The organism is Leifsonia shinshuensis (genome assembly GCF_022606355.1).
Lineage (GTDB): Bacteria > Actinomycetota > Actinomycetes > Actinomycetales > Microbacteriaceae > Leifsonia > Leifsonia shinshuensis_B.
This window is the reverse complement of sequence record NZ_JAHHZQ010000002.1, coordinates 782,882-840,552: the sequence shown is the minus strand read 5'-3', so window position 1 is coordinate 840,552 and position 57,671 is coordinate 782,882. Positions and strand designations below refer to the sequence as shown.

Sequence of the window (57,671 nt, the reverse complement as noted above, 5' to 3'; positions counted from 1 at the left end):
GGCAGCTTCGGCACCTGCGCAGAGGCTGCCGAGGATCGGGATGAACCCGCAGCCCATCATCAAGGTCTGACCGAGATCAGAGTTGGTGACCCACTTCGCAACGTCCATTGCCGAGTCACGCTGCTTCGGCTTGCTCGGCCCCTTGCCCGATGAGGATCCCCCGCCGCTTGTACTGCTGGGCCTTTGGCCACCGCCGTCACCCTTGCTGCTACTGGTTGGCGCAGAAGGCTTGGGCGTGTTGTACGAACCGAGGGCGCGCGGGGCCCCGTAAGACCCACCGTTGTCGGCGAGCATCAACCCCGGGGCCAACCCTGACGGGTCGCTCGTTGTGACGGGGTTGTTGTGCGAGTACGCATACCCGTTGTTCTGCAACGGGTTCTCCGGCGCCAGCACCGGATCCACCGACAAGAACCGCCCCAGCACCGGGTCATACGCACGCGCACCCAACTGGGTCAGCCCCGTCACCGGCGACTCCGGTGCGTTCGAGTAACCGTGACCGCTAGACCACTCCGCCTTCGCACCCCGGGCATTGCCGTACGGGTCCGCGAAACGGCGAGTCACCTCACCCGTCGACTGGCTCACCGCCACGTCCTGAGTCGAGTTCAGATCACCCGCCAACCACGTCACCGTCGATCCCGACTTACCCGCCTTCGTCGAACGCTCCGCCACCGGCTGACCCCTGAACGAATACGTCCGCACCGCCGACGCCGCCGACGCACCCGGCGCCAGCGTCACCTCCGTGCCGCCCAGGAACAGCTTCGAACCCGACTTCGGGTCGGTCTGCAGCAACACGTTGCCGTCCGCGTCATACACACGCGACTGCGTCACACCGTTCGTCGTGACCGTCGCCAGCTTGCCCGACTCGTCCCACGTCAACGACTGCCCCGGACGCGACACCGTGTTGCCCGTCGCGTCATAACCGAACGCACCCGCACCGACCTTCGTCGCCGCGTGCGGGCGAGCCGCACCCGGCGCAGGGTAGGCGTACGCCGTCTTCGAGTCGCCCGACTTCGAGTGACTCGTCACCGACAACCGGTTCCCCGTCGCCCCATCGACCGCATACGACGTCCAATACGGGGCCGGACCGCCCAAACCCGCGACCTTCGGCGCCGCACCGCAATCACCGTTCGCCGGTGTCCATGCCTCCGTCAGCTGCTGGAGACCGTCATAGCCGAAGCACTGCGTATCCGTCGCACCCCGTTCGCTCGACGTCGCGACCTTCGTGATTCCGCCCGCATTGTTCCGGGTGATCACCCGATTCGCCTCGGTCGCCCAATCGTCGGTGTCCGAGGTGTCGATCACCTGGTTCACCCAGCCGGTGGCCGGGTTGTACCCGTAGGTGGTGTCCAATGTGTTGCCGGACGCGCCCCGAACCAGGAAGGTGAGATCACTGGTCGGGGAGTACGAAGCGAACGCGTATGTGGTCGTGCCTTTGAGGCCCAGCACATTTCCGCGAGCGTCATACATGTCGTTCACTCGTTCAGTCGGCAACCCACCGATCGCCGGCAGAACGGTCTGCGCTCGGAGACCGGAATCGCTGAACGACTGCGACACCTTGTAGTTCGTCCCGCCGAACGCAGGAGCCCCTTGCGGGATCGACACCGTGGAGGACGTCACGTTGTACAGGTCGTCGTAGCCGCCCACCTCGGACGTGTAGGCCAGACCGGGCTTACCGGGCGTCGATCCCGTATAGCTGATGGACGCGGACGGCTTGCCCTTCGCCACCGTGTCGAACGTCCACGACGCGAGCATCGGACCGCTGGTCGACCCCGAGAACTTCGCCGTCTTCCGGTTGAGCGTGTCGTACGAGTACGCCAGCACCTGCCCGCGCGCGTCGGTCGTGGAGGTCACGTTCCCCAGCAGGTCATAGGTGGAGGCCGTTCGCCCGGAGTCCGGATCGTCGGCGATCACCTGGTTGCCGAGCAGGTCGTACTGCCACGACCACCGGTTGCCGACCGGATCGACCATGGCGGTCATCGCGCCGGCGGCGTTGTACTCGTACCGCGTCGTCAATCCGGCACCCGACGGGGTGGCTGACTGGTACTGGGTGAGCGCGGACTTGTTCCCGCGACTGTCGGTGATCGTGGTGGTCGGAGTGCCGCCCGACGGCGGAGTGAGGTCGACCCGGTCGGCTCCCTTGTACGCATACCCGGTGCGGAACACCTCGTTCCCGTACGTGTACAGGATGCTCGCCACGGTACGGCCGGCGGCGTCGTACTTGGTGTCCGTTCGCGACGGCAACTGATTCATGCTCGTCGCGACGAACAGCTTGGTCGACGGCGTCGTGCTGGCCCAGTACGGTTTCGTGGTCGTCGTCGTGCGGCCCTGCGAGTCGTAGGCGGTGTCGCTGATCACGGCGCCGCTTCCCACGGCGCGCGCCTGCGTCTGCACCACGCGCCCCAACCCGTCGACCAGGTCGATCGACGTCTCCATGTACGCATTGACCAGGGTCTCCGTCGTCACACTCGATGCCTGTGACTGCGAGACCGAGTAGGCGTACGACATCGACGGCGAGGATGCGTTGCTCGCCTGCGGACGGTTCGGCAGCCAGACCGCAGTTCGCCGGCCGAGTGCGTCGTACGCCGCGGTCGTCGCCTTGCCGTTCACGTCCGTGACGGACAGTACCGTCCCCCGCGACGGATCCAGCTGCGTCTTCGTCTTCCAGCCGAGAGGGTTGGTCGTCTCGACGGCCGTCGTCGGGCCGGTGGCTCCCGCGGGCGTGTAAGCGGTCTTGGAGATCCGCCCTAGCGCATCCGTCACCTCGAGAGGCCGCCCGAGAGCGTCGTACTTCGTTGTGGAGGAGGTCGACCAGGTCTTCGCGGCTCCCGACATCGCCGTGACGACCTCGGTCTTGGTCGCGTCGCCACGGGTGGGCGCCGCCCCGAAGGCGGCGCCGTCGTACGAAGTGCGGACGTTGCTGAGCAGCCGATCGGAGCCCGCCGACTCGGCCTCAGCGCACGTCCCGGCCGTCTGGCGCACCTCGGCGACCGCCGCGATCAGGTTGAGGGTCGTGTTCGGTGCCGCGTAGGCCGTCGAGATGCACGTCGCCGCAGCGTCGCTCGGCACGACCTGCTCGGAACGGACCAGACCCGACGACGGGTCGAAGGTCCGCGTCGTCGTTGTGGTGCGGTTTCCACCGGTCGAGACAGGCTCGTTCACGACGACCGTGCCGTCGCCGGTGAACCACGCGGCGTGATACCCGTTGTTCGCGGTTGCCGCCGACGCCCACGGCGTCGTGGTCGTCGTCGACAGCGCGGCGCCGCCGACCCCCAGAGTCGACACCTGTTGCCGCACCCGGCCGGCGTACGGGCGCTCGTCGGGGACGCCGCCGACCAGGATGTTCTTGGTACCACCGGCCGGGGCGGCCCGGTCACCGTTGAGGCCGCGGAAGAAGGTGTAAGCGGTGACCTGCTGGTCCGCCGGCTTGGCCGAGCTGCCGACCCGGACCTCGGACTTGTCATACCCGGCGAAGATCGACCACGTGCGTTTGTCAGCCGGTGTGAGCGGTGAGTCGTTGTACCGCCACGCGGGAGAACCGTAGACATAGTTCTTCTCGATCGCCGCAGCACCTGCACCGCCGGTGTTCGGGTTGTCGATCACGCTGGTGACCACGTACTTGTGGAAAAGGTCCTGCTGCGGCGCCTGTGGCGGAGTCGTCTGAGGCGACCACCACTGTGGGAAGCACCGCTTCAGGTTGTTCTGGGGAGCGGCGAAGATCGCCTTCTGGTCGGCGGGCACGCATTGCTGGCCCGAGTAGTTCACCGAGACGGTGCCACCGAGCTCGGTCTTGATCGACGCGATCCGCCACTTGTCAAGCGGTGCGAGGCCGTCGACCGCCCACACTCGGTTCTGCAGCGGCGTGCCGGCGAAGGTGACGCTCGGCTCGGTCAGAGTCGCCGACTCCGACTGGCCGGTGTGCGTGACGCTGTCGAGCCAGAGGGCTGCCGCGGTGCCGTCACCGGGAGCCGGGAACGACTGCTTCAACGTCCAGGAGTCGACATCCTTGTACGCGCCGCCGGCCAGCACCTGGGTCTTCACCGAAGAGAGCTTCGACGTCGTCCAGAACGTCGGCGAGATCTGACCGACGCACGCTCCGGAGGTGCACAGCTGGTCGAAAGGCACGTCAGGATACGCCGCCGGCTTGGCCGGCTTGACGGCATTGCCGGTTGCCGGCTGAGCCGTGCATGATCCGCCGCCCGCGTCCGAGCAGCGGCCGTTCTTGTCGTACGAGAAGAGCACCTTGCCACCGGCCGCGTTCGCACCGAACACATTCGACTGGGTCAGTCCGTACTCGATGCGCTGCAGTTCACCGCCGCGCACGTACGCGGTTCCTGTAGTGCCGTTCTTCGCGTACCGGTTGGTCTGCGCGTTGTAGTAGAACGCCTGGGAGTTGCCGTGCGAGTCCAGCACGTAGTCGAGGTTCCAGCGCCACGCCCGGTCGCACGACGACGCGGCGAAGGTGGCGGCGTGGCAGGGCTCCCCGGCATCGTTGCCGAAGACCGGGACGGTCCACGCGGAGTTGGTGGTCGGCTTGCCTGCGGCGTACCCGGGAAGCTGGTTGAGCCCGAACAGATACTGTGTTCCGTCGGTGGTGATCATCTGCCAACAGGCCCGGTCGGACGTGCCGTTCGGGGCGCACGGGGCGCCGGAGAACTCCGTGAACCGGGTGCCGTCGTCGTTGGAGAGCCGGTACTGGTTCGTGCCCGCGATCTGGATCAGTTCGCCCGAGTGCCCAGCGAACGATACGGTCGCGTTCGCATTCTTCCAGCACAGGTCGCCGGAGGTCTTCACCGGACCGGACGGCCCGTCGTCCACGGCGCACCCCACGTAGCTGCGCTCGATGAACCCCGACCCGGCCAGCGACCAGCCCTCACCGATCGCTGACGGCTGGTTGTTGGTGGAACCGGTCAGGCCGTCCACCGACTGCGAGTCGTACGAGAGCGACAGCTCCGGCGCGGGGCCGGCCGCCGTCGGCGGCACCCGCAACGGGTACTGCCAGCTGAACGTACCGGTCTGGGCGGACACGTCCCACGCGGCGGACGGCTTGAGCGACGTGGCGGTGAAATCGCCCGTGCCGCTATCGCCGGCCGGCGCCGCCATGGCCATCATCATCATCGGCGCACCGCCCACTCGGGGCGTGATCAGGAGGTCGTCTCCGTTCGCGGCGGTCTGCGACTCGACCGGAGTCGCCACCTGCGCCAACTCCTTCGCCGACGCCGGCATCTTCCTCGCATCCACCTGCACCCAGCGCACGCGCGAGGAGTAGTCGGCGCCGAAAGCCGCGTCGAGCAGCTTCTTCGGGATCCGGACGCCAACGGCGGTCTTCGCCGACTTCTTGTCCGCGCGCTTCAGCTCGAGGACCGGCCCGGACACCCCGAGCTTCTTCGATCTGTCGCGGTCGACGAAGGTCGCAGCGACCCGCGAGACGCGATCCTTCGCTTTGGCCTTCGACTTCCCTTTCTTCGACGAGGAGAGCTGGGACTTCGCTTCCGTGACGGGAGCGGGATCGCCCGCCGACGCGATCGCGACGCCGCTCCCGCCGAGCTCCCGCCACGCGCCGTCGACGACGGTCGCCTTCGACCCGTCCGCACTGGGCACCGCCACCGACGCGGCAGCGGCCTGACCGTCGGTCGCGACCTCGAACGAACCCGACGGCAGGTCGGCGGAGACGATGGGCGCGGACTCCGGCGGAACCCCCGCCTTCGATGCCACGTCGCCCGCGGCGGAGCCGTCGACGGCCTTCACCCACTCGGGCGCCGACGGGCGGTCGGCGGCGAGCGCGGGCGGGCCCTGGATCAGCGCCGCCGAGACGGCCGCCGCCCCGGCGATGCCGACGATCGATCGGAGGCGGCGGAGTGGAGACTTCATGGTTGACACCTCGGTGTTGTGGCTTCAGTTACGGGAGGGGGATGGGGACGGAGGTCAGGCTCTGCTCCGGGAGGACCGACGGATATACGGACACATCTGCGACCGAGCCGCCGAAGTTGTGCGCCACCGCGCGCGACTGGCGAGACGATCCGACCACCAGCGCGACAGAAGACGTGCTCGCGCCTGATGGATCGATGTAGATGTGCTCACTGCCGAGCGTCAGGCCGTTCCACACCGCGATCGAAACCCGGTGATTCACGACATCCCACGTGCCCGTCGCCGTGGCGTAACGACCGGCGACCACTGCGGGACCTGTCGCGCAGTGGGGCACGACGGCCGCCCCCTCGAACCGCACGCAGAACCGCCAACGCCCGTCCGCCATCCCCAACGAGAACGGAGATTCCGTCTGGGCGTCCCCGGCCAGAACGGTCTGGGTCCCGGAGGCCGTCGCCGGCTGGACCCGGGCGGACACCGAGTACGAGGCCCCGAGGTCGACCACCGGGGCGTCCGTGACCGTTGGCCGGTAGGCGCCCACGAATCCGTGACTGCCCTCGAACGTCTGGCCCTCGCACGCCCTCTGGGTGGAGACGAAGTAGTCGTTTCCTACACGGCAGCGGAAGATCTCAGTGCCGGCCATCCCGCCGGGGACGTCGGCCGCCGTCTTCCAGGCGTAGCCGAGCAATCGTGCCGCCACGTTCGTTCCCTCGCAGGTGGCCGATTTCGAGAGCATGTTCGCCGCACCCCAAGCGCACGAATACAGCGGGTGCGTGTTCGGCGGCTGGTCGCGCCCGGGGACCGCACGGGCGATCTGGCCGAAGGTCTGCTCGATTCGGTTGTTCGTCGGAACCCGTGCCGGGTCGACCTCGACACGGTGGATCCAGTTGGGAGCCACGAACCGCGTCAAGGTCTCCAGTGCCGGGAACGCCAGCTGGGGGTCCTCGTCGGAGTCTTCACGCCAGCCCGAGAAGGTGCCGACGGTCAGCGGCACTCCACCGATCGCATCGTCCACCCTCGTGCCGGAGGGAGCCCACGGCATCCACGCGTGGCCCGCCGACAGGTCGGGTGCTCCGGCGCGGACGGTGAGTCCGGCCGCTCCGGAGCCGGTGGCGAGCGCAAAGGACACGTTGCCTGCCCGGTCGTAGGCCGCGACCCAGAGCGTCGCGAGTGTGTCCGGTGGGGCGGCCTGGAACTCGACGACACCCCCCGGGTCCGCGCAGATGATGCGGGCGGCGCCCGTGTGGTCACGGCATGCGGGCAGCGCCGACGTGTAATCGGTCACCGGTGGGACGGGACTGGTCGAGGGTGCCGTGCCTGTCGTCCACCAGGCCTGGTATCCGGCGATGTGCTCGTCTGCGGGCGGCGTCACCCGGATCGTCACGGCCTCGCCGACACGGGAGCGCACGCGGAAGCCGCCCTGACCGTCGGATGTCGCCGCCGAGACGAGCGCGATGGTCGGCAGAGCCGGTTTGCTGGAGTCGACCACGAAGTAGCACGGCGCCGTGCGCGACGCCGACACGTGCTTCCAGTCCGACGCCTCCGCGTACCAGGCGTAGAGGCGCCCGTCGGCGAGCGAGTCCGCCGCGATCGTGGTGCGGAGGTTCGCACCCTGCGCCTGCAGAGGCGTGACCGCGAGCAACCGCTCCGGTCCGGCGGGCCCCGTAGCCGTGGCCTGCTCCCGGAGGAAGAAGTTCGCCGACACGTTCTCGGGGTCTCTGTCGGTCGCGTTCACCTGGAGCGTCAGCGGCTGCGAACCGTTCACGTACGACGGGTTTGCGCGATCGGTGCTGCACCCTCGGTCTGGCGCTATCATCCGCGCGCCGGTCGGGACGTCCGGGCGGGTGTTGTAGGTGACCGTCAGCCGCGATTGACCGGTGTAGTGCTTGCGGGTGTACTGGTTGCCCGCGTCGCCCGCCGCGGAGCCGAGGGCGAGCAGGACGGTGCGGTTGCCCACGGCGGCGGCCTCCTGCACGACCGCTGTCGCGTCGAATCCGACCGCCCCGGGCGCCTCGCAGGAGCTGCCCTTGCGGCTGACCCGCTGATCCAGCAGGCGGCCGCGCAGGTTGGGGTCGCTGTTCCAGCTGTAGTCGTTGCCGCCCTCACCGGCCTGCCACAACTGGACGGGGTTGGCATCACAGCTGTTGGCCCAGGTCTGGGTGATCGAGAACTGGGCGCTCTGCACGAGCACCCCGGCCAGTCGCTCCGTGACGAAACGGTGGTACGAGCGGGACAGGTAGGTGATGCCGTTCTCGACGCCGCGACCCACCTTGGTCTCCGGCTGATTGACGTAGCGCGTATTCGGGTAGGCGCGATCGGTGTACCAGTACACCAGGAGGCCGGCCCCGAAGTCGGGGTCGACGTACAGCGGATATGTCACACCGGAGTCGACGACCGCTCCGATGTCGAGCACCGCCTCGTGACCCGACACCGAGCGGTCGAGCGGCTGGGCCTCTGCGCCGCCCGGCGACTCCGCGTCTGCACCGGGGTGCGACGAATCCCACCACACCGGGATGGAGGCCACCAGCGGCGCGCCCTCCTGCGGGCGGGCCTCGAGGGTGTCAGACTCCGGGTCCTCCACCAGCTGAGCGCCGTGCACCGCTAAGCGGAGCGACGCCAGGCGATCGTCTTTCGCCGCGTGCTCATCCTTGATGACCAGCACCTCGCGCATCCCGGACTTCGTCGCCGCCACCCGCAGGTCGACGCCGGGCAGCACCTCGCGGAACGTCGCGGAGTCGTGGCGAACGACCGGCGCCGGCAGCTCGCCGTGCGGCCAGGTCTCGGTGACCCATTCGCCGGACTCCGTGCGGATCGACACGATCTCGTTCGACCCGCCCGCGCCGATGCGCACCGGGACCGCGGCGACCGCAGCTTCGTAGCGACCGTCGCGTTTCACCAACGAGGTGTCGACCGGTCGCCAGCGGCCGTTCACCTCGGCCTGCTCGGGCGCCTGGCTGCCGACGGCCTCCAGATAGCCGTCGGGCCGCGCCTTCACCAACCAGGTGGCGGACGTCTGCGAGTCGACGATCACGTCGTGGCCGTAGGCGGCGGCGATCTCGCGCGCTTCGCGCTCGCCTGCGGCGTTCTCGGAGTCTCTCGGGGCTGTTGCCCCCACCGGGACAGCGGTGGAGGTCTCCGCGGCGACAGTCGCCTGCGCGGCATCGGCCACTGTCGGGGCGACGAGCGACAGCAGCCCGGCGACGGCGAGGATGACACCCGGCGGGCGACGGGGTGAGAGGGCGTGCACGAGGACTCCAGGCGATCGGGCGGGGGTTCACCTAGACTAGGCACAGGAATTTCAAATAGCAATTTCAGGTTTTACATTTATTTTGCGCCCGCGGCGGTGCCTCCCCCCGGAGAGGCGCGCTGTCGCCGGGCGAATCTAGGATGGACGGGTGACGCTTCAACTCCACGACCTGAACCTGCGCGGCTTCGCCTCCGACAACTACGCGGGTGTGCACCCCGAGATCCTCGACGCGATCGCCGCGGCCAACACCGGCCACCAGATCGCGTACGGGGAGGACGTCTACACCGAGCGCCTCCACGAGGTGTTCGCCGAGCACTTCGGCGAGGGCGTCCAGGTGTTCCCCGTGTTCAACGGGACGGGCGCCAACGTGGTCGGGTTGCAGTCGATGGTGCCGCGCTGGGGCGCGGTCGTCTGCGCGAAGACGGCCCACATCAACACCGACGAGGCGGGGGCGCCCGAGAAGGTGGGCGGGCTCAAGCTGCTGCCCGTCGAGACCACCGACGGCAAGTTGACGCCCGAGCTGATCGACCGGGAGGCGTGGGGCTGGGGCGACGAGCACCGGGCGCAGCCGCTCGTCGTGTCCATCACGCAGACGACGGAGGTCGGCACCGCGTACACCGTCGAGGAGATCCGCGCGATCGCCGACCACGTGCACGCGCGCGGCATGAAGCTGCACATGGACGGCGCCCGCATCTCGAATGCCGCAGCGACCCTCGGGGTGCCGCTGCGGGAGTTCACCACGGACGCCGGCGTCGACGTGCTGAGTTTCGGCGGAACCAAGAACGGCATGCTCTACGGCGAGGCCGTCGTGGTGCTCAACCCGGCCTCCTCCGAGGGGCTGCTCTACCTGCGCAAGCTGAACATGCAGCTCGCCTCGAAGATGCGCTTCATCTCCGCGCAGCTCATCGCCCTGCTCACCGACGATCTCTACGTGCGGTCGGCCTCACACGCGAACGCCATGGCCTCCCGCCTGCGCGGCGCATTGGAGGCCGGGATCGCCGACGGCAGCATCCGGGGCGTCGGCTTCAGCCAGGCCACCGAGGCGAACGGCGTTTTCGCGACCCTCCCCGCCGGCGTCGCCGACCGGCTTCGCGAGCACTTCCGGTTCTACGATTGGGATGCGTCGCGCAACGAGGTGCGCTGGATGTGCTCGTTCGACACCTCGGAGCAGGACATCGACGACTTCGTGGCGGCACTGGTCGGCGAGCTGTCGGCCTGACGGCACACCGGCGCTCAGCGAGTCCCTCGCATTGGGGACACACCGGGGTACAAAAATGTCCTCCATATGGCCGACAAGTTTGCTAGTCTCTAAGAGTCGTCGGAGGAACCCGAATAATCCACCGGTGATAACCCCGAAACGTATGCCGGGCAGTGTGGAGTATCCCTAGTATCCACACCGCCCGGCATCGTGGGTTTAACGAGGTCGTGCCAGCCGTACCTTCTCCCAGTACGAGTAGCCGGAGACCTGGACGAAGCCGAGCTCGGCGTACAGGGCATGCGCGGCCGCGTTGTCGGCGAGCACCTGCAGCCAGAGGTTCTCGACGCCGCGGTCGGACGCCGCGACGGCGAGCGCGCCCGCAAGACTGCGGGCCAGTCCGCGCCTGCGGGCCCGCGGGAGGGTGGCGACCGCGTAGAGGCCGCCCCACTCTCCGACCAGGGCGAGCCGGGCGACCGCGTCGGGTGCGGCGGGATCGCCGGACCACGCGTACAGCGCCGGGCCGCCCGAGAGGATGCGCGCGACGGTCTCTCGCTCGCGGTCGCCGCCGCGACCGTCGACCTCCCACCAGGTGTCGAGCCAGCCGGGAGGGGCGACGTCCGCGACGACGCCGGACGACCGCGACGATGCAGTGCGCGCGACCGCCTCGCTGCCGGCGACGAGGATGTCCGTCGGCGAATGCTCGCGGTAGTGGCGTCGCGCGAGCGCGACCGCGAGGCCGGGCGGCGAGGCGGGACTGACCTGGAACACGGCCGGAAGGCCGCGTTCGGAGTACCATGCCTCGGCCCGGCCGATCGCGTCGTCCAGGTCGGGCGCCTCAGCGGAGGCGAGCACCGAGTTCGCCCGGTTGGTGACGCCCCCGGAGGCGCGGAGCGTCCAGCCTCCCAGCTGTTCTGTCTCGAGCGCCGGCCAGCCGCGGTCGGCGAGCCGATCGAGGAGCGCGGGTTCGGTGGGGAGCATCTGTCGACGCTAACGCACCGGGCGTACCGTTCGTGGCATGACCGACACGAAGGACGCCGCAGCCCGCACCGCCGAACCGTTCCCGGATGCAGAGGTGGCCGGCCTGAGCGCCAAGACCGTGGCGCACGTCGTCCATTACCGCAGGAAGACCTACGTCACCATGCCGTCGGAGGGCTACGCCTTCCTCAAACGCCTCCGCACGTTGCTGCGCGACGGCACGACCGACCTCGTGCCGCTGGTGCACAGGGACGGCTTCGTCTGGCTGGCGATCGGGCCGAGCATCCCGGTCGCTGTCGACGAAGTGGAGGCCGAGCGCGGGGAGAGCGAGAAGCACGCGCTGAAGCGGCTCGGCCTCCACTAGCCGTTCAAGCCGGCGCCGTGACGGGCGGCGGCGTCCGCCCAGGGCGGATCAGGCCCCGGCGATCTGCAGCAGCTGCCGCGCCGCCGGTTCGATCGGCAGTGGCAGCGCCGGGATGCTGCCGGTGTCGGCGGGCCCGGCGTTCTCGGCGAACTCGCGCAGCCACGGCAGCAGCTCGGGGCCGAGGTCGTCGCGCGCGACGGCGAGCTGCACGATCGCCTTCAGGTAGTCCAGCCGATCCCCTGTGTCGTAGCGGCGACCGCGGAAGACGACGCCGTGCACGCCACCCGTCCACGCCGGCGCCGTCGCCAGGCCCTCCAGCGCGTCGGTCAGCTGGATCTCGCCGCCCTTGCCGGGCGCGGTCTTCTCGAGGATGTCGAAGATCTCGGGACGCAGCACGTACCGTCCGATCACCGCGTAGTTCGACGGCGCGTTCTCGCGGCTCGGCTTCTCGACGAGACCGGTGATGCGCACAACGTCCTCCTGGTCGGTCTCGACGACCGCGGCAGCGCCGTACAGGTGGATGCTCTCCGGCGGCACCTCCATCAGCGCGACGACCGTGGTGTTGAGCGCGTGCTGCACCTGGAGCATGCGGGTGAGCAGCGGGTCGCGCTCGTCGATGATGTCGTCGCCGAGGAGCACGGCGAACGGCTCGTGGCCGATGTGGGCCTTGGCGCGGAGCACCGCGTGACCGAGGCCCTTGGGGTCGCCCTGGCGCGTGTAGTGGAGGTCGGCGAGCGACGTCGAGTAGCTCACCTTTCGCAGCTTGTCGGTGTCGCCCTTGCGCACGAGGGTGTCCTCGAGCTCGGCGTTGCGGTCGAAGTGGTTCTCGAGCGCGTTCTTGTTGCGGCCGGTGATCATCAGCACGTCGTTGAGGCCGCTGGCGACGGCCTCCTCGACGACGTACTGGATGGCCGGCTTGTCGACGACCGGGAGCATCTCCTTGGGCATGGCCTTGGTCGCCGGCAGGAACCGGGTGCCGAGTCCTGCCGCGGGGATCACAGCCTTCGTAACGTAACTGCTCATCTCTTACTCGCTTTCTCTGTTCGCCTCACCCCGAGGGTGGATGTCGGTGTGCGTCAGTGGATGGGGACGGGGAGGGCGTCGGGGACGAGTGCGGCGGTCTCGGGCACCCGGCCCATGCCGAGGACGGTCCAGCCGGCAGCGTTCCAGGAGGCCGCGTCGAGGCAGTTGCGCGCGTCGATGACGGTGCTGCCGCTCGCCAGCGCACCCAGTCGCGCGGGGTCTGCACCGGTGAACTCGTCCCACTCGGTGAGCACGACCGTCAGGTCGGCACCGTCGACGGCCTCCTCCATCGACTCCGCGTAGCCGAGGGTCGGGAAGAGTCGCTGGGCGGTTCCGCGCGCCTGCGGGTCGTAGACGACCACCTGGGCGCCGCGCAGGTGCAGGGCCGCCGCCACGTTGAGCGCCGGCGAGTCGCGCACGTCGTCGGTGTGCGGCTTGAACGCGGCGCCGAGCACACCGATGCGACGGTTGAGGACGGACCCGCCCAGCGCCTCGAGCGCCAGGTCGATGACGCGCTGCCTGCGGCCCATGTTGATCTCGTCCACCTGCTGCAGGAGGCCGACCGCGGCGTGCGCGCCGAGCTCGTTCGAGCGGTGCATGAGTGCCCTGATGTCCTTCGGGAGGCAGCCGCCGCCGAAGCCCAGGCCCGCGTTGAGGAACTGGCGTCCGATGCGCGCGTCGTGGCCGAGCGCATCCGCCAGCAGGGAGACATCGGCTCCGGCGGCGTCGCACACCTCGGCGATCGCGTTGATGAACGAGATCTTGGTGGCGAGGAAGGCGTTGGCGCTCACCTTCACCAGCTCGGCGGTCGGCAGGTCGGCCACCAGCACGGGCGTGCCGTCGGCGATCGGCCGGGCGTAGACGCGGCGGAGGAGGGCCTCCGACCGCTCCGACGTTCCGCCGAAGACAAGCCGGTCGGGGCGCAGCGTGTCGTCGACGGCCTTGCCCTCGCGCAGGAACTCGGGGTTCCAGACGAGTTCGACGTCCACCTCGGCCGGCGCGGCCTCCGCCACGATCGCGCGCAGGCGGGCGCCGGTCCCGACGGGGACGGTCGACTTGCCGACGATCAGGGCGTCGTGGGTGAGGTGGGCGGCGATGCCGCGCGCCGCAGCCTCCACGTAGCTCAGGTTCGCTGCGAACGAACCGGACTGCTGCGGGGTGCCGACGCAGATGAAGTGCACGTCGGACACCGCGACGGCCTCGGCGATGTCGGTCGTGAAGCGCAGGCGACCTGCGGCGACGTTGCTGCGGATGAGCTCGGGGAGGCCCGGCTCGAAGAAGGGCGCGCGGCCCTCGGTGAGTTCGGCGACCTTGTGCGGGTCGGTGTCGACGCCGATGACGTCGAAGCCGAGCTCCGCCATGGCCGCGGCGTGCGTGGCCCCGAGGTAGCCGGTGCCGATCACGCTGATGCGCGGGGCCGGCTGCTCCTTGGGCTTCTTGGTGGAGGAGGTGGAGGTCATGTGCGTTCCTTCCGTGGCGAGCGAACGGGGATCTGGGGAATCCAGGGGTCTACGGGGCTGGAGTGAGCGTGAAGTCGTCTTCCGGTCTGGTGAGGCCGGCGATGAACGCCGACAACGTGTCCGCCCGGGAGTCGATGCGCCAGTCGTTGGTGGCGCGCACGCCCTCCACGTAGCTGGTCACGGCGAGGTTGAACCACGAGAAGCCGATGACGTCGGAGTTCTCGGGTTTGGCGAGGCCGTTGAAGAACGAGGTGATCCAGGCGGCCTTGTGGCCTTCGGTCTCCGACGCCCCGACCTCGGCGAGGATGATCGGCTTCTTCGTGATGCTCCGGAGCTTGTCCAGGCTCGGCTTGAACGTGTAGTCGAAACTGAAGTCGTTGTCGGACTTGTACGGAGGCCGCAGGTAGCCGGAGAGGCCCACCCAGTCGACGTACTGGTCACCCGGGTACAGGTTCTCGAGGTAGCCCGCCGCCTTGTGCGAGGCGGGGAGGTTGTTCACGATGTTCGGCGCCCACACCCAGACCACCAGGTCGTTCGCGCCCTCCTGCTGGAAGATGTCGTGCACGTGGCGCCACATCTTCACGTAGTCGCCCGGGCTGTTCCCGTTGATCGATTTGCCTGCGCCGTCGTTCTCGGACCACGGGTACCAGATGCCGTTCATCTCATGGTCGAGCCGCAGGGCGAGCGGGAGACCGGTGGCCACGATGTCCTTCGCGTACTGGTGCAGGTAGGCGTCGAAGTCGCCGCCGATGATCTTCGGCAGGGAGTAGTCGGGGGCGACGTTGGACTCATTGCTCGAGTTGATCGGGCGCGACTCCCACGTCATCATCGGCATCCGGCCCTGCTGCCAGGCCCGAGTGACGGCATCGCCGCGGAACGTCTGGTCCCAGCCCTGGAAGTAGCCGACGAGGTTCGGGGAGACGCCGATCTTCGAGCTGGTGGAGTCGAACGTCGCCCAGTTGAAGGGCGCCTGGTCGGTGTACATGCCGAAGTAGCGCGACGACGGGTTGACGAGGTCGGCACGGGCCGGCGCCGTCACGGGGGTAGCCCCGTTGCCGGAGGAACCGGGGTTCGCCGGCTTGCCGGATGCGCCGGCACCCCGGGACGCGTGGCCCGCCTTCGCCTGGGCGGCGGCGAGCTGCGCCTTGAGGCTCGCGAGCTCGTTCTGCGCGGCCAGGGTCTTCTGCTGCGCCGCCGCGAGCTGCTTGGCGGAACCGGCCTGGGCGGCCAGCGCCTGCGCCTGCATCGCGGTCAGCTTGCCCTTCTGCGAGGCGATGGTCTGCGTGGCGCGGCTCAGGTTGCGCTTGAGCTCGGCGTTCTGGGCGGCGAACGGGGTGATCGTCTGGGTCGCGTCGGCGACCGCATCGCGGAGCGGTGCTCCCGTCGGCGACACCCAGACGTAGGCGGAGATTCCGACGAGCACCAATGCGAGGGCGAGGAACGCGGCGGCGGTCGCCTGCGATCGCGACTTCGACTGCGCCCACCAGGAGTGGGCGCGGCTGCTGAGGGTAGAGGTCGGGCTAGACAAGGAACAGGGCCTCCAGGGTCAGGATCGCGATTCCGATCAGGTACGGGATGGCGGCGAGGGGGTTGCGCTTGCGGCGCGCAGGCTTGGTGGACTTCTTGGTGGAGGCCTGTGCCTGGGTCTTGGCCTCGGCGCGCGTGACGACGGCGGTCGCGGGTCGCGTGGCCGTGGCCAGCGCTGTGGCCGAGCTCACGCCGCCCACCTCGTCGGGAAGACCGGCGATCGGGATGGCGCCGGACGGCGCGGAGATCGACCCGAGGGATGCGATCTCGTCCTCCGAGCTGATCTGGCCGGGGCCGCCCGCGTACGCTCCGGCCCGGGTACCCCACCCGCTGGCGTGCGCCATGCGGAAGAACCCGATGAGCCGGATCGGCATGAGGAAGAACGTCGACACGATGATGAACACCGGCAGTCGGAAGAAGTCGGTCGGCTTCTCGGACAGGTGTCGGATCTGGCGGATCGACATGCTGATGACCGAGGAGGCGACCATCAGGGCGACGACGGTGACGATCCCGCCCTGGATCCCGTAGGACTTCAGGAAGCCCTCGTAGAAGTTGTAGCCCTCCCCCGTGATCGACCGGTACACCCAGCCGCCGAGGACGCCCGCGAGGATGAACGGCAGCAGGATGTCCATCACGAAGAAGAACGACAGGACCGGGGCGTGGCCGAGCATCCACGGCAGCATGCGCAGGGTGTTGTACTGGCTGCCGCGCGCCCAGCGCAGCTGCTGCTTGAAGAGCTTCTTCACCTTCAGCGGGGCATCCGTGTAGACGAGGCTGGTGTGCTGGTACACCGTGCGGTAGCCCTCTTTGAGCGTGAGGTTCGTGAGGGTGCGGTCGTCGGAGACCTCCAGGAACACCCCGAGGAACTTCTCGGTCATGAACTTGTCCATGACCCGCATCAGGATCGAGCGACGGAACGCGATGGTGCGGCCGGGCAGGCAGCCGATCTGGCCGACGACGCTCTGCGCCGGCATCGAGTACAGGGCGCGGGAGTTCTCCAGCCAGTCCGCCCACCGCGTGATCCACGACCGCTCGGGCTCCAGGATCCGCTGCTTGGTGGTGACGCCGCCGACGCGCTGATCGGCGAACGGCTTGACGAGCTCGCTCAGCGTGTCCTGCGTCCACACCGTGTCCGAGTCGACGAGCACGGTGATCTCGCCCGTGGACATCTTCGTCCCGATCATCACCGCGTTCCGCTTGCCGGGAATGGGGGTGTGCACCCAGCGCACCAGCGGCGCGAACTCCTCACACACCTCGGCCAGCTCCGGGTTGGGAGCGCCGTTGATGACGACGATGATCTCGCCCGGCTTCTGCTCGACCATGCGGCCCAGCACGTCGCGGAACAGGTCGAGCGGCTCGTCCACGACCGGTACGACGACGCTGGTCGTGCCGTGGAACTCCTCGGTGTACGGGCGATAGCGACGGGACATCAGGACTTTCACGATCCAGATGACCCAGATCAGGGCGGAGTAGATGGCGAACAGATAGAACTCCGGATGTCCGCCGAGCATGTGCCGGAGTTGCAGCAGGAAGATGAACACGAGGCAGACCTCTCACTGAGGGAATGGGGGGTGGCATCCACGACGGCGGGGATCTGGTCGGTTCGGGTTTTCACAGTTCTACGGGTCTCCTCCACGGCCCGCAAGTGGGGGTGGAACGCACTTGACGGCGTGGCCCCCATCTGTATTCGGGGGACATGTCCGCAGACACGCCGACACGACGCACCACTCGGCATCGACCCCACCAAACCCCAGGTCTGGCCGCAAATCCAACCACGGAATCCCGGGAGTGGCGCGAGTCGATCCGCCGAGAATCTGTACCCCGGAACGAGGGTGAGAACGCTCTCTGTAAAGTTACGAAGTTTTACACGGCCGTCACACAGCGTTCACACCCGGAGTACGCTCACCGACCCCCGAAAGACCTCTACTGTGCGTGGCGCCCGGAGGCTATGCTGACGCCGTGACCGCAGTCGAGCGCTCCACCCGTCGAACGACCCGCCGCACCGTCGCGCGACGTCGCGCGGCCGCCGCGATCGTGGGCGTCGCGATCCTCGGCCTCCTCACCGGCTGCGACCTCCTGGCCCCGCAGGACACGAAGTACATCCAGGAGACGGCCGACGGCGTCAACGGCGACATCGGGGCGATCTTCATCGGCAACGCCGTGCTCCTCACCTCCGACCCGTCCGGCACCACCGGCCTGGTGGCGACCCTCGTCAACCAGGGCGAGTCGGACGAGCACGTGCGGATCAGCACCGGCTCCGGCGCCGAGACGGTGACCGTCAAGCCGGCCGAATCGGTGCAGCTCGGCACTCCGGGCGGCCGGGAGGTGACCTTCGAGGGGCTCGGCGCGAAGCCGGGTTCGCTGACGTTCGTGACGTTCGAGACCAGCACCGAGACCGAGACGCTGAACGTGCCGGTGCTGGACGGATCACTGCCGCAGTATCAGGATCTGGTGCCGTAATCGTCGGGAGAGAGCGGACCGGGGCGCCGACGCCCCTTCGCGGTGAGCGCCGGCGACCCGGTCAGCGTCGCTGTCAGATCCCGCGTGCGAGGATGTCGTCCATCGCCCGCTCGGCGAGCGCGGCGATCGTCAGGGACGGATTCACGGTTCCCGTGCTGCCGGGGATCGCCGCCCCGTCCACCACGTAGAGCCCGTCGTATCCGTTCACGCGACCGAAGGTGTCGGTCGCCTCACCGAGAACCACGCCGCCGAGCGGGTGCGCCGTGAACGAGGCGTTGACGTCGGGTGCCAGGCCTGGAAACCCGGTACCGACGAAATTGGCGCGAGCGATCTTGTCGTGCACCGCCCGCAACGCAGCGACCACGCGGTCGTTTCCGCCTCGAGGCCAATCGAGCACGACCTTCTTGGTGGCGGCGTCCCAGCGGAAGGACGCTCTGGTGGAGTCGAGCACCATTCCCAGCGATCCGATCAGCCCGACGTTGAGCGGAAGGCCAGGCACGTACCAGTTCTCGAGAGACAGCGGCAGACCAGTCTCATCGAGGACACGGGATGCCGACGGCGACCCCTGCGTGAGCCCCTCCGACAGAGAGCACGTGCGGACGAGCGCCGCATCGCCGTTCGTCCCCCACCCGGTGCCGACCGCACCGCTGAGCGCCGGCAGAGTCCGCAGGGCTTTGGCCTTGACCAACAGTTCGGAGGTTCCGATGGAGCCTGCGCCGAGGAAGAGCCGGTCGCAGGTGACCCGACGGGTCTGCTGCACCTTTCCGCCGGGTGCGATGACCCGGATGTCGACCCAGTACCGACCGGAGGAATCCCTGCCGATCGCATCGACGACGTGGCTGTGGTGGACGGAGACGTTGCCGGTGGCGAGCGCGGCGGGCAGAACGTTCTGCGTGAGATCGTACTTCGCGGCGTTGGAGTTGCCATAGTTGCTTTCGCCGATCGTGGCCGACGAACGCGAACGGCCATCGAGCTCGGCACGCACGACATCCCAGTCGAAGATCGAGTCGAGCGGCTGCGGCTCGAAGCCCGCCTTGCGCGCTTGCGCGTCCCAGACCCGCGAATGACCGAACGGCTGCGACCGATAGACGTCGTCGGGCATCGGCGACGCCTTGAGTCGGGCGCGCGCCCGTGGGTAGTAGACCTCGTGCATCTTCTCGAAGTCGACGCGATCATCGAACACGGTGCGGAAGAAGCGCTCCTCCGGCTCGATGAGGACACCCGTGAAGACGACGGAGCCGCCACCGACCGCAGCTCCTCGCCAGACCTGGATGTTCGCGTAGTCCGTGGCGTCGAGGACGCCTCCGAATTTCGGAGTGGCGACGGGGACTCCGCTGATGCCGGTGAACGACCGCCGGTGCCAGAGGGCTCGGCCGTCGGGCAGGGCGTCGTTGGCGAAGATCGCACGGTTCGGGTCGCGCGGCCACGGAAGCCCTCGCTCGAGCACGGCGGTGCGGATTCCCGCCTCGCCGAGCCGGAGCGCTGCGATCGAGCCCCCGAAGCCCGACCCGATCACCAGAGCGGGCATGTGCGTGGGAACCGCCTGCGGCGCCACGAAGATCTCGGGCACCATGACGCTGTACTTGGCGACCGCCAGCCCGTCGAGGACGGTCGGCGAGGTGGCGCCGTCCGGAAGCGGATTCGCCGCGGCGGGCGTCCCGCCGAGCATGCCCACTCCCGTTGCCGCCGCAGCGGCAGCTCCGAGCGTCGCGGAGGAGAGTAACGATCGACGCGATATAACCATCTGATCCATCCAATTTCAATGTAGAACGATAGTTGCAACACTATCTACACAGAAAGGTCTGTCTCAACCACGGGCCGGCGACGCGAGCTCACAGGGGTCGGCGCTCAGCGGGAGCGCTGGCCCGCCGGCGGTTCGGCACGCGTTGCTAGCGTGCCGCGAGGATGCTCCGCCAGTTCTCCGGCACCCGCTCCTGCGGCCCCGGAACGGTCTGGGGCTCCGGGCGGCTCTGCGGAGGCGCGAGCCGCGGCCCGTCGACGTAGGCGTCGAGTGCGAAGTTCCAGAACCACTCCTCGCCCGGCTCGAAGCTCTGGATGACGGGGTGGCCGGTCTCCGCCGCATGCGCGCGTGCGTGCCGCGAGAGCGAGTCGTCGCAGCAGCCGACGTGGCCGCACTCGGCGCACCGCCGCAGGTGCACCCACCAGCCGCCGTCGGCGTCGCAGTCGACGCACCCGGTGCCCGAGGGTGGGACTGCGGGGTCGATCCCATCGGTCATCGCCGCCTCCTCGTGTGGGTACAGCCAGCCTAGGCACCGAAGGACCCCAGCGGAACCATGCCGCGACTCTGAGAGATTCATCATGCGCGCCCTGCGGTGTCCCAGCACGGCAGGCCGTAAGTTGGAGCGTCGCATCAGGGAGGTCGCGTGTCGCAACAAGTGCAGGAGTCGCTCCGCATTCGGGGAGCGCTCTTCGACGGTGACGAGCGCGCGGGGATCGGAACCGTGGGCGAACTGTTCGAGAAGCTGCAGACGAGCACCGCGTTCGGCTACCTCGAGATCAGCGACCCCGACCGCCTGCAGCTGTCCGAGCTGGCGGAGCGCCTCGGGGCGCCGGAGCTGCTCCACCCTCCGGCGTCCGCGTCGAGCGGCCACCTCCCCCTGGTCGCCGGCGAGCATGTGCGGCTGTCGACGCACCGGGTGCAGCTGGAGGAGCCGACGTTCCAGCTGGTGGTCGCCGACCTCCACATCTACGTGCTGCCGCGGCTGCTCATCCTCGACCACGACGGCGGATTCGACACGGCCCGGCTGCGCTCGAGGCTCGACACCGAGAAGCGCCACCGCGATCAGGGTGTCGGCTGGCTGCTCTGGATCGTGCTGGACGAGCTGCTGGCGGAGGCGGGGGCGGCGCTGTCGGCGCTCGACGACGAGCTCGACGACATCGAGGATGTGCTGCTGTCCGTCGGCGCCAAGCCCGCGGCCATCCAGAACCGTGTCTACCGGCTGCGCAAGTCGGCAGCCAGGCTGCGGCGCTGCCTGCTGCCGCTGCGCGACGCCGTCGACGCCCTGCTGCGACGGGAGGCCGACTGCGTCAGCGCTCCCCTGTTCCCGCTGTTTCAGGGCCTCTACGACAGAGGGGTGCACCACGTGGAGTGGGCCGACTCGCTGCGCGACCTGGTCACGGCGCTCTCGGACACGCAGATCGCGATGGAGGGCAACCGGCTCAACGTGATCATGAAGAAGGTGACCAGCTGGGCGGCGATCATCGCCATCCCCGCGGCGGTGACCGGTTTCTACGGCCAGAACCTGCCGTACCCCGGGTTCAACACCATGGGCGGCCTCTGGACCTCCACCTTGCTCATGGTCGCCGGGTGCGGTGGGCTGTATGTGACGTTCAAGCGCAAGGACTGGCTGTGAGCTGTCTGGAATAGTCGCGCACATCCATGTGTTCTCATGGATATAGCTGGGCAATGGAGCCTCGAGCACCCCCTAACCACGTCGAGGAGAACCCATCCCATGTCGCTGATCGACACCGCCACCCGCACCGCCGACACCTCCCTCCCCCTGCTCCCGGTTCTGGCCGAGCGCTGGAGCCCCCGTGCCTTCGACACCGAGGCCGTGATCGACGAGGCCAAGCTCACCGCCGCCCTCGAGGCCGCGCGCTGGTCGCCGTCCGCCAACAACTCCCAGCCGTGGCGGTTCATCGTCGCCCGGCGCGGCACCGCGGCGTTCGACACGATCGTCGCGAACCTCATGGGCTTCAACCAGGTGTGGGCGGGCGCTGCCGGCGCTCTCGTCGTCGCCCTCGCCGAGGTCGCCGACGCTGACGGCAACGAGCGCCGCTGGGCCACCTACGACGTCGGCCAGGCCGTCGCCCACTTCAGTGTGCAGGCGCACCACGAGGGCCTGCACACGCACCAGATGGGCGGCTTCGACCCCGCTGGTCTGCGCGCAGCGTTCGACCTCGACGAGCGCTTCGTCCCGGTGTCGGTGACCGCGGTCGGCATGCTCGGCGACGTGGACGCTCTCCCCGCGCCGCTGCGCGAGCGGGAGCTCGCTCCGCGCACCCGCAACGCGCTCGACGACATCCTCGTCGTCAACTCCTGACACACGCGAAGGGCACGTCGTTGTCACTTTCGTGCGCGAAAAGTGACAACGACGTGCCCTTCGGCGTTCCGGGTCAGGGGCGGACGAGGGTCTTGATGGCCCGGCGGGAGTCCATGGCGGCGTAGGCCTCCGCGATGTCGGAGAGCGGCAGCTCGAGGTCGAAGACGCGGCCCGGCCGGATGGCGCCGGACCAGACGTCCTGCAGCAGCTCCTCCACGTAGTTGCGCACAGGGGCGACGCCGCCGTTCACGCCGACGTTCGTGTTGAACAGGGTGCGGATCGGAAGCTCGGCGCCGCCGTTGGGCACGCCGACGTAGCCGACCATGCCACCCGGGCGGGCGGAGCGGATCGCCTGGTCCATCGACTCCTTGGTGCCGACCGCCTCCAGGACGCAGTCGGGGCCGATGCCGTCGAACAGCTCCTTGACCGCCGCGACACCGGCGTCGCCGCGCTCGGCCACGATGTCCGTCGCGCCGAACTCGCGCGCGAGCGCCTGGCGGGACTCGTGCCGCGACATCGCGACGATGCGTGACGCCCCCAGGCGCGCGGACGCGAGCACGCCACACAAGCCGACCGCGCCGTCGCCGACCACGACGACCGTGCTCCCCTCGGTCACGCCCGCCGACAGGGCGGCGTGGTGGCCCGTGCCCATGACGTCGGAGAGGGTGAGCAGGCTCGGGACGAGGTCGTCGGCGGGATACTCGGGCGTCGCCACGAGCGAGCCGTCGGCGTGCGGCACGCGCACCTTCTGCCCCTGGCCGCCGTCGGCGAAGCCGCCGAGCTGGTCGTCCGCGCCCCAGGCGCCCCCGTGGAGGCACGAGGTGCTGACGCCGTTCTTGCAGTTGAGGCAGGTCATGTCGCAGTCGTAGAAGGGCGCGATGACGAAGTCGCCGGCGGCGATGGTGCGCACCTCCGGCCCGACCTCCTCGACGACGCCGACGAACTCGTGGCCGATGCGGCGCGGGTTCCTGATGGGTGTGACACCGCGGTACGGCCACAGGTCGGAGCCGCACACGCAGGCCGCCACGACCCGCACGATGGCGTCTCCGCCGGTGGACAGGACGGGATCGGGGACTTCCTCGAGGCGAACGTCGCGTTCGCCGTGGATCACGGTCGCAAGCATGAGGCTGAGCCTACGCTTTCTCGCTGATGCGCTGGTTCCCGCTGGTGCGCCGGCCCGGTTCCTATGCCCGCCGAGCCCGTCTGCGCACCACCAGCAGCCCACCGGCCGCCAGCAGCAGGAGCGCGAGCAGCGCCGCGAAGCCGACGTCGCTGCCGGTGTCCGCGAGGCCGTTGCCGGAACCGGTGGAGGCCGTGGCGGATCCTCCGGAGCCGGTCGCCGCGCCCGCGCCTGCGGTCCCTCCGCCCGTGGAGCCGCCCGTGGAGCCGCCCGGCAGCACGAAGTCGGTGCGCAGCACGCGCGTGCTGCCGTCCGGCGCGGTTCCGATGGCGACGAACGAGTGGGCTCCTGTGTAGCCGGCGGGGATGACGATGGTCGCCGTCGCTGTGCCGTTGACGTCGGCGTTCACCACAGCCAGCACGACGGGCGACGAGTAGATGCCGAAGGTCACCGGCGATCCGGCGGCGAAACCGCCCGCCGTGAGGACGATCGTCTGGCCCGCCTGTGGCGACGACGGCACGCCGGGCAGCGCAGCGTTCCCGGTCGGGGGCACGAGCGGCAGCGACACCGGCGGGACGTCCGCGACGGTGACGCTCAGCGTCTGGTTCGCGGCACCCGCGGTCAGTGCGACGGTGCTGGTGCCGGGCACGTCGAGCGTGCGCCCCGCGATCGTCGCCGTCCCGTCGCCGTTGTCGGTGAAGGTCAGGCCACTGGGCAGGGTGCCGGTCATCGTGATCGCCGCGACCGCCGGGTAGGCGTGAGCCGTGGTGACCGTGAAGTCCACGTCGACACCGCGCTCGACGGCGAGCGTCGCCGGGCTGGTGACGGCTCCGGCCTCCTGGACCGTCAGTGTGAACGTCTGCGAGACCGTCGGAGCCGGCGCGTTCGCCGCCGACACGGTCACGGCGTAGACGCCGCCGCTCCCGGCAGCAGGGGTCCCGGTGAACACCGCGGTACCGTCGCCGAGGTCGACGAAGCGCACGCCGCTCGGCAGTGATCCGGAGACGCTCAGCGCCCGGGCGGCTGGGAATCCGGCCGTCGTCGTGACCGTGAACGAGCCGGAGACCCCCGCGGTGAACGTGGTGGCCGCCGCGCTCGTGAACACGGACGACTGCAGCACCGTCAGCACGAACGACTGTGTCGCGTCCGGGAGCGAGCCGTTCGCCGCCGAGATCGCGATCGGGTACGTGCCGCCGGCGCCTGCGGCGGGGGTGCCGGAGATCGTCGCGGTGCCGTCGCGGTTGTCGGTGAACGTCAGCCAGGAGGGCAGCGTCGTCGTCGTGCTCAGCGCCGGTGCGGGCGAGCCGCTCGTCGTGACGGTGAACGTCCCGGGCGTACCGGCCGTGAACTCCGCCGCGGCGGCACTGGTGATCGTCGGCGTCAGGGTCACGGTGAGCGTCGCGGGCAGCGTCGTCACGGTTCCGGACGCGTTGTCGAACCGTGCGGCGTAGCGGTAGCCGTTGTCCGCCAGCGCGGCCGTGAAGCTGAGCGTCGTGGCTGTCGCTCCGGCGATCGCCGTGTACGTCGCACCCCCGTCGGTCGAGCGGACCCACTGCACGGTCGGGGCCGGGTAGCCCGTGGCCGAGGCCGTGAACGCCGCCGTCCCTCCGTCGCCGACGGTCAGGGCGGCCGGCGCGAGCGTGATCACGGGCGTCGCGGCCACCACGAGGGTCAGGGTCATATACGTGGAGCCGGCGCTGGAGGTCGCTCCGAGCAAGACGGGGAAGGAGCCGCCGGTGCCGGTCGGAGTGCCCGAGATCGTCGCGGTCCCGTCTCCGTTGTCGATGAACGTGACGCCGGGGGGCAGCGTGCCGCTCGCCGACAGGGCCGGCACGGGATAGGAGTGGGCCGTGGTCACCGTGAAGGCGAAGGCCGTCCCGACCAGCGCGTTCGTCTGAGCGCTGCTGGTGAGCCTCGGCGCCTCGAGCACGGTGAGGGTGAGGGACTGCGTCGCCGGCGAGCCGACGCCGTTCGCGGCGTTCAGCGTGACGGTGACGATGCCGCCCGCGCCGGCTGCCGGGGTGCCGGCGATCGTCGCTGTGCCGTTCCCGTTGTCGGTGAAGGTCAGCCCAGAGGGCAGCGTGCCCGCGAGGGTGATCGGCGTCGGGTTCGGGCGTCCTGTCGTGGTCACGGTGAAGGAGCCCGCGGTGCCGACGGCGAACTGAGCCGACGACGCACTGGAGAACGCGGGTGTCTGGTTCAGGGTGTACGGGATGGTCTGGGTGGCTGTGCCCGCCGTATTCGAGGCCGCAACGGTCAGCGAGTAGTCGCCGGCCGGACCGGTGGGCGTGCCGGTCAGCGTCGCCGTGCCGTCGCCGTGATCGACGATGCTCAGCCCCGCCGGCGGTGTGCCCTGGAGGGCGAAGCTCGGCGTCGGGTAGCCGGTCGCGGTCAGCACCGACGACTGCGCCTGGCCGACGATGCCGGTCAGTGGGCTCGTGCTTGTGATGGCGGGCTTCGCGTAGACGAGGACCGGGACCGTGACATGGGCCTGGTCGAGCGCTGCGGTGACCGTTGCGGTGCCGGGATTGACGGAGGAGAAGGTCGTGGAGCTCTGCCCAGTCGCGAGCGGGCCGGCGCTCGGCAGTACCGACGCCCCCGGGATGCCGGCGACGGTCCAGATGACGTTGAGACCGGTGAGCGCGCCGAGCTGACCGACTGGCACGGAGGCGCCGGCGGAGTCGACGAGCAGGGAGGCGGTCAGCCCGGTGGTGGTCGCCGGCTGCACGACCGGCGACTGGCTCGCCGACGCCGTGAGTGTGAGGTACGGCGCGGTGGCGACCGTATTCAACACGGTGTCGCAGCCCGTCGCGCCCGGTCCGCCCGCGCATCCCCACCAGTTGCGCGTCGCGGTGATCGCGCCGCCCAGGTTCGCGACCGCGGTTCCGGAGTTGCCGCTGATGCGGTTGTACTGCGCGGTCACGGTGCCGCCGGTCACGCCGATGGCGGACCCGCCCGCACTGCTGTTCTGGTTGGCGATGAACGTGGAGCCGGTGACGCTGAGCGCACCGCCGTCGAGCCACAGGCCGGCGCCGCGGAAGAGCCCGGACCCACCGTTCACGGTGTTGCCGCTGAACAAACTGTTCGTGACCGACAGGGGCGCCCCCTGTCCCGGGTCGCTGACCGCGACGGCCGCGCCACCGGTGGCATTCGTGGCGATGCCCGTGTTGCCGTAGAACGTGGAGTCGGAGATGGACAAGGCCTGACCGAAGGTCCCGACGCTCTGGTAGTAGATCGCGCCCCCGGAGCCCGTGCCTGCGTCATTGCTCTGGAACGTCGAGCCGGTCACCGTGAGCGAGCCTCCGACGAACTGGACGGCGCCGCCGGGGTTGTTGGTGCCGCCGACCGTGTTGGCCTTGTTGGCGACGAACTGGGAGTTCTTGATGACGAGGGTGTCCGGGCGGGCAGGGTCGCTCGAGCCGCCGAGCAGGGCGCCACCGCCGTACACGTTGTCGACGCCGCCGGTCACTTTCAGCCCGTCGAGCGTCGCCTTCACCGCACCGACCGGACCCGGGTCGACGAAGAACACCTGGTGCTGACCGTCGCCGACGATCGTCGGGGCGCCCTGGCCGGTGATCGTGATGTCCGCACCGCTCGTCGTGCCGACCAGCAGGGAGCCGAGGGAGGCGGAGAGCGAGTACGTGCCGGCCGGCACGACGACCGACTGCGCGCCACCCAGATTGTTCGCCACGCACAGCGCGTTGCGGAGTGTGGCCGGAGAGCCCTGCGTGGTGACGCCCGGCTGGGAGCAGGCGCCGTTGGGGTCGCTGTCGATCGTGGACGACACCGTGAGCGTGCCGGCGGCCTCCGCCGGCAGCACACCGCCGAAGAGACCGGCGACGAGGGCGACGGCCACCCCGGCGGCGAGGAGCGGAAGACGGCGGCGCACAGTCGAAGGCGGCATGACGGGATCGAGCTCCTCGCGGGCGGCCGCACGTTCGGGCGCGCGGGGATCTGATGGCCGCGGATCGGGTCGCGGTGCTCCGATGCTATCGGCGCGGGAACGGCCGCCGATGTCCCCTCTCTGCGGGCCAGAGCGGGCGGGCACGGATGCCCTAAGCTCGCCTCAGGCTGCACGCGACCCGACCCGCGGCGCGACCTTTCCAGGAAGGACACCCCTTGCCCGAGTTGTCGCGCCGTGCCGTCATGGCGACCGCACTGGGCGGACTCGGCGTCGCCGCCGCAGCCGCCCTCCCCGCCGCTCCCGCCATCGCGCGCGGGATCTCCGGCACGGGAGCGAGCGCCGTCACCGGTCGCATCGTGGCCGAGACCACGGACCCGGTGCGCTCGCTCTTCACGCCCGCCGTCGGCCGCACCTTCCGCGCCACCGAGAGTGGAGGCGGCGCGAGCGACCGCACCATCGACCTCGTCCTCTCGTCGGTCGAGGACATCGCCGACAGCACCCCCGGTGACGAGAACCGCTTCCTGCTGCTGTTCACGGCCTCCGGATTCACCGCCTCGGACGGCATCTACACGCTGCGCCGCTCCGGCGCCCCGCAGGTCACGCTCTTCCTCAGCGCGATCGGCCCGCGCGGGCTGACCCGCGCGATGCAGGCCGTGGTGAGCCGGACGGCGTGATGGCGCTGCGCACCGTCGAGCTGCGGCCGGCCGTCCCCGCCGACGACGCCTTCCTGCGCCGTGTGTTCCTCGATGCCCGCAGCGGGGAGTTCCCCGGCATCCCGGCCGCCGACCTCGACCCGTTGCTCGCCCTCCAATATCGCGCGCACACCGCGGAGCGCCGCGACCGTCACCCGAGCGCAGAGACCTCGATCATCCTCGACGGCGGCGAGCCGGCCGGAACCATCACCGTCGACCGCGACGGCTCCTGCGTGCACCTCGTCGACATCGCCGTGCTGGCGGAGTACCGAGGACGCGGCATCGCCTCGCACGTGATCGCCGACCTCGTTGCGACCGACGGCCACGTGACGCTGTCGGTGTGGGGACTCAACTTCGGCGCGCGGCGCCTGTACGAACGGCACGGCTTCTCTGTCGTCTCCGAGCAGTTCGGTTATCTGCTGATGGCAACGGAGGTGGACGGATGACCGCGTACGACGATTGGGCCGCCGCGGCCGGGCAGAGCTTCGACGCGGTGAGCCAGGACGGTGAGCGGCGCAGGGTCCGACTCGACTCGGTGAGTCCCGCGCAGCGCGCCAACGGCTGGCTCGGCTACACCCTGCAGTTCACGGCCGCGCCGGACAGCACGCTGCAGCAGGAGACCTACGAGCTCAGCGGCGTCGGCATCGCGGAAGCGGTGTTCCTGGTGCCCACCGGCCGCACCGCAGACGCACTGACCCTGGAGGCCGTCTTCATGGTGGTCGACGAGGAGGAACGATGAGCAACGGCTACGTCGGAGAGATCCGCATGTTCGCGGGCAACTTCGCCCCGGCGGGATGGGCGCTGTGCCAGGGCCAGCTGGTGCCGATCTCGCAGAACGAGACCCTGTTCAACCTGATCGGCACCACCTACGGCGGCGATGGTCTGGACACCTTCGCGTTGCCGAACCTGAACGCCCGTTTCCCCGTGGACGCCGGAACCGGCCCCGGCCCCGCGTTCCAGATCGCCGAGACCGGCGGAGTGGATTCGGTCCTGCTCTCCACGAACCAGCTGCCGCCGCACTCGCACCCCGTCACCGCAGGCTCCGGTGCGACGACGTCGAGCGCGAACAGCGCGTATCCCGGCGCCTGGGCCGACGCGCCGTACACCACGGCCGCACCGGACACCACGCTCGCCTCGCAGCAGATCGCTTCGCAGGGCGGTGCGCAGCCGCACGAGAACCGGCAGCCCTACCTGGCGATGAACTTCATCATCTCCCTGTTCGGCATCTTCCCCAGCCAGAACTGACCCGAGGACAATCCGTGAGCGAACCCTTCCTGTCGGAGATCAGACTCGTCAGCTTCCCCTTCGCCCCCAAGGGCTGGGCGCTGTGCAACGGCCAGTTCATGCCGATCAACCAGAACCAGGCGCTCTTCTCGCTGCTGGGAACCACCTTCGGCGGCGACGGCCGTGTCACCTTCGCACTACCGAACCTGCAGGGACGGGTGCCCGTCGGCGTCGGCAACGGCCACACCCTCGGCGAGATCGGGGGCGAGTACGCACACACCCTGACTGTGCCCGAGATGCCGGCGCACCTGCATCCCGCCGCGGTCGCGTCTGCGGCGACGGTGGGGACCCCGACGTCCTCGACGGTGCTGGCCCAGCCCGGCAAAGCCGCCTATTCGACGAAGGCCGCCGGCGCGATGGCCGCGAGCAGCGTGACCGAGGCCGGCGGCGGTCAGGCACACCAGAACACGGCCCCGTACCTCGTCGTCCAGTACGTCATCGCCCTGCAGGGCATCTTCCCGTCGCAGAACTGAGGCCACCATGAGCGATCCGTTCCTTGCCGAGATCCGGCTCGTCCCTTTCAACTTCGCACCGAAGGGATGGGCGTTCTGCTCCGGGCAGATCCTGCCGCTGTCGCAGAACACCGCGCTGTTCTCGCTGCTCGGCACCACCTATGGCGGCGACGGCAAGACGACGTTCGCCCTGCCGAACCTGCAGGGCCTGACCGTGCTCGGTGCGGACGGCGATCTGTTCCCGCTGGGCCAGCAGGGAGGGGCGGAGGCCGTGGCTCTGACCCAGAGTGAGATGCCGCCCCACAACCACCAGTTGCAGGTGTCGTCCGCCGCGGGAGCGACGACCGACCCCACGGGCGCGACCTTCGCCCGGCCGCGGGTCGGCCGGACCCCCGAGAACGCGTACGGCACGGGGCCGAGTGTCGCGCTCGCACCCGACGCCATCGCGCCCGCCGGCGGCTCCCTCCCCCACAACAACATGCAGCCATATCTGGTGCTGAACTACATCATCGCCACCCAGGGCGTCTACCCGTCGCGGCAGTAGCCGCCGAAGAGTGAGCAGGCGCGGGAATCCGTGACGGGTTCCCGCGCCTGCTCACGTCTCAGCCGCTACTCGCGGATGGGGGCGACGGTGAGGCGGTCCCCCGACGGGTCGAGGTCGACGCGCACCTGGTCGCCGTCGCGGATCTCTCCCGCGAGCAACTCGGTGGCCAGCCTGTCCTCGATCTCGCGCTGCATCAGGCGGCGGAGCGGGCGGGCGCCGTAGATGGGGTCGTAGCCGCGCTCGGCCAGCCAGCGTCGGGCGTCCGGGGTGACCGCCAGCTCCAGCCGGCGCTCCTCCAGCCGCCCCATCAGGCGGTCGATGTTCAACTCCACGATCTCGCCGAGCTCCTCCTGGGTGAGGGCGGAGAACACGACGATGTCGTCGAGGCGGTTGACGAACTCCGGCTTGAACGCCTGACGCACCAGCTGCAGCACGGCCTCCTCGCGCTCCGTCTCGTTCAGAGTCGGGTCGACCAGGAAGTTGCTTCCGAGGTTCGACGTCAGGATGAGGATGGTATTGCGGAAGTCGACCGTGCGGCCCTGGCCGTCGGTGAGCCGACCGTCGTCGAGCACCTGCAGGAGCACGTCGAACACCTCGGGGTGCGCCTTCTCGACCTCGTCAAGGAGGATGACCGAGTACGGACGGCGCCGCACGGCCTCCGTCAGCTGGCCGCCCTGCTCGTAACCGACATAGCCGGGAGGAGCGCCGACGAGCCGGGAGACGGAGAACTTCTCCCCGTACTCGCTCATGTCGATGCGCACCATCGCCTTCTCGTCGTCGAACAGGAACGCGGCGAGCGCCTTCGCGAGCTCGGTCTTGCCCACACCGGTCGGGCCGAGGAACAGGAACGAGCCCGTCGGGCGGCCGGGGTCGGAGATGCCGGCGCGCGTGCGGCGCACGGCGTCGGCGACCGCCTGCACGGCCTTCTTCTGGCCGATGATGCGGCGTCCGAGCTCGTGCTCCAGGTGCAGCAGCTTCTCGGTCTCGCCCTGCGTGAGCCGGGCGACCGGGATGCCGGTCCACGCGGCGACGACCGCCGCGATGTCGTCTGCGGTGACCTGCTCGTTCACCATCCGCGGGTGGTCGGGGTTCTGCTCGGCCTGCTCGGCCTCCGCCAGCTCGCGTTCGATGCCGGGGATCGTCTCGTACTCGATGCGCGAAGCCTCCTGGTAGCGGCCGTCGCGCAGGGCGACGTCGCGTCGGGTCTTCGCCTCTTCGAGCTGCGAGCGCAGCTCGCCGACCCGGTTGAGGGAGGCCTTCTCGGCCCGCCAGCGCTCCTGCAGCGCCTCCAGCTCGGCCTCCTGCTCGTGGAGCCGCTGACGGAGCTGTTCGAGGCGCTCCTTGCTGGCCTCGTCCTTCTCCTTCTTGAGCGCGAACTCTTCGAGCTTCATGCGCTCGACCTGGCGCTGCAGGGTGTCGATCTCGACCGGGGCGGAGTCGATCTCCATCTTCAGCCGGCTGGCGGCCTCGTCGATCAGGTCGATCGCCTTGTCTGGCAGCTGCCGCGCGGTGATGTAGCGGTTCGAGAGGGAGGCCGCGGCGACCAGGGCGGAGTCTTCGATCGTGACCCCGTGGTGCGCCTCGTAGCGGCCTTTGAGCCCGCGCAGGATGGCGACCGTGTCCTCCACGCTCGGCTCGCCGACGTAGACCTGCTGGAAGCGGCGCTCGAGCGCGGCGTCCTTCTCGATGAACTCGCGGTACTCGTTGAGGGTCGTCGCACCGATCAGGCGCAACTCGCCGCGGGCCAGCATGGGCTTGAGCATGTTGGACGCCGCGACGGACCCCTCACCGCCGCCGGCGCCCATGAGGATGTGCAGCTCGTCGACGAAGGTGATGATCTCGCCTTCTGCGTCGTTGATCTCCTTGAGGACTGCCTTCAGCCGCTCTTCGAACTGGCCGCGGTACATCGCGCCGGCGACCAGGGCGGACAGGTCGAGCGACACGAGCTGCTTGCCCTTGAGCGAGTCGGCGACGTCGCCGGCGACGATCCGCTGCGCGAGACCTTCCACGACGGCGGTCTTGCCGACGCCGGGCTCGCCGATGAGCACGGGGTTGTTCTTGGTGCGCCGGGTGAGCACCTGGCTCACGCGCCGGATCTCGGCGTCACGCCCGATCACCGGGTCGAGCTTGCCGCTCTTCGCGATCTCGGTGAGGTTGATGCCGTACTGTTCGAGGGCGCTCTTCGCCTCCTCCTGCGTGGAGGGGGCGCCTTGCATGTTCGCCATTCTCCGCTGTTCCTTTCGAAGTCCTGTACAGAGTTGAGTCTACTAGGCTCAACTTTGGTTTGGCGAGAGGTATTCCGGGTGGCCGATCACGCTCGGCGATCCATGCGTCCCAAGCTAGCCTGCGACTAGCCTGAAGACCATGGTCGACCCGATGGACGCGCGTGTAGTGCTTCTGGACAGTGCCACGGCTGCGACGCTCGCGCAGGTGCTCCCCCTGCTCCTGCTGACCCTCATGGTGGAACTCCGGAGGGTGGAGGTGCACCGACGCGGGCGCATCCGGGTGACCCGCACCCTGCTCGGCCTGTTCTTCCTGTTCTTCGGCATCATCGAGACGGTGCTGGTGCTCTCCATCGACGGCACGTTCATCCCCTTCGAGTGGACCGACCTCGCGCTGGCGCTGATCATCTTCGGCCTGCTGGCGCTGCTTTTCTGGCTCTCGCTGCTGGAGGCGCCGAGCGCCAAGAGGCGCAAGCACGACGACGGCTTGTAACCCTCCTCCCCCGGTGACGCCTGAACGCCGAAGGCACGTCGTTGTCACTTTTCGCGACCGAAAGCGACAACGACGTGCCCTTCGAGGGTCAGTCCTGCGGAGTGTCGTCCGGGGTCGGTGGCTTGCGGCGCGCGGTGAGGATCACGATGAGCACGCCGATCAGGGCGAGGACCACGATCGCGATGCCGATTCCGATGACGAGCGGGAGACCACTGTCGGTGGACGACGGCGCGCTGGTCGGCGCCGCGGTCGACACCGCCTCACCAGGCGTCGGGGCCACAGCCCCCGGGCTCGCCTCCGCGGTTCCAGGCGTCGTGTGCGCTCCGCAGGTGGGCGATGCCGAGCCGGTCGAGGCCGGGGCTGTGCCCGCCGCGGGTTCGTACTCGAAGCCGTACGTGCCCGAGACCGTGTGGCCGTCCGCCGAGACGGCCTGCCAGTCGACGGTGTACGTTCCGGCCGCGCCGAGCGCCACCGGCACGGTCACACCGCGATCGAGGATGGTCGGGCATCCGGTCTCGAAGTAGCGGCCGCCCGAGGTCACCTGGAGGATGGCTGATTTGCCGTCGCCGGTCAGGTCGAGCACCCGGTCGTTGAACGTCAGGCTCACCTGCGTCAGCGGTTCCGTCTGCGTGGCGCCGCTCGCCGGCGAGCTCTCGACCAGGTAGTCGTGCGCGCTGGCAGCCGCCGCGGGAGCCAGCGCCAGGGCGGCGGCCAGCAGAACGACGCCGGCGGTCGCGATGCCGCGACGGACGGTGGTGCTGTTCTCCACGATCGTCACTTGGTCCCTTCCGACGGGGAGGACGGCGTCGGCGCAGTGGCGGCACGCGGCCGCCGGGTCAGCGCCAGCACCGCCACGACGAGCGCGGCGGCACCGAGCACGAGGCCGCCGATCCCGAGCCCGATCGCCGTCGCGGCCGCAGCGGGCGAGGCCGCGGACTGCGCCGTCGGAGCGACCGCGGTCGGCGTCGCGAGCAGCCCAGGAGTGGAGCCCGCGGCGGCCGGGGGCGCGTCGGTGATGTAGACCGTGGGCGCCGGGTGCTCCGGCTCCGCTCCGGAGGCCGGGGTCTTCTCGTCCCAGTCCACGACCGTGCCGTCGGAGTAGTACTGGTGCGTGGGCAGGAGGATGCTGCCGGTGTCGGGCATCGCACCGGCCGAGATCACGAACTGCTGGAACTGGCCCGGTGCGATCTGGACGCCCTGCTCTGCGGTCCAGACGACCTTGACCGGCGCCTCCGTGACCGTTCCGTCGTCGGTCTTGATCGGCTTCGCGAGCTTGTCGGTCACGACCTGCGTCGTCCAGCCGGCAAGAGGCTGATACGACACCGACCCGAGCGGCGTATCGGTGGGGAGGTCGACCTCCAGCTTGACCGTGCCGGCCGTCGCCGACTCGGTGGGGACCTTGAAGGTGAGCGTGGCGTAGCTGCCGACCGCCGCCTGGTCGGGGTCGACGTGGACATGTGCGCTGGCGGCGAGCGGCGCCGCGAGGGCGAGGGCGATCGCGGCGAGGGATGCCGTTCCGGCGATGGCAGTGGTGCGGAAGCGCAGGGTGCTGCGCGAGGTGCTGCTGTTCATGGGTTCGTCCGATTCTCGGCAGCGCTCAGGCATGCCGGGTGAGGGGATGGCGGAAGCCTCCCGGCCGGCCGCGCGACTGCGGGCGCAGGGCGGTGTGCGGCGAGGGAGGGAGCATTCCCCGGACGGCGGCGGCGTGCGCGCTGCTCAGCCGGCCGGGACGAACGCCGGCGGCGGGCCGCGGCGCCGTCTCCCGTCGAGCACGGTCTCGAGCCGGCGCAGGGCCGGCGCGGCATCGGCGACCGGCGAGCCGAGGCGCAGGATCGGCTCGGCCTGCACGGCCGCGACCCTGTCGACGAGCCGCCGCAGCGCGAAGAACGCGAACCGGGCGACCGCCAGCAGCGAGCGTTCGCCGTGCAGCAGCACGACGACGGTGAGCACGGCGGCGGCGGCGTGCGAGAGCCACATCCACGGGCTGTCGCCGAAGATCATCGCCGGCATGGCCATCCCCGTCGCGGAGGGGGAACCGGCCACCAGGGTCAGGTGCATCCCCGCATGGAGGTGGCCGTCGGCCGGCATCCCGCTGAAGGTCGCGGACGGGCTCAGCGTGAACAGCGCGTGGAACAGGAACTGGCTCACCAGGACCGACAGGGTCAGTCGCCACGCGGCGACCCGCGCGCCCACCAGGGCGATGCTGCCGAGCGAGGAGAAGACGAGGCTGAGCGTGAGGGCGAGGGCGCTCGGCGCCTGCCCTCCACCCGCCATGTGGAACAGCGCTGCCACGAGGGTGGCGACCCCCGCGGCGGCGAAGCCGCGGGCGACCCGTGCTCCGCGCGAACTCATGGCCCCACTCTACGCGGCGTTCTACACGCGGTCGAAGTCGGTGGAAGGGCGGAAGTGACGCGACCGCCGAGCATCCGGGGGTTGGAGGATGCTCGGCGGTCGCGCCGGGTCGAGAGGCGTCAGAGCTTTGCAGGATCCCTGTCGTCGATGTTGGCCGGCGCCTTCGCGTCGAGCTCGGCGGGGAGCTCCAGCGGTCGGCGCGTGTAGTAGCCCTTCGCCTTGCGGTAGAAGAGCAACAGCGGCACGATGCCGACGACGATCAGACCGACGCCGAGGATGTTGACGATCCACGCCGCCGAGGCGAAGTTCTGCCAGATGCCCGCGACGAAGATGTACCCCATGAAGACGGCGCCGACCGCCGGCCAGAGCCCGATCAGGATGAAGTTCTTCGCCGATTTGAGCAGCACCCGCCGGTAGGCCACCACGACTGCCACGCCGGCCAGCGTGTAGTAGAACGCGATCTGGATGCCGATGGAGGCGATCGCGTTGGTCATGATGTCGCCGATGCTGCCTCCGACGAGGTTCGATCCGATGAACAGCAGGATGGAGACGCCGACGACGATGAGCGTCGCGAACGCGGGCGTCCGCCAGCGCGGGTGGAGCGTCCCGAAGATCTTCGGGATGGTGTTGTCCCGGCCCATCGAGAACAGCGTCCGCGTCACCTGGATCAGCGTCGTCTCCAGCGTGGCGATCGTCGACAGGGCGACGGCGATCACCAGGATTTTTCCGCCGATGCCCGGCCACACGGCGTCGCCGAGCACCGAGAGGACGTTCGCACTGTTGTGCTCGATCGTCTTGGCCGGCAGGATCACCATCGTCGCGATGGTGAAGATCTCGAACAGCAGGAAGACGATGACGACGCCGATGATTCCGGCCGACCCGGCGTTCTTGTGACCGTCCTTGGTCTCCTCGTTGAGGTTCGACGAGACGTCCCAGCCCCAGTAGTAGAACGCTGCGACGAGTGCCGCCGAGACGAACACCCCTGCGCCGGTGAGGTGGCTGAAGCCCAGCCAATCCCAGGAGAAGGAGGGACCGGCGTGCGCGCCGCTCGAGGCGTGGACGATCATCAGCACGGCGAACAGCACGAGGATGCCGACTTCGATGAGCGACATGATCCACTGTGCCCGCGCCGTCACGTGCACGCCGAAGAGCACGCACGCCGCCATCACGAGGAACCAGATGGACCCCACCCCGGTGACGAGCAGCGTGTTGTTGGCCTGATCCGGAGCGAACAGGGTGACCGTCATCGCTCCAGCGGGGAGCGCACCGGCCACCATGAAGATCGTCGCCGAGATGACGAGCGCCCAGCCCGAGAGGAAGCCCAGGATCGGGTGCAGCGCACGCGCGACCCAGGAGTACGAAGCCCCGGCGTTGACATCGGCGCGCCCCAGGTAGAGGAACGCCCAGGCGATGCCGAGCATCGGGATGCCGCACCAGAGCAGTGCGGCCGGTGCGCCGAGCGCGGCGGCGCCGACGAGCGTCGCGGTCGTCGCCGCGATCGAATAGGCGGGGGCACTGCCCGCCACGGCCATCACGATGGAGCCGGCGGCGCTCACCCCGTCCGCCTGCAGCACGTGTTTGTCTTCGCCCCCGCGAGGGTCGGCTCCGTTGTCGAGTGCTACGGAATCCGGCCGGGAATTGTCCTGCGTCATTGCTCTCCCTGGCTAGGGTCGCGTGTGCGACAGAGGGACGTTAGCAACTCCACGGCCCGACGACAAGACTTTTCGCTACGAAATCGGTTGTCACTGGGGAGAAATGTGACGGAAACCGAAAGATTTCTGTGTGATCTCAGAGATTATCGACAGTTTCCGGCCCGGTGGTCGGTGCCTCTGAGGCCGCTCGGACCGGCTGCGCAGGCTGATGCTCGCTCGCCGCGATCACGAACGTGACGTACCGGGACGTCCCACCCGCGGGGCGGAACCCCAGCCGCAGGGCCAGACGGGCCGACGGGAGGTTGGAGCGATCGATCACCGCCGTCACCAGGCAGGCATCGAGCTCACCGAACGCGATGGCGAGCATGGCGCGCGCCGCCTCCGTGGCGTAGCCGTGACCTCCGACGGCGGTCAGCTGCAGCCAGCCGATCTCGGCGACCCGGGTCTCCACCGCCACCGTACGGAGGTGCAGCGAGACATCGCCGATCACGTGGCCCTCGAGCTCGACGGCGAGCACCAGGAGGTCGCCCGGCTGCGAGAGCGAGGTGTGGGCGGTGCGGTCGATCAGGTGCTCTCTCACCTGCCGGGCGGTGCGCAACGGCCAGTCCAGGCCGCGTCGCACCGCTTCGTCGTCTTCGATGCGGCGCCAGTCCGCCTCGTCGGACGGCCGGTAGGGCCGCAGGAGAAGGCGCGCCGTACGCACCTCGTGCGCCTCGACCGGCCTCCCGATGGCCGGGGCGCTCCACAGCGATCGAAGCGCCCCCAGCACTCGGAGCGCCACCAGCCCGGAGACAGGATTGCGGTGGCGCAGCAGCGGATGAGGGCGGCGCGGGAAAGAGGCCACAGCATCCTCCTCTCCTGCCTCGACGCTAACTCCGCAGCGCTATGCCGAGGCTGCGATCTGTGGGAGCACGGTGAGAAGGGTGGAAGTGATTCATAGGTGACACGCAGGCCCGCGGGTCGACCCCCGACGGGGTGACTTCAGATCCGGAGGCAGATGTGCCTAGGGTGTCGCATGACCGACGAGCAGCGGGGTGGGGGCGCGGACGGCGAGAGCCCGAAGCCTCCTGAGCATCCGGACGGCGCTGAGCCGCGCGGCGTCTCCCGCCGTACGGTCGTCGCCGTCTCCGTCGGCGCGGGTGTCGCGCTGCTCGCCGCCGGCGCCGCGGTGGTCACGCCTCTGCTGACCGGTCGCGGCGGGCTTCTCGGGCCTGCCCCCACGCCGACGCCGACTCCGGTTCCGTCGACGACGCTGACGGTCGCGCATCGCGGAGGCTCCAGGGACTGGCCGGAGATGTCGATGCTCGGCTACGCCAACTCCGCGAAGCTGGGCGCCCAGGCGCTGGAGATCTCGCTGGCCCGCACGAAGGACGGCGTCTGGTTCGGCCTCCACGACCCCACCCTCGACCGCACGTCGGGGACGACCGATTTCGTCGCCGCCGATCACACGTGGCAGGAGGTCTCGCAGTACCGGATCACGGCGGCCCAGACGACGAACCCCGCGCAACCCGCACAGCCCTACCTCCGCTTCGAGGAGCTCGTCGACGCGTTCGCCGCCTCGCGCGTCATCTACGTCGACCCCAAGATCGTTCCCGCGCAGCACCATCCGGAGCTCTTCGCGATGATGGCGCGCGCGCCCGCACCGACGCGCACCTTCGTCGCGAAGGGCTACTGCACCGCGACCGAGTGGGCACAGGAGGCGAGCCGCCGCGGCTACCCCACGTGGGGCTACTACTACGCCGCCGACCTGCACTCCGATCCGCACCTCCTGGAGTCGACGCAGTCGCGCTGGACGACGCTGGGACTCGACTACACCGCGTCTCCGGCGGTGTGGAAGCGGGTGAAGGCATACGGCAAGCCGGTGCTCGCGCACGTGGTCCCCGACGCCGCGGCGGCGCAGCGGGCGCTGCAACGCGGCGCCGCCGGCATCGTCGCCTCGGGCGTGCGAGAGGTGCTCGCCGAAGCGCGCGGCTGAGCTTGGCGCCGAAGGGCACGCAAGCGCCCCTATCCAGCGGCTTTGAGGGCATTTACGTGCCCTTCGGCGTTGCGGGAGCGGCGTCAGCGGCGGCGGGAGGCGGTGACGGTGAACTTGGGGTTGCGCGCGATCTGGCGGGTCGGGCCGACGGTGCGTTCCAGGGCCGGCCGATAACCGAGGTGCGAGTTCCACACCGCCCACAGCTCACCGCCGGGTGCGAGCACGCGAGCCGCGTCGGCGAACATCCGCTGGGCGATACCGGTGTGCACCGCGCCTCCGATGTGGAACGGCGGGTTGAGCACGATGAGATCGGCCGACGCATCGGGCCGGGTGGACAGACCGTCGTCACGCACCACCTCCACCCGGTCGGAGACGCCGTTGGCCGCAGCGGTGGCTGCGGTCGAGGCGACGGCGGCGGCGGACTGGTCGGTCGCGACGACCCGGACACCGGGCCGTCGTGTCGCGAGCGCACTGGCGAGCACGCCGGTTCCGCAGCCCAGGTCGATCGCGGTGACCGCCTCCGGGACCGCCTCGTCGAGCACCGAGAGCAGCAGGCGGGTCCCGATGTCGACAGACGCACCCGCGAACGCGGCGCCGAAGGCGCAGACGTGGAGGCCGGTCCCGGCGTCGAAGGCCCGCTCCGGCCAGCGGTCGAGCACCGTGGCCGCGGCAGGATGCGGTTCGCGCACCGTGAGCACGCGCGCCTTCTGCCGGGCCAACGAGACCTGCACGTCGCCGAAGACCTCGCCGAAGACGGCATTCATGGCGGGCGTCATGTGCTTCAGCATGCCGCCCGCGTAGACGGCGACCTCCGGATGTGCGTGCTCGGCGACGAGCACCGCGATCTCGGCGAGCGCCTCCAGGCTCCGCGGCAGCCGCAGCAACACGACGCGCGCCCCTGCGACGAGGCCGGCGTCGAGCGCGTGGTGCTCGAAGCCGCCGCCGAGGCCCAGCGCCTCCGCATTGGCATCGAGGGCCCGCTCGGCGGTCAACGGATCCTGGTGCACGCGGATGCCCCGGGCGCCGCGCGCGGCCGCGGCCAGTGTGAGCGCCCCGTAGGCGTCGCCGATGACGACGAGACCGCGCTGCAACACGACGTCCCCGGCGATGTCGGCGAGCAGGCGGTCCGCCGCGTCTGCGGCGAACAGGTTCGGCGCCTCGACGTCGGGCCGGCGACGCAGCTGCTCGTAGGGGAACACCACGACAGTCAAGCAGACGGGGCGCTGTGATACCCCTGACCCATGGCCGACACCGACCCGCACATCCTCGCCCCCGGTCTCGCCCCCACGCCGTTCACCGCCGCCGAGATCCGCGCGGGCTGCCCGGTCGGGCGGGTCTCGGTCGTCCGGACGGCCCACGGGCTCGGCTCCATCCGCTTCGCCTCCGACGATGAGGAGGGAGCGTGGATCGAGGACACCCCGCTCGACGAGAGCGGTGCGGCCGCCGGGCCCGTCGAGCGCGGGCGGTCGACGTGGCGGGAGCTGCAGGAGCACGCCGCGTTCCCGCTCGAGAGCACGACGATCGAGCGGGTCGAGCTGGCCGGCCCGCTCGGGAGGCTGCCGTGCCTCCGCTACTCCGTGCGGCGCGGTGACGCCGTGCTGGTGTTCTGGTTCGCGGTCGGCCTTCCGGGGATGCCGATCCGCGTGGAGCGCACGGAGGGCGACGAGACCACGGTCACCCTCGAGGTGGTCGCTTTCTCGGGGCTGCCCGAGGCGCCGGGACGATGACCCTCAGCGGAAGGCCACCTCGCTCGCGCCCACGACCTCGGCGGTGCGGCCGGGAGCCCGATGGTTGCCCCAGTACAGGTTCGTGTGGGCGATCACGAGGTCGGGCGTCGGCGCTCCCCACTCGCTGAGGTCCTCCGTGGTGTGCGCATCGCCGACCAGGGTCACGTCGTAGCCGCGGACCGTGCCGCCGTGGATGGTCGAGCGGATGCACTCGTCGGTCTGCGAGCCGGTCACCACGAGGTGACCGACGCCGGCCGCGGCCAGCACGTCTTCGAGCGACGTCTCCTCGAACGCGTCGGCGTAGTGCTTCGGCACGAGCGCCTCACCGTCGTCGCGGGTCAACTCGGGAACGTACTGCCACGCCTCGCTGCCGTACTCGACGTTGTCGTCGGAGTGCTGGATCCAGATCACGGGCACGCCTTCGGCCCGAGCGCGATCGACCAGCGCGCGGATGTTCTCCACGACCTCGTCGCGTCGGTAGGCGCCGCCGATCACCCCGTTCTGGACGTCGATCACGAGCAGCGCAGACCCTTCGCGGTTGTGCAGCGTCGTCATCTGCTCCCCCTTCGCGTTCACCTTTCGCGGTCACGTGCGACGGTACTCGCGGCGTCAGACAACGGGAAGACGCACGGGCGGCTCAGGGCCAGAGTCGCCGCCGGACGGCGCTCACCCCGGCTGCCGGCCACGCCTCCCAGCCCGGAGCGAGGAGCTCCTCGGCGAGGTCGAGGATGCCACGAGCGGCCTCCTCGGCCGGTCGCGCCAGGATGGCATCCAAGCGCGCAGCCGCCCCAGGTCGGACGGTCTCGAACCGGCGCCACCCGTCGAACGGATCGGGATGCGCACAGCCGCTCCGGCTCAGGACGAGGTCGACGAGGGTGAGCGCCGCCTCGCCGCGGACGACCTGTCCCCCGCTCAGCCGTTCGCCGCGCCGGAGGCGCCCCACGCCGACGACCAGCTGGACCATGAGGACGGCGACGGCGTCGGCAGGGCCGTCCACCTCCCGCGTCCGCGTGCCGGCGCGCGCGGCCTCGAGACCCTCGGCCAGCGGACCCGCGTCGTAGACGACCTGCGCAGCAGCGAGCGGGAAGGAGCGCAGGCCGGCCGGGTCGGCGATCCCGAGCTCCAGCACCCGCCCGTCGTCGAACAGGGCTTTGATCCCGTCGTGCCACTCACGGCCGACCGCGACCAGCCGATCCGCGTCGGGCAGCCAGGAGAGGTCGGCACGCAGCTCGTCGACCGCCTCCGGGAGGGCGAGCACCAGCAGGTCGTGATCCGACCACTCGTCGATGCGGGAGCGGTCGGCGCCCGACCCCAGCAGGGCGATGCCGAGCACGCGATGGTCCGCGCGCGCCCAGGTCTCCACCCGCCGCGTGTAGTCGTCGAAGGAGTCGAGCGCCCCTCCCATCAGCGGAACAGCGCCAGGAGCTCGGCCGGGGCATCTGGCGTGGCGAAGACGGGGATGCGTGCAAGCGGAGCCTCCACCTCGACCGTCCGGCCGCCCACGACCTTCTCGCCCGTCCAGACGTCGATCCACTCTCCCGCCGGCAGTGTGACCGGCCAGGTGCGGGCACCCGGCTCGAGCACCGGGACGACGAGCAGGTGCCGGCCGAGCATCCAGCTCGTTCCGCTCAACGACGCCGAATCGGCCGGGTGGTCGAAGAAGAGCGGGCGCATGAGGGGACGGTCGGTGCGGACGGTCTCCGCCGCCGACGCCGACAGGTACGGGATGAGCCGCTCGCGCAGCCGGACCAGCTCGCGGAAGACCGGGATCACCTGCTCGTCTCCGGTGCGCTCCGCGATGTTCCACGGAGTGCGGTCGCGGGAGGGCGTGCGGTGGTGGTTGAACTCGGAGTGGTACTGCATGATCGGCATGAACACGCTCGCCGCGGTCGCCCGCAGATAGAGCTCGGCATCGGGGATGTCACCCGAGAAGCCGGCGATGTCCCAGCCCCAGTACACGATGCCGCTCGCGGCGGCGGAGAGCCCGGCGTCGACCGACCAGCGGAACGCGTCCCAGGTCGAGTTCTCGTCGCCGGCCCAGAAGGCGCCGTGGGCCTGCGACCCGGTGAACCCGGCGCGGCTGAAGGTCACGGGCGCCTTGCCCGAGGAACGGAGCAGCTCGCCGTAGGCCGCGGCGTAGGCCACCGGGAAGGTGTTGTTCTTCTCGTCGCCGCGCCGGCCGTCGAGGTAGACGAGCTCGTCACCCCACGCGTGCTCCCCGCCGTCGGTCTTGAAACCGTCGACGCCGACCTCCTCGACGAGGTATCGGCGCTTCTCGGTCCACCAGCCGGCTGCGCGCTCGTCGGTCAGGTCGGGCATGAGTGCGAGCGGGAACCACCAGCCGCGGTTGCGGTAGGGGCGCGTTCCTCCGCCGGGGGACGGCTCTGCGATCAGCACGCCCTCGCGGACGGCGCCGCTGGCGTCGGCAGCCGCCTGACCGGTCGGATGCGGGCGCATCTTGATGAGCGGGATCTGCCACAGGTGCAGTTTGATGTCGCGCGCGTGCAGCTCGTCCGTCATCCCCTTCGGGTCGGGCCACGCGCCGTCGGCGGGGAACTCGAAGTCGGCGAGGCGATGCGGGCCGCCGTCCTCGCTCACCGCGTAACGGGCGTCCCGGAACGCCGTGAAGGTGCTCTCGTCGCTCCAGGCTTCGATCACCACCGACCCGACGGGGATGTCGTGTTCGCGGTGCAGGTCCATCTGCCGCATGACCTCGGCCTGGGTGTTCCATTCGTTGCCGCTCGCCCACAGCCGGAACACCCAGTCGGGGAGCTCCTCCGCGCGGCCGACGCCGTCGAGGAAGCCGCGGAGCACCGCGGTCGGGTCGCCGTCGAAGAAGCGGACGGCCAGCGCGCCGTCCGGCCCGGTCTGCGCCTCCACCTGGATCAGTCCCGGATCCGTGGCCCCGAGATCGAACCAGACGCGACGGGAGGTGTCGACGTGGAAGCCCCATCCGGAGCCGCCGACGACGTGCGCGAACGGCATCGGCAGATACGTCTTGCGCTCGGCGCCCTGGCTCTTGTACTGCTCGAACACGACCGAGTCGAGCTCGGTGCCGGTGTGGTCGAGGGCGTCGTAGCGCTCGCCGAACCCCGTGACCCGCTCGCCCTGCGCGAGCCGCAGTGAGAACCGCACCCGGTGGATCCGCGCGCCGTCGTCGAAGACGCGGACCGAGCCGGGGACCACACGCGAGTCGCCCGACGTGACGACGGCGTCGGCAGCCGGTCGCCAGACCGCCGCGCGGACGTCGAACCAGCGCGTGCGCTCGAGACGGCCGTCCGCGTGGCGGGCGGTGAACCGGTACCGGTAGCCCGCCCCAGCGGTCAGCTCGGGCGAGTCGACCTGCCAGCCCCCGACGGCCCGTGCGAGCCGGGCCTGAGCCGAGGCCAGATGGCCGCCGTCGCTCACGCGGCCGCGCGAGGTCGTCGCGACCCGCACGAGCGGGAGCTCCACTCTCTCGGCGGCCCCGCCATCGTCGGGTGTCCGCACCAGCTCGACCGTGACGCCCTCGACCGAGGCGTCGGCACGCACGCCGAGCGTGGCGGAGCCTCCCGCCTCGGGGACGACCGGCCACCGCTGCTCGGTGTCGACGGAGTACGGGTGACCGGAGCCGGAGGGCCGGTGACGGATCATCGTGCGAGTCCTTCCAGGACGGAGGTGGTCGTGGGTGCTGAGTGCGAGGAAGAGGCCGCGTCGCGGTCGAGCTCGACCCCGAGGCGGAGCAGCATGGCGTGGCTCCAGAGCAGCGGCGTCGCCACGCTGCCCCAGCGCTCGACCCACTCCGAGCGCATGCGCGGGGCGATCAGGTGGCCGCCGACCTGCTCCGGGAGGTCGAGCTCCGGTGTGGCGGTGGAGGCTGCCCAGTCGTACAGCTCGAGAGCGCGGGGCCGATTCCCCGCGGCGAGGTGCGCCAGGCCGAGGAAGCAGCTGAGCAGCGGCCAGCGGCCGCCGCCGAAGAACGTGTCGCCGAGGTAGCGGTGGGTACCGCCGTCGACGGTGAGGTGCCGCTCGAGGAGGTCGATGGTCGCCGCGCCCTCGGGCGCGGCCGGCGCGACGAAGCCCAGAGGCGCGAGCGCGGCGGCGAGGCTCCCGTCGACGGCCGTGCTGCCGAGCCACTTCACGAGGTGCCCGGAGCGCATGCCGCGGTCGGCGACGACAGCGCGGATGGCGACACAGGCGGCGAGCGCTTCCTCCGCCCGCCGCGCGTCGACCAGTCCGGCGCGGGCGACCGCGTCGAGTCCGGCCGCCACGCAGGCGAGCGTTGAGACGTGCACGTGCTCGCTGTGCTCCTCCCACCAGTCGTAGCAGGGGCGGTCCCACGAGGCGACGAGATAGTCCACCGTCGAGGCGATCGCCGGGAGCCAGCGGTCGGCGTCGCCGCCGTGCCGCGTGGTGTGCTCGACGACGGCCCAGAGCCAGGTGCCGTAGCCGTCGAGCTGGAAGTCCCACCACTCGTCGTCGCCGTCCGCTCCCGAGAACGTGAAGCGTGCGGGGAGCATCCGCGCGCCCGCCGGCGGTCGGCCCGCAGCGGTCTCTGCGACGATCCAGCGGATGTGCTCCGCCCGTGCGTCGAGAACGCCGGCGCACCAGTCGAAGAACCGCTCGGCGCTGGCCGCCTCGCCCGCCGATGACATCCCGTCCGCGATGAACGCCCCGTCACGGAACCAGCTGTAGCCGGTGTACGCGGAGAACGTCGGGCTGGCGGGGTAGGCGCCCTCCGGGGTCTGGAGGCGGGCGATCAACGCCCTGCTGTGCTCGGCGAGCGGGGAATCGGTGTAGCGATGCACGTTGGTTCTTCCGTGTTCGAGAGGGAGGGCCCGGCCGCGCTCGAGTGGGGGGTCTCGGCGCGGCCGGACGATCGTCACTTCAGCAGCGAGGTGACCTGGTCGGCCGTCGACGGGATGGACGACGACGTGGTCTGCCGACCCGCCGCGATCTCGCCGAGGGCGTTCGTCACGTCGTCCTGGATCTTCTGCGAGTTCGCGCCGAGCTGCGGGGCGACGGCGACGTGGTCGAGGGAGTCGAAGACGGCCTGGCGGTTGGCCGGGGTGCCGGCGGTGAGGTAGGGCTTCAGCAGGGAGTCGTCGCTGATCGCCGGGATCTCCCACCCGGACTTCAGGCGCATATCCACCATCTCCTTGGAGCTGGAGAGGTAGTCTGCCCACTTCTGCGCCGCCGCCTTGTTCTTGGCGTCCTTCGAGACGACGACCGCGTTCGAGAACGTGGCGCTCGCCTTCTGGGTGTCACCCGGCTCGACCTGCACGTCCCAGCCGAAGGGGAGTGTGCCCAGGGTGCTGAACATCCAGATGCCGGTGTGCCACATGGCGAGCTTGCCCGACTTGAAGAGGTTGGTGTCGAAGTCGGCCGTGCCGGCCCCGTCGGCCGCTGTCGGCATCACCGTGCCCGACTTGCCCGCGATCCAGTCGGCGGCCTTCTTGCCCGCCGCGTCGTCGAACGCGGCCTTCTTGCCGTCGCTGCTCACGAACTCGCCGCCGGCCTGCTGGACCGCCTTGTAGTACTCGTTGTACGTCACCGGCTGGTAGTCGCCCCAGACCCCCGCGGCCTTGTCGGTGAGCTTCTGGGCGGCGGCCTTCTCGTCGGCCCAGGTCCAGTCCTTGGTCGGGTACGAGACGCCCGCCTTGTCGAAGAGCTCCTTGTTGTAGAAGAGGACGACGTTCGAGAACGAGGTCGGGAGGCCGTACTGCTTGCCGTCGGTCTTGTAGGTGTCGAGCACCGACGTGCGGTACTTGGCGGCGTCGACGCCGTCGAGCGGGGCGAGCACGCCGTCCGCCTGATAGGTGGCGTAGCTGCCCGCGTCGACGTCGAAGACGTCGGACTGCGTGCCGGCCGAGAGGTCGGTCTGCAGCTTGGTGAAGTAGTTGGCGTAGTCGGTGGTGGTGACCTTGACCGTGATGTCGGGGTTGGCCTTCTCGAACGCGGCGACGATGGCCTGGAGGTTCTTCTCGTTGCCGCCGTTCGAGATGAAGTCGGAGTAGGTGACGGTGGTCTTGCCCCCGTCGGTTCCGCTGGAGGACGAGCAGCCGGCCAGGCCGACCGCGGCGAGCGCGGCGACGGCGATGCCGGCGACGAGTGACTTCTTCATGTGAGTGCGATCTCCTTCGATGCAGTGTTTCGGGTGGTGGGGTGGGTGGTGACTGTGCGATGGATGGGTTGCGGGGAGCGGGCGCCGGACTACTTCAGTCCGGTGCCCGCGACGCCCTGCACGATGTACTTCTGGGCGAAGACGTAGAGGGCGAACATCGGGAGGATGCTGATGACCGAGCCGGCCATCAGCACGTCCCACTGGGTGGAGTACTGGCCTTGGAGGCTCGACAGCGCGACCGGCAGCGTCTGCATGAGCGGGTCGCGCAGGATGATGAGCGGCCAGAGGAAGCTGTTCCAGGTGTTCAGGAACCCGAACACTGCGAGCGTCGCGAGCGCGGGGCGCACGAGCGGGAGGACGATCTGGAAGAACACCCGGAAGTGGCCGGCGCCGTCGAGGGTGGCCGCCTGATCGAGTTCGTATGGCACGGTCCCGATCGCCTGACGCAGCAGGAAGACGCCGAACGCGGATGCGATCGTCGGGAGGATGGCGCCGGCGTAGGTGTTGATGAGCCCGAGCGACTTCATCTCCACGAACAGCGGGACGATGAGCACCTGGAACGGGATCATCATGGTCGCCAGGTAGAGCAGGAAGATCGCACCGCGCCCCCGGAACGGGAGCCGCGCGAACACGTAGGCGGCCATCGCGCTCGTCACGAGCTGGAACACCGTGCTGATCGCGGCGATCACCACCGAGTTGACGATCACCTGGGCGAACGGGACCCGCTGGAAGAGCTCCGCATAGGGGGCGAGCGACGGGTTGTCCGGGATGAGCTTCGGCGTCGTCGTGAGGCTGGCCCCCGGGCTGATCGAGGTGACCACGGTCCAGATGAAGGGGAAGATCATCACCAGCGCGCCGATGCCGACAGCGATGTAGAGAAGCGTCTTCGCGGCCGGGCTACGCATAGTTCACCCACTTCTTCTGGCCGTAGAACTGCACGAGGGTGACCACGAGGATGACCAGGAACAGCAGCCACGAGAGCGCGGACGCCATCCCCGCCTGCCCGTAGCGGAAGGTGAGGTCGTAGACCTGCTGGACCACCACCTGGCTGGAGTTGTTCGGGCCGCCGCCGGTCATCACGTACACCTGGTCGAAGACCTGGAACCCGTTGATGAGCGACAGCACGATCACGAAGAACGTCGAAGGGGAGAGCATCGGGAGGGTGATGCTGAACAGGCGCCGCCACCAGCCGGCGCCGTCGATCTCGGCCGCCTCGTAGAGGTCGGGGTTGATCGTCTGCAGGCCGGCCAGCAGGATGACCATGACGAAGCCGAGGTCTTTCCAGGCCGACGCGAGGATGATCGACGGCATCGACCACGCCGGGTCGGCCCACCAGCCGGGGCCGTGGATGCCGACCAGGCTGAGGAGGTAGTTGACGACGCCGACGCTCGGGTTGAGCAGCCATCGCCAGACGAGGGCGACCACGACCCAGCTGGTCACGACCGGCAGGAAGTAGATGCCGCGGAGGAAGGCGCGGCCCTTCAGCTTCGAGTTGAGCGCCAGTGCGAGCGCGAGTCCGCCGACGTACACCAGCGGCAGGTAGCCGACGATGTAGTAGACGGTGTGCAGGAAGGCCTGCTGGGTGGTCGGGTCGGAGATCAGGTGGGCGTAGTTGTCGAAGCCGACCCACTTCATGTCGCCGATGAGGTTCCACTCGTGGAGGCTCGTCCACGCCGCGGAGATCATCGGGCCGATGACGAAGGCCAGGAGCGGGATGAGGCTGGGCAGCAGGAACACGGCGACGGTGCCCGCATAGGCGAGCCGGCGCCTGGCGGGGCGCTTGCGCGAGGGTCGTGAGCCGCCGAGTCCGCGCTCGGCGACCCGGTCCGCCCGCAGGGCCGACATGACCATCAGCGCGCCCCCGCTGTCGAGACGAGCCGTTCGCGCACCAGCCGTCCCTGCTCGCCGGCGACCCCGTCGGAGTCGAACGGCGTCGCGAGCACGAGTGCGGCTGCGCCCTGGGCCCAGCGGTCGTCCTGCCAGCTCTCGACCACCACGGCGACGCCGCGCTTGCCCGGCACGAGCGACGCGCGGAGCGCGGGTTCGAACGTGCCCGCCCAGTGCGTCCAGGCTTCGACGCCTTCGCCCAGCAGGACGACCAGCTCGGGGTCGAGGACGTTCACGACGCCCGCGAGGGCCCGGCCGAGGATCCGGCCGGCGTCGGCGTAGATCCGCTGCGCCCGCTCGTCGCCGGTGTCGGCGGCCGCCCGGAGCCGGTCGATGCCGTCGGCGGCGTCGAGGATCCCGGCCGCGCGCCCCGAGGCGACCAGCGCGCCCTGGCCGACGACGGCCTCGAGGCAGCCGTGGTTGCCGCACTGGCAGAGCGGGCCGTCTTCGACCACGGGAACGTGACCGATGTCGCCGGCGCCGCCTGCCGTGCCGCGGAGGATCGAGCCGCCCGCGACGACGCCGGCCCCGACGCCGTTGCCGATGGTGACGACGAGGAAGTCCTCGGAGTCGCGCCCCTGGCCGAAGAGCTTCTCGGCGACGCTCAAGGCGTTGACGTTGTTCTCGACGACCACCGGAAGTTCGAGGGCACGGCGCAGGGTCGCGCCGAGCGGGACCTGGTTCCAGCGCAGCTGCGTGGAGTCGACGACGCCGACGCCCTGCTCGAGCACGGTGCCCGGCAGTCCGACCCCGACACCGAGGACGCGACTGTCGTCACCGGAGGCGATGAACGCGCCGACGCGCTCCACGAGCCCGGAGATGGCCAGCGGCGAGACCGCGTCGAACGCCTCTGTCGCGGAGCGCAGCACCGAGCCGTCGATGCCCACCTCCACGAACGCGATGTGGTCGGGCGCGACCTTGACGCCGATGGAGGACGCGGTGCGCGAGACGAGCCCCAGCATGCGGGCGGGGCGGCCGCCGCCGGAGCTCGCGTGATCGAGCTCCTCGATGAGGCCGTCGGCCAGCAGGTCGCGGGCGAGCTGAGTGATCAGGGCGGGCGAGACGCTGAGCCGCCGTGCGAGGTCAGCGCGGGATGCCGGTCCGTGCGCTCCGAGATGAGCCAGGATCGCCGTGCGATTGACGTCGGTGCGCGAGGGGGATGAGAGCGCCATTGCCTTCCTTTGTTCAGAACTAAATAAACCATAGAACATAGTCGTGAACAAAGCAACGGCGTGGTTGTCGAGGGTTCAGAAGAAGCGCATGAGGGCGACGTTCAACAACTGCGGCTTCACCTACTGCAATTCCTCTGACTACGCAGTCATAAGCTGAACCATGCGGATTCGAGATGGTTCGGTCAAGGCCGCCTCAGCGATCGCCGGCTATGCACTTGTGGCCATCGCGGGTTTTCTGATCGCCATGGGGTTGGGGCCCGGCTGGGGCGCGGCCGCGGGAAGCGCGTTGATCGTTGCTCTCGTCATCGCGTTGACCCGAGTCTTCCGCGGTGAGGACGAGTCCGACGAACCTCGCCGCTGGTGGCGCATGACGGCCCGACCAGCCGCGGGATTCGTGCTCTCGGGGGGCTTCGCGGCGCAGGCGGTCGGCGTAGCAGCTTCCTCCAGCGTCGATCAGACTCCTCTGGTCTGGCTCAGTGTCGCCGTGTCGATCCTCATCGCCGTCGCTTATCTCAACTCGTCGGTTCGCCTCACGGCGCACTTCACACGCTTGACACCCACGAGGTAACCCCCAGCACGCGCACGAGAGAGAATGCGCCCTGGTCATCGCACCAGGGCGCATTCTCCGTGCCCGCACCGCGCAACGGCCGGCGGCGCGGCCCGCACTCACACGGTGAAGCGGAGCTGCTCCCCCAGCGCCGTGACGGACGTGCCCACCTGCACCGCGTACTCGCCCGGCTCGGTGCGCCACGCGTGGTCGTCGACCGACCAGTACTGCAGCGAGCGCGGCTCGAGCTCGACGCTCGCGACCGCGGCCTCGCCGGCCTCCGCACGGATCAGGGCGTAGCCCGCGAGCCAGAGCACCGGGCGCTCGATCGGGGACTCGGACACGCGCGACAGGTACACCTGGACGATCTGCTTGCCCGCGCGCGCGCCGACGTTGGTGACGGGCACGTTCACCGTGTGCCCGTCGAGGGTCGCCTCGCCGAGTTCCCACTCCGTGTAGCCGAGGCCGTGGCCGAAGGGGATGGCCGCGGCCGGGCCACCGAGAGCGGCACGACGCTGCCACTCGCGGTAGCCCACGTTCAGCTTCTCGTCGTAGAACAGTGCGCCGTCGACCGGCTCGACCTGCCAGACCGGCACGTCCTCCTCGTTCGCCGCCCAGGTGGTCGGCATGCGGCCGCCCGGCTCGCGTGCGCCCGAGAGCACATCGGCGAGCGCGCCTCCGGTCTCCTGTCCGGGGAACCAGGTGAGGAGCACGGCGGGCGCGTCGTCCAGCCAGGGGAGGATGACCGGACCGCCCGAGTTCACGACGACGACGGTGCGCGGGTTGGCCGCCAGCACGCGGCGCACGAGCTCGTCCTGCCCGGCGGGCAGGCGCAGGCCCGCGCGGTCGAAGCCCTCCGACTCGAGTGTCTCGGTGGTGCCGACGACGACCACGGCGACATCGGAGGACGCGGCCAGCTCGACGGCGCGCTGCAGCTCGGCATCGGGGTCGGCGAACGGCTCCTCGTAACCGAAGGTGAACATGACAGCCGCGAGACCGGCCTGCTGCTGCGGTCGGTGCTCCAGGCGCAACGACACGCTCTCGCCGGCCTTCAGCCGCACCGGGAACGACTGCTTGGGCGGGTTCAGGAACGCCATGAACGGATCGGTGCCCTCGGGGAAGAACAGACCGTCGCTCTTCAGCTCGCCGTCCACCTCGAACCGGAACAGGCCGAGACCGGCGAAGCCGACCGCGTACTCGCCGTCCTCCGGCGCCGTGAACGAGGCGACGGCCTCCACCACGGCGGTGTCGCCGAGGATGGGGTCGCCCAGCCAGGCGAGCTTGCCGGACATGCGGTGCTCGTCGAGCAGCACGTCGCCCGACTCGCTCAGGAAGCGCACGTGCAGGCCGGGCTCACCGGTGACCGGGTCGGTCGCGACGCGGCCGTCGATCGGCAGGACCGACTCGGACGACTTGACGCCCGCCGCGTAACGCACGCGGTCGGCGCCGAACGTCTCGACGAGCCCGTCGTACGGCGTGACGACGTGGTCGGGGAACACTGTCGCAGAACCGCCGCCCTGTGTGCGGGCGATGCGGGCGTGCTCGCCGACGACGGCGACCGACAGGCTCGTCGACGCGTCGAGAGGGAGCACTCCGTCGTTGCGAACGAGGACCATGCCGTCGGCCGCGGCCTCCCGCAGCAGGGCGTCGATGCTCTCCTGGGGCCACGGTTGCGCGAGCGGTGCGGCGGCTTCCACGCCCTCGAGCGCGCCGAGGCGCCCGGCGAGGCGGAGGATGCGGCGCACCTTCTCGTCGATCGCGGCCTCGTCCACCTGGCCCGCGCGCACGGCCTCCACCAGCGCGGCGCCCCAGACGCCCTCCGGACCGGGCATCGCGAGGTCCTGCGCCGCCCGGCCCGCGGCGACGGTGTCGCGCACGCCCATCCAGTCGGAGACGACGACGCCGTCGAAGCCCCACTCCTCCTTCAGCGGGGAGTGCAGCAGCTCGTTCTCGGTCATCGTCACGCCGTTGACGGAGTTGTACGACGACATCACCAGCCACGCGCCGCCCTCGACGACCATGCGCTCGAACGGGGCCAGGTAGACCTCGCGCAGGGTGCGCTCGTCCACGTGCACGTCGACGGTCATGCGGTCGGTCTCGCTGTCGTTCGCGACGTAGTGCTTGGGCGTGGCGCCGACGCCGCAGGACTGGACGCCCTTGACGAACGCGGTTCCGACGACGCCCGAGAGCCACGGGTCCTCGCTGTACCCCTCGAAGTGGCGGCCGCCGCGCGGCGAGCGCTGGATGTTGACGGTCGGGCCGAGCGCGACGCCGACGCCCTTGCGGCGGGCCTCCGCCGCGATGAGCTGGCCGAGCCGGTGCACCCGCTCCACGTCCCACGACGCGGCGAGGGAGGTCGGCGACGGCAGGCTCGCAGAGGAGTCGCGCTCGTCCCACAGCTGCCCGCGGACGCCCGCGGGACCGTCGGAGACCACGATCGTCCCGAGCCCGATCTGCGGCTCGTCGTGCAGGGTCCAGAACGAGGCGCCCGTGAGCAGGCGCACCTTCTGCTCGAGGGAGAGAGAACCGAGCAGGCCGTCGAGGAACTCGTCGGCGACGTCGGTGGCGGTGGTGATGTCGGTCATGCGATGGCTCCTAGCGGACGGACTTGATCGGGAGGACCGCGAAGGCGCCGAGCAGGGCGATCACGATGCCGATCGGGAACAGGGCGGTGTAGCCGCCGAGAGTCAGGATGATGATGCTCGCGATCCCGGGTGCGAGCGTCTGCGGGAGTGTTGCGGCGATGTTGAGCACGCCGAGGTCCTTCGCGAAGTCGTCCTTGGACGGCAGCACCTCGCTCATGAGCGCCGTGTCCACCGCCTGGAACGCCCCGAAGCCGAGGCCGGCGACGAACGCGAACAGCATCATCCCGACGAGCGACGGGAAGATCAACGGGAACAGCATCGAGAGCGCCATGATCGTTCCGGCGACGATGACGACGATCTTGCGGCGACCGAGCTTGTCGGAGAGCGGTCCACCGATCAGCGTCGTGATGATCGTGCCCGCCATGCTGATGAGGCTGAGCAGCGGGACGAACGCCCCGGCCTTGGCGCCCAGGCCGACGTAGTCACGCAGGATGAAGAGCTGGTAGCCGGTCACCATGAAGTAGCCCGCGTACAGGAGCAGGCGGCCGGTGAAGCCCCAGAAGAAGTCCGGGTGCTTGATCGGGTTCACCCAGAAGGTGCGGAGGAATGCGCCGAGGCTGAACGGGGGCTTCGGCTCGCCCTTGTTCGAACGGTCCGGGTTGAAGACGACGAAGAGCACCAGGACGATCAGCGCGAAGCCGGCGAAGACGAGGTAACCGGCCGACACGTTGGAGAGGAACATCGCGCCGGCGATGCTGCCGCCGAGCGCACCCACCATGAGGCCGAGACCGGACAACGACGAGAACGTGCCTCGTGCGCCGCTCGGCACACGGTCCGGCAGGATCGCGGAGAGCGGCCCCTGGGCGAAGTTGTAGCAGACCTGCACCATGACCCAGGCGATGCCCAGCTGGAGGATGGTGTTCGATGCGCCCATGAAGACGAGCGAGAGACCGCCGAGGAGACCTCCCGCGACCATCCATGGCGCCCGTCGACCGAACCGGCTGCGGGTGCGGTCGGAGACCAGGCCGGCGATCGGCTGAGCGACCATCGCAGCGAAAGCGCCGATGGTGGCAATGAGCCCGAACGCCCCCACGCTCGCCTTCTCACCGACGATGTTCGTGATCTGTGTCGGGAGCAGGAGGCCGGGAACGGCTCCCCAGATCCCGAACACGGCGATGTTCGCCAGCATCATCCACAGCATCAGCTTGAGGAGCTTGCCCCGCACCTTGACCTTCTGCGGGGCCTGAGCCGATACCGCGGAGGTGGGGGCGGCCGAGAACGCCGAGTCGGCGGTGGTCAGGGTCGAACCGAGGGCCACGCTGTCGGGCGCGCCAGACAGGTTCGGCGGGAGGGTGGGCTGCACCGGGCGGGGCTGTTCGGGGAAGTCATCAGACGGCGTTGTCACGGGGAGGTGTCCTTTCAGAGCAGGCGACGTTGCGTGCTAACACGCGTAACCATACGACAGCACCGAGGCCGAATACAAGCTGTTGGTCGGTTTTGCTGACGCGAGTAAGCAGACTCTGTGCCGAGACCTAGACTGAACACACCATGTTCACGCCGCAGGTCGTCAAAGCCCCGACGAGTGCCGATGTCGCCCTCGCAGCAGGCGTCTCGCGCGCCACCGTCTCGTTCGTGCTCAACGACAAGCCCAACTCGCGCGTCTCCGACGACACCCGCCACCGCGTGCTCGAAGCCGCGCGCCTGCTCGGCTACACCCCCAACACCGCCGCCCGCTCGCTCGCGAGCGGGGAGGCCGTGGCCGGCCTGCTGCTCGCGGCCTCCACCTCCGACCACGGCGCGACCGTCGAGCGCACCTTCGACGCCCTCCTCGGCCGCACGGTCGACGACGGCACGGACGCGCTCCGGCACGCCGACACCGCAGCGACGGGCGCAGAAGCCGGCCAGCTCTGGGCGAAACTGCGGCCGGAGGCCGTGCTCGCCGAGGCGGAGCGGTGCGACGAGGCGGCCACCGAGGTGCTGCGCCTCGCGGGGGTGCGCGCGCTCATCGTGCACGGCCCCGCCGCGGTCGACTACGCGCCGTCGCTCGTCATCCCGCAGCGCCCGTTCGGCAGCATCCCGATCGAGCATCTCGCCGCACTCGGCCACCGCCACATCGTCTACGTGACGCCGGCCGGGCCGGGGCCTGCCGCCACCGAGCGGCTCGCGGGAGCGCGGGAGGCGGCCGAGCGGCTGCGCGTGCGACTCGACGTCACGCACGCCGCCGCCTCCGCGCGCACCCTGCGCGACTGGGCCCACGGCCTCCGCTACGACCCCGCAGCACCGACGGCAGTAGCAGCGGCCGACGACGGCCTGGCCATGGCGGCCATCCGCGCGCTCGCGGACGCGGGCCTGCGCGTGCCGGCCGATATCGCGGTCGTCGGAGCCGACGACCACCCGGCCGGAGCCGACTTCGTACCGCGCCTCAGCACGGTGACGTTCGACGCGGAGGCGCTCGCCACGGACCTGCTCGAGGCATACACCCGGATGCGGGCGGGCGAGCGCGTCGAACGACTGGAGGCTCCGCCGGCGCGGATGGTCGCGCGGGAGTCGAGTGCGCCCCCGGTTGCGGGCGTCCGGGCAGCGATCGCTCCGTGAAGGTCGCACGTTCGGGCAGGTGGCCGCACGATTGCGGACGGCGGCCCCGCTCCGCGTACGACTGCCCAGGGCGGCCCTAGACGGGGTCCCGTCGCGCGTGCTCCACTTTGCCTACCGTCACACTGACAGCAAAGGAGCACGTTGTGGGGAAGCTCGAATCGGGAAGCAACTCGACCAACACCGAGGGCGCCGCCGGAAGGCGGAGAAGGAGGTTCATCGCCGCGATCGTCGGTCTGATGCTGGCGCTCGCGCCGGCCTCACTAGCGGCCGGACCAGCGACCGCAGCACCGCCTTCGGGAGCGGTTCACGCAGGCTGGACCTATTCGTGGAATCTCAATCCGACGTGCTCGAATCGGAGTCAGCAAGTGATCAGCGCCTTCCCCTCGGCTTATGCCGTCTGGCTCTACAACAACGACTATCACTGGAACGGGCACAAGTATGCCTGGAGCTTCTACGGCACGGTCTACGAGTACGTGCTGATCGGCACAAAGCTGACGCCCACGAAAGTCGGAACAGTCACCTACCAGTGCTGACGACTCGCTGACAGCGGAGTGCCCGACCAGGGGCCAGGTGCTCGACTGGTCGGGCGCTCGACGTCCGCGCCGCTGACTCCCGCCCCCGCTTGCGGGGCAGCCGAGCGGCGATCGGGGGTAAGCCGGCCGGTTAGGGTGGAACGTGTGGGGATTCTCGCCTGGCTCACACTCGCACTCGGCCTGCTCGCCGCCTACCCGGCCTGGCGATTCGGTGCGCGCGCGTGGCGGTTCCGCGCCGGACCGACGGTCCGAGCGGTACTGATCGGCCAGGTCGCCGGGCTCGTCTTCATCCTGCTCTGGTGCCTCTTCGCGCCCCGGCCCGACCTCGGCGGAGCCGGCTGGTTCGCGATCGCTCTCGCGTCGCTCGCCGTGCCGCTCGCACTCGGCGACACGCTGCAGTCCCGGGGCGGCCCCCGGACCCTCGCACTGGCGCTCACCGTCGCCACCGGCCTCGCCGGGGTCGCCGCCACCGGCCTGACGCTGCGACCGACGCTCGCAACGGCCACCATCGCGGGCAAGGCCGTTCCGCTGACCCCGGACACCCTCGCGAACGGCGCGCAACTGACCGTGCGCATCCCGCCGACCGCGTCCGGCTTCTCGGCGCGCGACGCCCACCTGTTCGTCCCCTCCGGCTGGCTGCGCGACCCCGCGACGACGCGCCCGGTGGTGGAGATGATGATGGGCCAGCCGGGGAGGCCGACCCTGGGCGCCACCCTCGACGCCCTGCACAGCCTCGGCGCCGAGCGTCTGGACGACGCACCCTTCATCCTCGTCGTCGACCAGATCGGCGCGATCGACAAGAACCCGCCGTGCAGTGACACCGTCGGCGGCAAGCTCGACACCTACCTGTCGAAGGACGTGCCCGACTGGATCCGTTCCAACCTGCCCGCCAGCGGCGACCGCGAGGACTGGGTGATCGCCGGTTACTCACACGGCGGCGAGTGCGCGGCCTACCTCGGGGCGAAGCACCCCGACACCTGGGCCAACGTCGTCGACATCTCCGGCCCGGACAAGCCCGGCGAGCACCGGCCGACGTTCACCCGGAACACGTACTACGGCGGCAGCCAGGCCGCGTTCGAGGCCACCTGGCCGGCCAACATCCTCTCGTCGTCGACCTACCCCGAGCCGATGACGGGCATCTTCGTCGCCGGCGCACTGGACCCGCACTTCCGGCAGCAGGTGGAGGCCACGGCCACCGCCGCCGAGAAGGCCGGCTGGAAGGTCACCTACTGGGCCGTCCCCGACGCGACCCACACGCAGGCCCTCGAACCCGGGCTCGCCACCGCCTACAACCAGCTCATCGGGCGCTGGCTCGCGTCCGGCGCGATCCCGTCGGCCGACCGCTTCCTCTGCACGCCCGACCAGAACGCCCGCGCCTGCGGCCTGACGCAGGCGGCGGCCGTCGCCGGCACGGTCACGATCGTCGACCTCAGCGCTCTCGCCCTCTTCCTCGGCACTCAGCTGCTCCTGTTCTTCACTCGCCGCAGCGTGGTCGCCGCCGCCGACCCCGAGTAAGCAAGAGATTTGCGGCAAATGCCGCGAATACCTCCCTGAGAGACGACATTTGCGGCAAATGCGCGCGGAGTCAGGCCGAGACGGCCTCCCGTGCCGCCGTGAAGGCGTCGACGCACCGGTGGATCTCCTCGTCGGTG

General features: G+C 70.0%; 47 protein-coding genes (2 of these 47 running past the window's edge). 18 read left to right on the top strand and 29 right to left on the bottom strand.

Annotated elements, in window-relative coordinates; genetic code table 11:
- On the bottom strand, nt 1-5,868 hold the 5' portion of the coding sequence (locus tag KNO15_RS10905) for an RHS repeat domain-containing protein (protein ID WP_241703749.1). The gene continues 450 nt to the left of window position 1, outside the view; the window shows 5,868 of its 6,318 coding nt (coding positions 1-5,868); the start codon lies at nt 5,866-5,868; the stop codon falls past the left edge of the window.
- A 28-nt stretch (nt 5,869-5,896) separates the two neighbouring features.
- Nucleotides 5,897-9,109 (bottom strand): LamG domain-containing protein, encoded by a 3,213-nt coding sequence (locus tag KNO15_RS23340; RefSeq protein ID WP_241703748.1) that lies wholly within the window; start codon nt 9,107-9,109, stop codon nt 5,897-5,899.
- Between the two features lie 148 nt (nt 9,110-9,257).
- Here KNO15_RS23340 and KNO15_RS10895 point away from each other — a divergent pair, with 148 nt between their 5' ends.
- Nucleotides 9,258-10,328 (top strand): threonine aldolase family protein, encoded by a 1,071-nt coding sequence (locus KNO15_RS10895; protein ID WP_241703747.1) that lies wholly within the window; start codon nt 9,258-9,260, stop codon nt 10,326-10,328.
- Between the two features lie 195 nt (nt 10,329-10,523).
- On the opposite strand, the gene KNO15_RS10890 is transcribed toward KNO15_RS10895, so the two are convergent.
- Nucleotides 10,524-11,285 (bottom strand): GNAT family N-acetyltransferase, encoded by a 762-nt coding sequence (locus KNO15_RS10890; RefSeq protein WP_241703746.1) that lies wholly within the window; start codon nt 11,283-11,285, stop codon nt 10,524-10,526.
- A gap of 37 nt (nt 11,286-11,322) precedes the next feature.
- Between KNO15_RS10890 and KNO15_RS10885 the strand changes: the two genes are divergently transcribed.
- Complete coding sequence (locus tag KNO15_RS10885) at nt 11,323-11,646, top strand: hypothetical protein (protein WP_241703745.1); 324 nt, start codon at nt 11,323-11,325, stop codon at nt 11,644-11,646.
- Nucleotides 11,647-11,694: 48 nt separating this feature from the next.
- On the opposite strand, the gene galU is transcribed toward KNO15_RS10885, so the two are convergent.
- The 4 genes from galU to KNO15_RS10865 are packed head-to-tail and all read right to left on the bottom strand — an operon-like array spanning nt 11,695 to nt 17,197.
- Entirely contained in the window at nt 11,695-12,669 is a 975-nt protein-coding gene (galU, locus tag KNO15_RS10880) for a UTP--glucose-1-phosphate uridylyltransferase GalU (protein ID WP_241703744.1), read from the bottom strand.
- 53 nt (nt 12,670-12,722) lie between these two features.
- Entirely contained in the window at nt 12,723-14,129 is a 1,407-nt protein-coding gene (locus tag KNO15_RS10875; RefSeq protein ID WP_241703743.1) for a UDP-glucose dehydrogenase family protein, read from the bottom strand.
- Between the two features lie 49 nt (nt 14,130-14,178).
- On the bottom strand, nt 14,179-15,657 hold the full coding sequence (locus KNO15_RS10870; RefSeq protein WP_241703742.1) for a glycoside hydrolase family 26 protein: 1,479 nt from the start codon (nt 15,655-15,657) through the stop codon (nt 14,179-14,181).
- Nucleotides 15,650-17,197, bottom strand: coding sequence for a glycosyltransferase family 2 protein (locus KNO15_RS10865; RefSeq protein ID WP_241703741.1), 1,548 nt, complete (start codon nt 17,195-17,197; stop codon nt 15,650-15,652). Before KNO15_RS10865 ends, KNO15_RS10870 begins: the two co-directional genes overlap by 8 nt.
- Before the next feature lie 418 nt (nt 17,198-17,615).
- On the opposite strand from KNO15_RS10865, the gene KNO15_RS10860 reads away from it, so the two are divergent.
- Nucleotides 17,616-18,116 carry a hypothetical protein gene (locus KNO15_RS10860; RefSeq protein WP_241703740.1) on the top strand — a complete coding sequence of 167 codons (501 nt, stop codon included), beginning with the start codon at nt 17,616-17,618 and terminating at the stop codon, nt 18,114-18,116.
- Between the two features lie 73 nt (nt 18,117-18,189).
- On the opposite strand, the gene KNO15_RS10855 is transcribed toward KNO15_RS10860, so the two are convergent.
- Both KNO15_RS10855 and KNO15_RS10850 read right to left on the bottom strand, forming a co-directional pair.
- Nucleotides 18,190-19,785 carry a GMC oxidoreductase gene (locus KNO15_RS10855; protein ID WP_241703739.1) on the bottom strand — a complete coding sequence of 532 codons (1,596 nt, stop codon included), beginning with the start codon at nt 19,783-19,785 and terminating at the stop codon, nt 18,190-18,192.
- 220 nt (nt 19,786-20,005) lie between these two features.
- Nucleotides 20,006-20,353: a UBP-type zinc finger domain-containing protein gene (locus KNO15_RS10850; protein ID WP_241703738.1), complete on the bottom strand. Its 348-nt coding sequence runs from the start codon at nt 20,351-20,353 to the stop codon at nt 20,006-20,008.
- A gap of 147 nt (nt 20,354-20,500) precedes the next feature.
- On the opposite strand from KNO15_RS10850, the gene KNO15_RS10845 reads away from it, so the two are divergent.
- Nucleotides 20,501-21,490 (top strand): CorA family divalent cation transporter, encoded by a 990-nt coding sequence (locus tag KNO15_RS10845; RefSeq protein ID WP_241703737.1) that lies wholly within the window; start codon nt 20,501-20,503, stop codon nt 21,488-21,490.
- A 99-nt stretch (nt 21,491-21,589) separates the two neighbouring features.
- On the top strand, nt 21,590-22,180 hold the full coding sequence (locus KNO15_RS10840) for a nitroreductase family protein (RefSeq protein ID WP_241703736.1): 591 nt from the start codon (nt 21,590-21,592) through the stop codon (nt 22,178-22,180).
- 73 nt (nt 22,181-22,253) lie between these two features.
- Here the strand turns inward: KNO15_RS10840 and KNO15_RS10835 are convergent, their stop codons facing one another.
- Together KNO15_RS10835 and KNO15_RS10830 are read right to left on the bottom strand one after the other, a co-directional pair.
- Nucleotides 22,254-23,303 (bottom strand): zinc-dependent alcohol dehydrogenase family protein, encoded by a 1,050-nt coding sequence (locus KNO15_RS10835; protein WP_241703735.1) that lies wholly within the window; start codon nt 23,301-23,303, stop codon nt 22,254-22,256.
- A 61-nt stretch (nt 23,304-23,364) separates the two neighbouring features.
- Nucleotides 23,365-27,204 carry a beta strand repeat-containing protein gene (locus KNO15_RS10830; RefSeq protein ID WP_241703734.1) on the bottom strand — a complete coding sequence of 1,280 codons (3,840 nt, stop codon included), beginning with the start codon at nt 27,202-27,204 and terminating at the stop codon, nt 23,365-23,367.
- A gap of 215 nt (nt 27,205-27,419) precedes the next feature.
- Here KNO15_RS10830 and KNO15_RS10825 point away from each other — a divergent pair, with 215 nt between their 5' ends.
- The 6 genes from KNO15_RS10825 to KNO15_RS10800 are packed head-to-tail and all read left to right on the top strand — an operon-like array spanning nt 27,420 to nt 30,176.
- The gene (locus KNO15_RS10825; protein WP_241703733.1) at nt 27,420-27,878 is read left to right on the top strand and encodes a DUF6916 family protein; all 459 of its coding nucleotides are present in this window, start codon (nt 27,420-27,422) and stop codon (nt 27,876-27,878) included.
- Nucleotides 27,878-28,342, top strand: a complete 465-nt coding sequence (locus KNO15_RS10820) for a GNAT family N-acetyltransferase (protein ID WP_241703732.1) — start codon at nt 27,878-27,880, stop codon at nt 28,340-28,342. Before KNO15_RS10825 ends, KNO15_RS10820 begins: the two co-directional genes overlap by 1 nt.
- A complete protein-coding gene (locus tag KNO15_RS10815; protein ID WP_241703731.1) occupies nt 28,339-28,635 on the top strand; it encodes a DUF6916 family protein in 297 nt (98 codons plus the stop codon). The genes KNO15_RS10820 and KNO15_RS10815 overlap by 4 nt, the downstream gene beginning before the upstream one ends.
- The gene (locus tag KNO15_RS10810) at nt 28,632-29,141 is read left to right on the top strand and encodes a phage tail protein (RefSeq protein ID WP_241703730.1); all 510 of its coding nucleotides are present in this window, start codon (nt 28,632-28,634) and stop codon (nt 29,139-29,141) included. Before KNO15_RS10815 ends, KNO15_RS10810 begins: the two co-directional genes overlap by 4 nt.
- A 14-nt stretch (nt 29,142-29,155) precedes the next feature.
- Complete coding sequence (locus tag KNO15_RS10805) at nt 29,156-29,653, top strand: phage tail protein (protein WP_241703729.1); 498 nt, start codon at nt 29,156-29,158, stop codon at nt 29,651-29,653.
- A 7-nt stretch (nt 29,654-29,660) separates the two neighbouring features.
- Nucleotides 29,661-30,176 (top strand): phage tail protein, encoded by a 516-nt coding sequence (locus tag KNO15_RS10800; protein WP_241703728.1) that lies wholly within the window; start codon nt 29,661-29,663, stop codon nt 30,174-30,176.
- 65 nt (nt 30,177-30,241) lie between these two features.
- Here KNO15_RS10800 and KNO15_RS10795 read toward each other — a convergent pair whose 3' ends face one another.
- Nucleotides 30,242-32,401 (bottom strand): ATP-dependent Clp protease ATP-binding subunit, encoded by a 2,160-nt coding sequence (locus tag KNO15_RS10795; RefSeq protein WP_241703727.1) that lies wholly within the window; start codon nt 32,399-32,401, stop codon nt 30,242-30,244.
- 139 nt (nt 32,402-32,540) lie between these two features.
- On the opposite strand from KNO15_RS10795, the gene KNO15_RS10790 reads away from it, so the two are divergent.
- Nucleotides 32,541-32,891, top strand: coding sequence for a hypothetical protein (locus KNO15_RS10790; protein WP_241703726.1), 351 nt, complete (start codon nt 32,541-32,543; stop codon nt 32,889-32,891).
- Between the two features lie 88 nt (nt 32,892-32,979).
- On the opposite strand, the gene KNO15_RS10785 is transcribed toward KNO15_RS10790, so the two are convergent.
- From KNO15_RS10785 to KNO15_RS10765, 5 genes are all read right to left on the bottom strand, one after another.
- Nucleotides 32,980-33,669 carry a copper resistance CopC family protein gene (locus KNO15_RS10785; protein WP_241703725.1) on the bottom strand — a complete coding sequence of 230 codons (690 nt, stop codon included), beginning with the start codon at nt 33,667-33,669 and terminating at the stop codon, nt 32,980-32,982.
- Nucleotides 33,666-34,463: a YcnI family copper-binding membrane protein gene (locus KNO15_RS10780; protein ID WP_241703724.1), complete on the bottom strand. Its 798-nt coding sequence runs from the start codon at nt 34,461-34,463 to the stop codon at nt 33,666-33,668. Before KNO15_RS10780 ends, KNO15_RS10785 begins: the two co-directional genes overlap by 4 nt.
- 144 nt (nt 34,464-34,607) lie before the next feature.
- Complete coding sequence (locus KNO15_RS10775) at nt 34,608-35,243, bottom strand: hypothetical protein (protein WP_241703723.1); 636 nt, start codon at nt 35,241-35,243, stop codon at nt 34,608-34,610.
- A 119-nt stretch (nt 35,244-35,362) separates the two neighbouring features.
- Nucleotides 35,363-36,895: an APC family permease gene (locus tag KNO15_RS10770; protein WP_241703722.1), complete on the bottom strand. Its 1,533-nt coding sequence runs from the start codon at nt 36,893-36,895 to the stop codon at nt 35,363-35,365.
- A gap of 136 nt (nt 36,896-37,031) precedes the next feature.
- Complete coding sequence (locus KNO15_RS10765; RefSeq protein WP_241703721.1) at nt 37,032-37,739, bottom strand: GNAT family N-acetyltransferase; 708 nt, start codon at nt 37,737-37,739, stop codon at nt 37,032-37,034.
- Nucleotides 37,740-37,910: 171 nt separating this feature from the next.
- Between KNO15_RS10765 and KNO15_RS10760 the strand changes: the two genes are divergently transcribed.
- Entirely contained in the window at nt 37,911-38,870 is a 960-nt protein-coding gene (locus tag KNO15_RS10760; protein ID WP_241703720.1) for a glycerophosphodiester phosphodiesterase, read from the top strand.
- Between the two features lie 83 nt (nt 38,871-38,953).
- Here KNO15_RS10760 and KNO15_RS10755 read toward each other — a convergent pair whose 3' ends face one another.
- The gene (locus KNO15_RS10755; RefSeq protein WP_241703719.1) at nt 38,954-40,072 is read right to left on the bottom strand and encodes a class I SAM-dependent methyltransferase; all 1,119 of its coding nucleotides are present in this window, start codon (nt 40,070-40,072) and stop codon (nt 38,954-38,956) included.
- Between the two features lie 39 nt (nt 40,073-40,111).
- Here KNO15_RS10755 and KNO15_RS10750 point away from each other — a divergent pair, with 39 nt between their 5' ends.
- A complete protein-coding gene (locus KNO15_RS10750) occupies nt 40,112-40,597 on the top strand; it encodes a hypothetical protein (protein ID WP_241703718.1) in 486 nt (161 codons plus the stop codon).
- Between the two features lie 3 nt (nt 40,598-40,600).
- Here KNO15_RS10750 and KNO15_RS10745 read toward each other — a convergent pair whose 3' ends face one another.
- The 8 genes from KNO15_RS10745 to KNO15_RS10710 all read right to left on the bottom strand — a co-directional run bounded on the left by KNO15_RS10745 (nt 40,601) and on the right by KNO15_RS10710 (nt 49,759).
- The gene (locus tag KNO15_RS10745) at nt 40,601-41,152 is read right to left on the bottom strand and encodes an isochorismatase family protein (protein ID WP_241703717.1); all 552 of its coding nucleotides are present in this window, start codon (nt 41,150-41,152) and stop codon (nt 40,601-40,603) included.
- Between the two features lie 82 nt (nt 41,153-41,234).
- A complete protein-coding gene (locus KNO15_RS10740) occupies nt 41,235-42,002 on the bottom strand; it encodes a hypothetical protein (RefSeq protein ID WP_241703716.1) in 768 nt (255 codons plus the stop codon).
- Nucleotides 42,002-44,230, bottom strand: coding sequence for a glycoside hydrolase family 31 protein (locus KNO15_RS10735; RefSeq protein WP_241703715.1), 2,229 nt, complete (start codon nt 44,228-44,230; stop codon nt 42,002-42,004). The genes KNO15_RS10740 and KNO15_RS10735 overlap by 1 nt, the downstream gene beginning before the upstream one ends.
- Entirely contained in the window at nt 44,227-45,384 is a 1,158-nt protein-coding gene (locus KNO15_RS10730; protein WP_241703714.1) for a glycoside hydrolase family 15 protein, read from the bottom strand. The genes KNO15_RS10735 and KNO15_RS10730 overlap by 4 nt, the downstream gene beginning before the upstream one ends.
- A gap of 74 nt (nt 45,385-45,458) precedes the next feature.
- Nucleotides 45,459-46,700, bottom strand: a complete 1,242-nt coding sequence (locus tag KNO15_RS10725) for an ABC transporter substrate-binding protein (protein ID WP_241703713.1) — start codon at nt 46,698-46,700, stop codon at nt 45,459-45,461.
- Between the two features lie 89 nt (nt 46,701-46,789).
- Complete coding sequence (locus KNO15_RS10720) at nt 46,790-47,605, bottom strand: carbohydrate ABC transporter permease (RefSeq protein WP_241703712.1); 816 nt, start codon at nt 47,603-47,605, stop codon at nt 46,790-46,792.
- Nucleotides 47,598-48,551: a carbohydrate ABC transporter permease gene (locus tag KNO15_RS10715; RefSeq protein ID WP_241703711.1), complete on the bottom strand. Its 954-nt coding sequence runs from the start codon at nt 48,549-48,551 to the stop codon at nt 47,598-47,600. Before KNO15_RS10715 ends, KNO15_RS10720 begins: the two co-directional genes overlap by 8 nt.
- Nucleotides 48,551-49,759, bottom strand: a complete 1,209-nt coding sequence (locus tag KNO15_RS10710) for an ROK family transcriptional regulator (RefSeq protein WP_241703710.1) — start codon at nt 49,757-49,759, stop codon at nt 48,551-48,553. Before KNO15_RS10710 ends, KNO15_RS10715 begins: the two co-directional genes overlap by 1 nt.
- A gap of 160 nt (nt 49,760-49,919) precedes the next feature.
- Here KNO15_RS10710 and KNO15_RS10705 point away from each other — a divergent pair, with 160 nt between their 5' ends.
- Complete coding sequence (locus KNO15_RS10705; protein WP_241703709.1) at nt 49,920-50,327, top strand: hypothetical protein; 408 nt, start codon at nt 49,920-49,922, stop codon at nt 50,325-50,327.
- Nucleotides 50,328-50,425: 98 nt separating this feature from the next.
- Here KNO15_RS10705 and KNO15_RS10700 read toward each other — a convergent pair whose 3' ends face one another.
- A complete protein-coding gene (locus tag KNO15_RS10700; protein WP_241703708.1) occupies nt 50,426-52,891 on the bottom strand; it encodes a beta-glucosidase family protein in 2,466 nt (821 codons plus the stop codon).
- A gap of 10 nt (nt 52,892-52,901) precedes the next feature.
- Complete coding sequence (locus KNO15_RS10695; RefSeq protein WP_241703707.1) at nt 52,902-54,296, bottom strand: MFS transporter; 1,395 nt, start codon at nt 54,294-54,296, stop codon at nt 52,902-52,904.
- Between the two features lie 143 nt (nt 54,297-54,439).
- On the opposite strand from KNO15_RS10695, the gene KNO15_RS10690 reads away from it, so the two are divergent.
- The 3 genes from KNO15_RS10690 (at nt 54,440) to KNO15_RS10680 (ending at nt 57,534) form a co-directional block, all read left to right on the top strand.
- Entirely contained in the window at nt 54,440-55,486 is a 1,047-nt protein-coding gene (locus KNO15_RS10690; protein ID WP_241703706.1) for a LacI family DNA-binding transcriptional regulator, read from the top strand.
- 143 nt (nt 55,487-55,629) lie between these two features.
- A complete protein-coding gene (locus KNO15_RS10685) occupies nt 55,630-56,019 on the top strand; it encodes a hypothetical protein (protein WP_241703705.1) in 390 nt (129 codons plus the stop codon).
- Between the two features lie 144 nt (nt 56,020-56,163).
- Entirely contained in the window at nt 56,164-57,534 is a 1,371-nt protein-coding gene (locus KNO15_RS10680; protein WP_241703704.1) for an alpha/beta hydrolase, read from the top strand.
- Between the two features lie 70 nt (nt 57,535-57,604).
- Here the strand turns inward: KNO15_RS10680 and KNO15_RS10675 are convergent, their stop codons facing one another.
- A protein-coding gene (locus KNO15_RS10675) for a glycine C-acetyltransferase (protein WP_241703703.1) crosses the window boundary here: on the bottom strand, nt 57,605-57,671 show its 3' portion. It continues 1,121 nt past the right edge of the window; 67 of the gene's 1,188 nt are visible here — the last part of the coding sequence; the start codon falls outside the window, past its right edge; it ends in the stop codon at nt 57,605-57,607.

Bases quoted from the DNA above. Each gene is read 5' to 3' on its own strand.
- KNO15_RS10890 (WP_241703746.1), bottom strand. From the start codon at position 11,285: ATGCTCCCCACCGAACCCGCGCTCCTCGATCGGCTCGCCGACCGCGGC.
- KNO15_RS10885 (WP_241703745.1), top strand. From the start codon at position 11,323: ATGACCGACACGAAGGACGCCGCAGCCCGCACCGCCGAACCGTTCCCG.
- galU (WP_241703744.1), bottom strand. From the start codon at position 12,669: ATGAGCAGTTACGTTACGAAGGCTGTGATCCCCGCGGCAGGACTCGGC.
- KNO15_RS10875 (WP_241703743.1), bottom strand. From the start codon at position 14,129: ATGACCTCCACCTCCTCCACCAAGAAGCCCAAGGAGCAGCCGGCCCCG.
- KNO15_RS10855 (WP_241703739.1), bottom strand. From the start codon at position 19,785: ATGCTCGGCGGGACGCCCGCCGCGGCGAATCCGCTTCCGGACGGCGCC.
- KNO15_RS10850 (WP_241703738.1), bottom strand. From the start codon at position 20,353: ATGACCGATGGGATCGACCCCGCAGTCCCACCCTCGGGCACCGGGTGC.
- KNO15_RS10840 (WP_241703736.1), top strand. From the start codon at position 21,590: ATGTCGCTGATCGACACCGCCACCCGCACCGCCGACACCTCCCTCCCC.
- KNO15_RS10835 (WP_241703735.1), bottom strand. From the start codon at position 23,303: ATGCTTGCGACCGTGATCCACGGCGAACGCGACGTTCGCCTCGAGGAA.
- KNO15_RS10830 (WP_241703734.1), bottom strand. From the start codon at position 27,204: ATGCCGCCTTCGACTGTGCGCCGCCGTCTTCCGCTCCTCGCCGCCGGG.
- KNO15_RS10820 (WP_241703732.1), top strand. From the start codon at position 27,878: ATGGCGCTGCGCACCGTCGAGCTGCGGCCGGCCGTCCCCGCCGACGAC.
- KNO15_RS10815 (WP_241703731.1), top strand. From the start codon at position 28,339: ATGACCGCGTACGACGATTGGGCCGCCGCGGCCGGGCAGAGCTTCGAC.
- KNO15_RS10810 (WP_241703730.1), top strand. From the start codon at position 28,632: ATGAGCAACGGCTACGTCGGAGAGATCCGCATGTTCGCGGGCAACTTC.
- KNO15_RS10800 (WP_241703728.1), top strand. From the start codon at position 29,661: ATGAGCGATCCGTTCCTTGCCGAGATCCGGCTCGTCCCTTTCAACTTC.
- KNO15_RS10795 (WP_241703727.1), bottom strand. From the start codon at position 32,401: ATGGCGAACATGCAAGGCGCCCCCTCCACGCAGGAGGAGGCGAAGAGC.
- KNO15_RS10790 (WP_241703726.1), top strand. From the start codon at position 32,541: ATGGTCGACCCGATGGACGCGCGTGTAGTGCTTCTGGACAGTGCCACG.
- KNO15_RS10780 (WP_241703724.1), bottom strand. From the start codon at position 34,463: ATGAACAGCAGCACCTCGCGCAGCACCCTGCGCTTCCGCACCACTGCC.
- KNO15_RS10775 (WP_241703723.1), bottom strand. From the start codon at position 35,243: ATGAGTTCGCGCGGAGCACGGGTCGCCCGCGGCTTCGCCGCCGCGGGG.
- KNO15_RS10770 (WP_241703722.1), bottom strand. From the start codon at position 36,895: ATGACGCAGGACAATTCCCGGCCGGATTCCGTAGCACTCGACAACGGA.
- KNO15_RS10760 (WP_241703720.1), top strand. From the start codon at position 37,911: ATGACCGACGAGCAGCGGGGTGGGGGCGCGGACGGCGAGAGCCCGAAG.
- KNO15_RS10750 (WP_241703718.1), top strand. From the start codon at position 40,112: ATGGCCGACACCGACCCGCACATCCTCGCCCCCGGTCTCGCCCCCACG.
- KNO15_RS10745 (WP_241703717.1), bottom strand. From the start codon at position 41,152: ATGACGACGCTGCACAACCGCGAAGGGTCTGCGCTGCTCGTGATCGAC.
- KNO15_RS10740 (WP_241703716.1), bottom strand. From the start codon at position 42,002: ATGGGAGGGGCGCTCGACTCCTTCGACGACTACACGCGGCGGGTGGAG.
- KNO15_RS10735 (WP_241703715.1), bottom strand. From the start codon at position 44,230: ATGATCCGTCACCGGCCCTCCGGCTCCGGTCACCCGTACTCCGTCGAC.
- KNO15_RS10725 (WP_241703713.1), bottom strand. From the start codon at position 46,700: ATGAAGAAGTCACTCGTCGCCGGCATCGCCGTCGCCGCGCTCGCCGCG.
- KNO15_RS10720 (WP_241703712.1), bottom strand. From the start codon at position 47,605: ATGCGTAGCCCGGCCGCGAAGACGCTTCTCTACATCGCTGTCGGCATC.
- KNO15_RS10715 (WP_241703711.1), bottom strand. From the start codon at position 48,551: ATGGTCATGTCGGCCCTGCGGGCGGACCGGGTCGCCGAGCGCGGACTC.
- KNO15_RS10710 (WP_241703710.1), bottom strand. From the start codon at position 49,759: ATGGCGCTCTCATCCCCCTCGCGCACCGACGTCAATCGCACGGCGATC.
- KNO15_RS10705 (WP_241703709.1), top strand. From the start codon at position 49,920: ATGCGGATTCGAGATGGTTCGGTCAAGGCCGCCTCAGCGATCGCCGGC.
- KNO15_RS10700 (WP_241703708.1), bottom strand. From the start codon at position 52,891: ATGACCGACATCACCACCGCCACCGACGTCGCCGACGAGTTCCTCGAC.
- KNO15_RS10690 (WP_241703706.1), top strand. From the start codon at position 54,440: ATGTTCACGCCGCAGGTCGTCAAAGCCCCGACGAGTGCCGATGTCGCC.